Source organism: Roseateles koreensis (assembly GCF_028595305.1).
GTDB classification, from domain to species: Bacteria; Pseudomonadota; Gammaproteobacteria; order Burkholderiales; family Burkholderiaceae_C; genus Paucibacter_A; species Paucibacter_A koreensis.
Window position 1 is genome coordinate 115,140 of record NZ_JAQQXS010000007.1, and the last position, 55,224, is coordinate 170,363.

General features: G+C 63.1%; 51 protein-coding genes (2 of these 51 running past the window's edge). 26 read left to right on the forward strand and 25 right to left on the reverse strand.

Annotation, left to right across the window (positions count from 1 at the left end):
- A protein-coding gene (locus PRZ01_RS09400) for an indolepyruvate ferredoxin oxidoreductase family protein (protein WP_273596521.1) crosses the window boundary here: on the reverse strand, nucleotides 1–2,697 show its 5' portion. 891 nt of this gene lie to the left of the window's left edge; 2,697 of the gene's 3,588 nt are visible here — the first part of the coding sequence; its start codon is at nucleotides 2,695–2,697; its stop codon lies beyond the left edge, outside the window.
- A gap of 121 nt (nucleotides 2,698–2,818) precedes the next feature.
- Here PRZ01_RS09400 and PRZ01_RS09405 point away from each other — a divergent pair, with 121 nt between their 5' ends.
- The gene (locus PRZ01_RS09405) at nucleotides 2,819–3,289 is read left to right on the forward strand and encodes an Lrp/AsnC family transcriptional regulator (RefSeq protein ID WP_273596523.1); all 471 of its coding nucleotides are present in this window, start codon (nucleotides 2,819–2,821) and stop codon (nucleotides 3,287–3,289) included.
- A gap of 86 nt (nucleotides 3,290–3,375) precedes the next feature.
- Here the strand turns inward: PRZ01_RS09405 and PRZ01_RS09410 are convergent, their stop codons facing one another.
- Nucleotides 3,376–3,723, reverse strand: coding sequence for a zinc ribbon domain-containing protein YjdM (locus PRZ01_RS09410; protein WP_273596524.1), 348 nt, complete (start codon nucleotides 3,721–3,723; stop codon nucleotides 3,376–3,378).
- A 128-nt stretch (nucleotides 3,724–3,851) separates the two neighbouring features.
- Here PRZ01_RS09410 and PRZ01_RS09415 point away from each other — a divergent pair, with 128 nt between their 5' ends.
- The 4 genes from PRZ01_RS09415 to PRZ01_RS09430 all read left to right on the forward strand — a co-directional run bounded on the left by PRZ01_RS09415 (nucleotide 3,852) and on the right by PRZ01_RS09430 (nucleotide 7,583).
- Nucleotides 3,852–4,685: a class I SAM-dependent methyltransferase gene (locus tag PRZ01_RS09415; RefSeq protein ID WP_273596525.1), complete on the forward strand. Its 834-nt coding sequence runs from the start codon at nucleotides 3,852–3,854 to the stop codon at nucleotides 4,683–4,685.
- A 35-nt stretch (nucleotides 4,686–4,720) separates the two neighbouring features.
- Nucleotides 4,721–5,578 (forward strand): Rossmann-like and DUF2520 domain-containing protein, encoded by an 858-nt coding sequence (locus PRZ01_RS09420; RefSeq protein ID WP_273596526.1) that lies wholly within the window; start codon nucleotides 4,721–4,723, stop codon nucleotides 5,576–5,578.
- 121 nt (nucleotides 5,579–5,699) lie between these two features.
- Nucleotides 5,700–6,845, forward strand: coding sequence for a GGDEF domain-containing protein (locus PRZ01_RS09425; RefSeq protein ID WP_273596527.1), 1,146 nt, complete (start codon nucleotides 5,700–5,702; stop codon nucleotides 6,843–6,845).
- A 33-nt stretch (nucleotides 6,846–6,878) separates the two neighbouring features.
- Nucleotides 6,879–7,583: a CBS domain-containing protein gene (locus PRZ01_RS09430; RefSeq protein ID WP_273596528.1), complete on the forward strand. Its 705-nt coding sequence runs from the start codon at nucleotides 6,879–6,881 to the stop codon at nucleotides 7,581–7,583.
- A 46-nt stretch (nucleotides 7,584–7,629) separates the two neighbouring features.
- Here PRZ01_RS09430 and PRZ01_RS09435 read toward each other — a convergent pair whose 3' ends face one another.
- Nucleotides 7,630–8,469: a M90 family metallopeptidase gene (locus PRZ01_RS09435; RefSeq protein WP_273596529.1), complete on the reverse strand. Its 840-nt coding sequence runs from the start codon at nucleotides 8,467–8,469 to the stop codon at nucleotides 7,630–7,632.
- A gap of 107 nt (nucleotides 8,470–8,576) precedes the next feature.
- Here PRZ01_RS09435 and PRZ01_RS09440 point away from each other — a divergent pair, with 107 nt between their 5' ends.
- Entirely contained in the window at nucleotides 8,577–9,839 is a 1,263-nt protein-coding gene (locus tag PRZ01_RS09440; protein WP_273596530.1) for a YbfB/YjiJ family MFS transporter, read from the forward strand.
- Nucleotides 9,832–11,379, forward strand: coding sequence for a gluconokinase (gntK, locus tag PRZ01_RS09445; protein WP_273596531.1), 1,548 nt, complete (start codon nucleotides 9,832–9,834; stop codon nucleotides 11,377–11,379). Before PRZ01_RS09440 ends, gntK begins: the two co-directional genes overlap by 8 nt.
- A 20-nt stretch (nucleotides 11,380–11,399) precedes the next feature.
- Here gntK and PRZ01_RS09450 read toward each other — a convergent pair whose 3' ends face one another.
- A complete protein-coding gene (locus PRZ01_RS09450) occupies nucleotides 11,400–11,858 on the reverse strand; it encodes a MerR family transcriptional regulator (RefSeq protein ID WP_273596532.1) in 459 nt (152 codons plus the stop codon).
- A gap of 38 nt (nucleotides 11,859–11,896) precedes the next feature.
- Complete coding sequence (locus PRZ01_RS09455; protein ID WP_273596533.1) at nucleotides 11,897–12,193, reverse strand: SCP2 sterol-binding domain-containing protein; 297 nt, start codon at nucleotides 12,191–12,193, stop codon at nucleotides 11,897–11,899.
- A gap of 223 nt (nucleotides 12,194–12,416) precedes the next feature.
- On the opposite strand from PRZ01_RS09455, the gene PRZ01_RS09460 reads away from it, so the two are divergent.
- From PRZ01_RS09460 to PRZ01_RS09485, 6 genes are read left to right on the forward strand one after another with little or no spacing between them, the layout of a single operon-like run.
- Entirely contained in the window at nucleotides 12,417–13,313 is an 897-nt protein-coding gene (locus tag PRZ01_RS09460) for an SDR family oxidoreductase (RefSeq protein WP_273596534.1), read from the forward strand.
- Complete coding sequence (locus tag PRZ01_RS09465) at nucleotides 13,310–14,920, forward strand: acyl-CoA carboxylase subunit beta (protein WP_273596535.1); 1,611 nt, start codon at nucleotides 13,310–13,312, stop codon at nucleotides 14,918–14,920. Before PRZ01_RS09460 ends, PRZ01_RS09465 begins: the two co-directional genes overlap by 4 nt.
- A 40-nt stretch (nucleotides 14,921–14,960) precedes the next feature.
- Nucleotides 14,961–16,115 carry an acyl-CoA dehydrogenase family protein gene (locus tag PRZ01_RS09470; RefSeq protein WP_273596536.1) on the forward strand — a complete coding sequence of 385 codons (1,155 nt, stop codon included), beginning with the start codon at nucleotides 14,961–14,963 and terminating at the stop codon, nucleotides 16,113–16,115.
- Nucleotides 16,116–16,141: 26 nt separating this feature from the next.
- On the forward strand, nucleotides 16,142–16,927 hold the full coding sequence (locus PRZ01_RS09475; RefSeq protein ID WP_273596537.1) for an enoyl-CoA hydratase/isomerase family protein: 786 nt from the start codon (nucleotides 16,142–16,144) through the stop codon (nucleotides 16,925–16,927).
- Nucleotides 16,928–16,938: 11 nt separating this feature from the next.
- Complete coding sequence (locus PRZ01_RS09480; protein ID WP_273596538.1) at nucleotides 16,939–18,903, forward strand: acetyl/propionyl/methylcrotonyl-CoA carboxylase subunit alpha; 1,965 nt, start codon at nucleotides 16,939–16,941, stop codon at nucleotides 18,901–18,903.
- Complete coding sequence (locus tag PRZ01_RS09485) at nucleotides 18,900–19,793, forward strand: beta-keto acid cleavage family enzyme (protein ID WP_273596539.1); 894 nt, start codon at nucleotides 18,900–18,902, stop codon at nucleotides 19,791–19,793. The genes PRZ01_RS09480 and PRZ01_RS09485 overlap by 4 nt, the downstream gene beginning before the upstream one ends.
- 19 nt (nucleotides 19,794–19,812) lie before the next feature.
- Here PRZ01_RS09485 and ylqF read toward each other — a convergent pair whose 3' ends face one another.
- A complete protein-coding gene (gene ylqF / locus PRZ01_RS09490; RefSeq protein ID WP_273596540.1) occupies nucleotides 19,813–20,784 on the reverse strand; it encodes a ribosome biogenesis GTPase YlqF in 972 nt (323 codons plus the stop codon).
- 181 nt (nucleotides 20,785–20,965) lie between these two features.
- Here ylqF and PRZ01_RS09495 point away from each other — a divergent pair, with 181 nt between their 5' ends.
- Nucleotides 20,966–21,457: a cold-shock protein gene (locus tag PRZ01_RS09495; protein WP_273596541.1), complete on the forward strand. Its 492-nt coding sequence runs from the start codon at nucleotides 20,966–20,968 to the stop codon at nucleotides 21,455–21,457.
- A gap of 59 nt (nucleotides 21,458–21,516) precedes the next feature.
- Here PRZ01_RS09495 and PRZ01_RS09500 read toward each other — a convergent pair whose 3' ends face one another.
- The 7 genes from PRZ01_RS09500 to PRZ01_RS09530 form a co-directional block, all read right to left on the reverse strand.
- On the reverse strand, nucleotides 21,517–22,026 hold the full coding sequence (locus PRZ01_RS09500) for a BAR domain-containing protein (RefSeq protein WP_273596542.1): 510 nt from the start codon (nucleotides 22,024–22,026) through the stop codon (nucleotides 21,517–21,519).
- Between the two features lie 334 nt (nucleotides 22,027–22,360).
- Nucleotides 22,361–23,926 (reverse strand): oleate hydratase, encoded by a 1,566-nt coding sequence (locus PRZ01_RS09505; protein ID WP_273596543.1) that lies wholly within the window; start codon nucleotides 23,924–23,926, stop codon nucleotides 22,361–22,363.
- Nucleotides 23,927–24,129: 203 nt separating this feature from the next.
- A complete protein-coding gene (locus tag PRZ01_RS09510; RefSeq protein WP_273596544.1) occupies nucleotides 24,130–24,486 on the reverse strand; it encodes an energy transducer TonB in 357 nt (118 codons plus the stop codon).
- Between the two features lie 93 nt (nucleotides 24,487–24,579).
- A complete protein-coding gene (locus PRZ01_RS09515) occupies nucleotides 24,580–26,139 on the reverse strand; it encodes a methyl-accepting chemotaxis protein (RefSeq protein ID WP_273596545.1) in 1,560 nt (519 codons plus the stop codon).
- 350 nt (nucleotides 26,140–26,489) lie between these two features.
- On the reverse strand, nucleotides 26,490–27,812 hold the full coding sequence (locus tag PRZ01_RS09520; RefSeq protein ID WP_273596546.1) for a cytochrome c: 1,323 nt from the start codon (nucleotides 27,810–27,812) through the stop codon (nucleotides 26,490–26,492).
- Nucleotides 27,809–28,543 (reverse strand): c-type cytochrome, encoded by a 735-nt coding sequence (locus PRZ01_RS09525; protein ID WP_273596547.1) that lies wholly within the window; start codon nucleotides 28,541–28,543, stop codon nucleotides 27,809–27,811. The genes PRZ01_RS09520 and PRZ01_RS09525 overlap by 4 nt, the downstream gene beginning before the upstream one ends.
- Nucleotides 28,540–29,250 carry a YggS family pyridoxal phosphate-dependent enzyme gene (locus PRZ01_RS09530; protein ID WP_273596548.1) on the reverse strand — a complete coding sequence of 237 codons (711 nt, stop codon included), beginning with the start codon at nucleotides 29,248–29,250 and terminating at the stop codon, nucleotides 28,540–28,542. Before PRZ01_RS09530 ends, PRZ01_RS09525 begins: the two co-directional genes overlap by 4 nt.
- A 37-nt stretch (nucleotides 29,251–29,287) precedes the next feature.
- Here PRZ01_RS09530 and PRZ01_RS09535 point away from each other — a divergent pair, with 37 nt between their 5' ends.
- From PRZ01_RS09535 to PRZ01_RS09545, 3 genes are all read left to right on the forward strand, one after another.
- Nucleotides 29,288–30,331: a type IV pilus twitching motility protein PilT gene (locus PRZ01_RS09535; RefSeq protein WP_273596549.1), complete on the forward strand. Its 1,044-nt coding sequence runs from the start codon at nucleotides 29,288–29,290 to the stop codon at nucleotides 30,329–30,331.
- Nucleotides 30,332–30,437: 106 nt separating this feature from the next.
- Complete coding sequence (locus PRZ01_RS09540; RefSeq protein WP_273596550.1) at nucleotides 30,438–31,574, forward strand: PilT/PilU family type 4a pilus ATPase; 1,137 nt, start codon at nucleotides 30,438–30,440, stop codon at nucleotides 31,572–31,574.
- Between the two features lie 11 nt (nucleotides 31,575–31,585).
- Nucleotides 31,586–32,485 (forward strand): NAD(P)-dependent oxidoreductase, encoded by a 900-nt coding sequence (locus tag PRZ01_RS09545; protein WP_273596551.1) that lies wholly within the window; start codon nucleotides 31,586–31,588, stop codon nucleotides 32,483–32,485.
- A gap of 80 nt (nucleotides 32,486–32,565) precedes the next feature.
- Here the strand turns inward: PRZ01_RS09545 and PRZ01_RS09550 are convergent, their stop codons facing one another.
- The 3 genes from PRZ01_RS09550 to PRZ01_RS09560 all read right to left on the reverse strand — a co-directional run bounded on the left by PRZ01_RS09550 (nucleotide 32,566) and on the right by PRZ01_RS09560 (nucleotide 34,364).
- Nucleotides 32,566–33,231, reverse strand: coding sequence for a BON domain-containing protein (locus PRZ01_RS09550; RefSeq protein ID WP_273596650.1), 666 nt, complete (start codon nucleotides 33,229–33,231; stop codon nucleotides 32,566–32,568).
- Nucleotides 33,232–33,313: 82 nt separating this feature from the next.
- A complete protein-coding gene (locus PRZ01_RS09555; protein ID WP_273596552.1) occupies nucleotides 33,314–33,886 on the reverse strand; it encodes an SIS domain-containing protein in 573 nt (190 codons plus the stop codon).
- A gap of 79 nt (nucleotides 33,887–33,965) precedes the next feature.
- The gene (locus PRZ01_RS09560) at nucleotides 33,966–34,364 is read right to left on the reverse strand and encodes a YraN family protein (RefSeq protein ID WP_273596553.1); all 399 of its coding nucleotides are present in this window, start codon (nucleotides 34,362–34,364) and stop codon (nucleotides 33,966–33,968) included.
- Nucleotides 34,365–34,383: 19 nt separating this feature from the next.
- On the opposite strand from PRZ01_RS09560, the gene rsmI reads away from it, so the two are divergent.
- The 5 genes from rsmI (at nucleotide 34,384) to htpG (ending at nucleotide 40,593) form a co-directional block, all read left to right on the forward strand.
- Nucleotides 34,384–35,292, forward strand: a complete 909-nt coding sequence (rsmI, locus tag PRZ01_RS09565; RefSeq protein WP_273596651.1) for a 16S rRNA (cytidine(1402)-2'-O)-methyltransferase — start codon at nucleotides 34,384–34,386, stop codon at nucleotides 35,290–35,292.
- A gap of 74 nt (nucleotides 35,293–35,366) precedes the next feature.
- A complete protein-coding gene (gene tldD, locus PRZ01_RS09570) occupies nucleotides 35,367–36,830 on the forward strand; it encodes a metalloprotease TldD (RefSeq protein WP_273596554.1) in 1,464 nt (487 codons plus the stop codon).
- Nucleotides 36,831–37,060: 230 nt separating this feature from the next.
- A complete protein-coding gene (locus PRZ01_RS09575; RefSeq protein WP_273596555.1) occupies nucleotides 37,061–38,185 on the forward strand; it encodes a 3-deoxy-7-phosphoheptulonate synthase in 1,125 nt (374 codons plus the stop codon).
- A 78-nt stretch (nucleotides 38,186–38,263) separates the two neighbouring features.
- Nucleotides 38,264–38,575 carry a hypothetical protein gene (locus PRZ01_RS09580; RefSeq protein ID WP_273596556.1) on the forward strand — a complete coding sequence of 104 codons (312 nt, stop codon included), beginning with the start codon at nucleotides 38,264–38,266 and terminating at the stop codon, nucleotides 38,573–38,575.
- 137 nt (nucleotides 38,576–38,712) lie between these two features.
- Nucleotides 38,713–40,593 carry a molecular chaperone HtpG gene (gene htpG, locus PRZ01_RS09585; RefSeq protein WP_273596557.1) on the forward strand — a complete coding sequence of 627 codons (1,881 nt, stop codon included), beginning with the start codon at nucleotides 38,713–38,715 and terminating at the stop codon, nucleotides 40,591–40,593.
- 61 nt (nucleotides 40,594–40,654) lie between these two features.
- Here the strand turns inward: htpG and PRZ01_RS09590 are convergent, their stop codons facing one another.
- From PRZ01_RS09590 to PRZ01_RS09600, 3 genes are all read right to left on the reverse strand, one after another.
- Complete coding sequence (locus tag PRZ01_RS09590) at nucleotides 40,655–41,743, reverse strand: serine/threonine protein kinase (protein WP_273596558.1); 1,089 nt, start codon at nucleotides 41,741–41,743, stop codon at nucleotides 40,655–40,657.
- 78 nt (nucleotides 41,744–41,821) lie between these two features.
- On the reverse strand, nucleotides 41,822–42,652 hold the full coding sequence (locus tag PRZ01_RS09595; RefSeq protein ID WP_273596559.1) for a DUF2726 domain-containing protein: 831 nt from the start codon (nucleotides 42,650–42,652) through the stop codon (nucleotides 41,822–41,824).
- A 152-nt stretch (nucleotides 42,653–42,804) separates the two neighbouring features.
- A complete protein-coding gene (locus PRZ01_RS09600; protein WP_273596560.1) occupies nucleotides 42,805–43,578 on the reverse strand; it encodes a GNAT family N-acetyltransferase in 774 nt (257 codons plus the stop codon).
- Nucleotides 43,579–43,901: 323 nt separating this feature from the next.
- Between PRZ01_RS09600 and rplM the strand changes: the two genes are divergently transcribed.
- The 3 genes from rplM to erpA all read left to right on the forward strand — a co-directional run bounded on the left by rplM (nucleotide 43,902) and on the right by erpA (nucleotide 45,298).
- Nucleotides 43,902–44,330, forward strand: coding sequence for a 50S ribosomal protein L13 (gene rplM / locus PRZ01_RS09605; RefSeq protein WP_058720808.1), 429 nt, complete (start codon nucleotides 43,902–43,904; stop codon nucleotides 44,328–44,330).
- A gap of 9 nt (nucleotides 44,331–44,339) precedes the next feature.
- A complete protein-coding gene (rpsI, locus tag PRZ01_RS09610) occupies nucleotides 44,340–44,732 on the forward strand; it encodes a 30S ribosomal protein S9 (RefSeq protein WP_184301886.1) in 393 nt (130 codons plus the stop codon).
- 188 nt (nucleotides 44,733–44,920) lie between these two features.
- Nucleotides 44,921–45,298 carry an iron-sulfur cluster insertion protein ErpA gene (gene erpA, locus PRZ01_RS09615; protein ID WP_273596561.1) on the forward strand — a complete coding sequence of 126 codons (378 nt, stop codon included), beginning with the start codon at nucleotides 44,921–44,923 and terminating at the stop codon, nucleotides 45,296–45,298.
- Between the two features lie 81 nt (nucleotides 45,299–45,379).
- Here erpA and PRZ01_RS09620 read toward each other — a convergent pair whose 3' ends face one another.
- Both PRZ01_RS09620 and PRZ01_RS09625 read right to left on the reverse strand, forming a co-directional pair.
- Nucleotides 45,380–46,537: an anhydro-N-acetylmuramic acid kinase gene (locus PRZ01_RS09620; RefSeq protein ID WP_273596562.1), complete on the reverse strand. Its 1,158-nt coding sequence runs from the start codon at nucleotides 46,535–46,537 to the stop codon at nucleotides 45,380–45,382.
- Nucleotides 46,538–46,595: 58 nt separating this feature from the next.
- Nucleotides 46,596–47,975, reverse strand: a complete 1,380-nt coding sequence (locus tag PRZ01_RS09625) for a peptidoglycan DD-metalloendopeptidase family protein (RefSeq protein WP_273596563.1) — start codon at nucleotides 47,973–47,975, stop codon at nucleotides 46,596–46,598.
- A gap of 355 nt (nucleotides 47,976–48,330) precedes the next feature.
- Here PRZ01_RS09625 and tyrS point away from each other — a divergent pair, with 355 nt between their 5' ends.
- Nucleotides 48,331–49,512, forward strand: a complete 1,182-nt coding sequence (tyrS, locus tag PRZ01_RS09630) for a tyrosine--tRNA ligase (RefSeq protein WP_409993831.1) — start codon at nucleotides 48,331–48,333, stop codon at nucleotides 49,510–49,512.
- Between the two features lie 47 nt (nucleotides 49,513–49,559).
- On the opposite strand, the gene PRZ01_RS09635 is transcribed toward tyrS, so the two are convergent.
- The 4 genes in view from PRZ01_RS09635 to gspD are tightly spaced (at most 34 nt apart) and all read right to left on the reverse strand, a layout consistent with a single transcriptional unit that may run on beyond the window.
- Nucleotides 49,560–50,459 (reverse strand): 5'-nucleotidase, encoded by a 900-nt coding sequence (locus PRZ01_RS09635; RefSeq protein WP_273596565.1) that lies wholly within the window; start codon nucleotides 50,457–50,459, stop codon nucleotides 49,560–49,562.
- Nucleotides 50,460–50,488: 29 nt separating this feature from the next.
- Nucleotides 50,489–51,700 (reverse strand): type II secretion system inner membrane protein GspF, encoded by a 1,212-nt coding sequence (gene gspF / locus PRZ01_RS09640; protein ID WP_273596566.1) that lies wholly within the window; start codon nucleotides 51,698–51,700, stop codon nucleotides 50,489–50,491.
- Between the two features lie 34 nt (nucleotides 51,701–51,734).
- The gene (gene gspE, locus PRZ01_RS09645; protein ID WP_273596567.1) at nucleotides 51,735–53,168 is read right to left on the reverse strand and encodes a type II secretion system ATPase GspE; all 1,434 of its coding nucleotides are present in this window, start codon (nucleotides 53,166–53,168) and stop codon (nucleotides 51,735–51,737) included.
- Nucleotides 53,169–53,176: 8 nt separating this feature from the next.
- A protein-coding gene (gspD, locus tag PRZ01_RS09650) for a type II secretion system secretin GspD (RefSeq protein WP_273596568.1) crosses the window boundary here: on the reverse strand, nucleotides 53,177–55,224 show its 3' portion. 193 nt of this gene lie beyond the right edge of the window; only the last 2,048 of its 2,241 coding nucleotides appear in the window; the start codon falls outside the window, past its right edge; its stop codon occupies nucleotides 53,177–53,179.

A 55,224-nucleotide genomic window follows, 5' to 3' on the forward strand; every position in this document is an offset into this window, starting at 1 on the left:
GATCAGCCCGCGCTGGAAGCACGCGCCCAGCATCACGATATTGCTGGGCATGGTGTCGCCCATCATGTCTTGGGCAATGGCTTGCGCGTCGATGGTGGACAAAAGCTCGGGCCGTCCACCCACCGCATACGCCATTTTTGCCAGCAACTGCGGGCCTTGCAGATTTGCGTCCGGGTTGCGCACAAAGGCGGCGGTGGGCAGCTCGTGGGTATTGGCCAAAATCACCGTACGCCCAGGCTTGACGGTGCCCAGTGCATCGGGCGAGGCGCCCACCACCATGTCGCAGGCCAGCAGGGCGTCTGCCTGCTGGGTGTCGATGCGCACCTGATTGAGCAAGTCCTGGGTGGGCGCCAGCCGGACGAAACTCAGCACCGAGCCGCCTTTCTGGGCGAAGCCCATGAAGTCCAGCACCGAGGCCTGCTTGCCCTCCAGGTGCGCGGCCATGGCGACCAGCGCTCCCACCGTGACCACGCCGGTGCCCCCCACCCCGGTGACCAACAAGTCGAAGGGCCCCGTCCAATCCCAGGCGGCCGGAGCGGGCAGGGCTGCCACTTCGCGGGCCAGGTCTTGCGCCGTGAAGCCCGCGCCCTGGCGTTGCTTGAGCTGCGCCCCGTGCACCGACACAAAACTGGGGCAGAAGCCGTTGACGCAGGAATAGTCTTTGTTGCAGCTGCTTTGCTCGATCTGGCGCTTGCGTCCGAAGTCGGTCTCCACCGGTACGACCGAGAGGCAGTTGCTGGCCTGCCCGCAGTCGCCACAACCTTCACACACCGCTTCGTTGATGAAGACGCGCCGCGGTGGGTCAAGCATCTCCTTCTTCTTACGGCGCCGGCGCTTTTCGGCAGCGCAGGTCTGGTCGTAGATCAGCACGGTCACGCCTTCGATCTCGCGCAACTCGCGTTGCACCGCGTCCAACTCGCTGCGATCATGAAAGCGCGTGCCCGCCGGAAAGAGCTTGTGGTGCCCGGCATATTTGCCAATTTCATCGGACACCACCACCAGGCGTTTGACGCCCTCGGCTTCCACCTGGCGGGCAATCTGTGGCACGCTGGTTTGGCCGTCCACCGGCTGGCCGCCCGTCATCGCCACGGCGTCGTTGTAGAGAATCTTGTAGGTGATATTGGTTTGGGCGGCAATCGCCTGGCGGATCGCCAGATAGCCTGAGTGGTAGTAGGTGCCGTCACCCAGGTTCTGGAAGACATGCTTTTCGGTGGTGAAGCGGCTGTGCGCGGCCCAGTCCACCCCTTCAGCGCCCATCTGAATCAACCCCGAGGTGCCGCGCTCCATCCAGCTCGCCATGAAGTGGCAGCCAATGCCGGCCAACGCGCGCGAGCCCTCGGGCAGGCGGGTGGAGGTGTTGTGCGGGCACCCTGAGCAGAAGTAGGGCTGGCGGCGCACGCCGTCAGCAGCATTGCTGAGCAGGCAAGGCGTTAGAAAATCCACCACCAGATGGCGGCGGTCCAAGGCTGGGTTCAAGCGTGCCAGCCAATCGGCAACGGTGGCCATGATGCGTGAGGGCCGCAACTCACCCACGGCGCTCAGCACAGGCGCGCCAAGCTCGTCCGTCTTGCCGATCACCTGCGGGCGCTGCGCGTCGGGCCAGTGGTAGAGCAGCTCCTTGATCTGGCGCTCAACCACGGGCGCCTTTTCTTCGATCACCAGCATGTCGGTCAGGCCTTGCGCAAACTCGACCATGCGGCTCGATTCCAGCGGAAACACCAGCCCCACCTTGTAGATGCGCACCCCGGCCGCAGCCAGCGCGTTGGGGTCGAGGTCGAGGCGCCGCAACACTTCCATGAAGTCGTAATGGGCTTTGCCCACGGTCACGATGCCGAGCGTGGCGCGCGGGCTCACCACGATGTGTTTGTCGATGCTGTTGAGCTTGGCGAATGCGCGCACCGCGTCCAGCTTGTGCGCCAGGCGTGTCTCCAACTCCAGGGAGGGCAGGTCCACACTGCGGATGTGCAGGTCGGCGGCAGGTCGGTGATCAACGGGCAGCTCGAAGTCCAGGGGCACGCTGTCCAGATCAACTGTCATGCCAGACTCAACCACTTCAGAAATCGCCTTGAAGCCCACCCAGGTGCCCGAGAAGCGGGACAACGCCCAGCCGTAGAGGCCGAACTCCAGATACTCCGCCACATTGCCCGGGTGCACGATGGGCATGCTCCAGGCCTGCAAGGCCAGATCGCTCTGGTGCGGGGTGCTGCTGGAGACGCAGCCGTGGTCATCGCCACAGACCACCAACACGCCACCTAACTTTGATGTCCCATAGACGTTGCCGTGCTTGAGCGCGTCTCCCGAGCGATCCACCCCCGGGCCTTTGCCGTACCACATGGCAAACACGCCGTCCGCCGTGCGCTTGGGGTCGAGCGCCACCCGCTGCACCCCGAGGCAGGCCGTTGCGGCCAGATCCTCATTGATGGCGGGCAAAAAGTTGACCCGGGCCGCATCGAGAAACTTCTTCGCCTTCCACAACTGCTGGTCCACCATGCCCAGGGGGCTGCCGCGGTAGCCGGAGACGAAGCCCGCCGTGTTCAAGCCGGCCCGCTCGTCTTGTGCCTTCTGGGCCAGCAACAGCCGCACCAGGGCCTGCGTGCCGGTGAGAAAGATTGCGCCGTTGCTGGCGCCGAGGTTGTCGGAGAGTTTGTAGTCCCGCAATGCGGGAGCGGACCCGGTGGGCTGGGCGCTGGCAGTCATGCTTGTCTCCGGAAATTTTTATATGTAGCCGGATATTTTTGTGCAGATGACGCGTACTTTCTTGCTCTGTTTACTTGTGAATTGCTAAGGAATGAGAGAATTCATCTCAAAGGGTGGCCTTATGGAAAATGAACGTTTCGATCGGGCGACGCGCCAGATTCTTGAAGCCTTGCAGGCCGACAGCCGGCAGAGCACGCAGGCCCTTGCCGATAAGGTGGGCTTGTCCGCCACGCCTGTGTGGCGTCGCATCAAAGAGCTGGAAGACAGCGGCGTAATCCGCCGGCATGTCGCGTTAGTTGACCGGGAGAAGCTGGGCTTGAGCATCTGCGTTCTCGCCAACGTCAGCCTCTTGCGTCACACCGAAGGGGCGGTGGAGCAATTCGAGCGCCTGGTGCTGGCCAGCCCCGAAATCATCGAATGCCACGGCATCACGGGTGAAGCCGACTACGTCATCAAAGTGGTGGTGCCCGACATGAAGGCCTACGACCAATTTCTGCAAAGCCAGATTTTCAGGGTGCCCGGCGTGTCCAGCGTGCGCAGCAATGTGGTGCTGCGCGAAGTGAAGTACGAGACGGCGTTGCCGGTGCGCTGAGCGGCCGCGCCGATGTATTTGAAAGCTGAGGCGCAGAGCCACCGCCGGCTGCGATGGTTGAAGCCAAGCGGCTCTCAGCAATGAGCTCACGCCTTCTTCAAAAACTCCGACTTGAGCATGAAGCTCTGGCCGTCGATCTTGCAATCCACATCGTGGTCGCCGGCGACCAGGCGGATGGTTTTGATCTTGGTGCCTTTTTTCAACGTGATGCTGGAGCCTTTGACCTTGAGGTCTTTGATCAGAATGGCAGCGTCGCCGTCGCTCAGAACCTGGCCGTTGGCGTCTTTGAATACCTTGGCGGCCTCGCTGCTTTCGTCGCTGGACTCCGTGGCCACGGCCGGCCACTCGTGGCCGCAGTCGGGGCAGATGAACTGGTCGCCGTCTTGGTAGGTGTTTTCAAGGGTGCATTGGGGGCAAGCGGGCGGTGTATGCATGGTCAAGACTCCGGTAGGGGCCGTCAATGTAACGCAGCATCCAATAGGTCGGTGATCGGCCCATGGCTTTCAGCTGCGAGGCTGTGGTGCAGCCATACTTCAGGCTTCATTGGATCGGAGGCGAGCACATGAAACAGATGATTTGTCGGGCGATGGCTGCGGCAGCGGCAGTGGTGGGCTTGAGCGTGTTGGCCAGCCCTGCGTTTTCGGCCGAAGACGCGGCCTTGCGGGCGGCGATTGCAGGCGCGCAGCGCAGCCCGGCCTTTGTAGCGCGGGATGGCTGGCGCCACCCGTATGAGACGCTGACGTTTTTCGGCTTGCATGCCGACCAGGTGGTGGTCGAGTTGTCTCCGGGGGGCGGCTGGTACACGGAAATTTTGGCGCCGTATCTGCGTGAGCATGGCCGCCTGGTGCTGGCGGGTGATGATCCCGCGTCTTCGCAGGCCTACTACCAGCGCAGCGCGGCGCGCCTGACGGCCAAGCTGGCGGCTACGCCGGCCGTTTATGACCGCGTGCAGCTTACGGTGTTTGATCCTGCCGCTGGCAAGTTGAGTTATGCCGCGGCAGGGTCGGCCGATTTGGTGCTGACATTCCGCAATGTGCACAACTGGGTGGCGCAGGGGGAGGCGGTTACGCAGGCCGCGTTCAAGAGTGCGTTCGAGGTGCTTAAGCCTGGTGGCGTGCTGGGCGTGGTGGAGCATCGCCTGCCCCCGAATATGCCGCAGGGCGATAAAGCCGAATCGGGCTATTTGCATCAAGCTTATGTGATCCGCATGGCGGAGGGGGTGGGTTTCAAATGGGTGGGCAGTTCAGAAATCAATGCCAACCCCCGCGACAACGCGAACCACGAGGGCGGTGTTTGGGCGCTGCCACCGATCTTGGCCCATAAAGACGCTGACAGGGCGAGTTATGAGGCTATCGGGGAGAGCGATCGCATGACGCTCAAATTCATCAAGCCCTGAGGTCGGTAACAGCTGCACAAGAAGGCGGTTTGCCCATGAAGATTGCGTTTGTTGGCGCTGGGCGCCTGGGCCAAACCCTGGCGCGGGCCTGGGCCGGGCAGGGGGAGGCGGTGGTAGCAGTCGCTTCTCGCGCACCGGCATCGGCGCAGCGCCTAGCGGCCAGCTTGCCCGGCTGCGTCGCCTTGCCTGCGGCGGAAGCAGTGGCGCTGGCCGAGCTGATTTTTCTGACGGTGTCTGACGATGCGTTGGCCCCGGTGGCCGCCGCGCTGCCCTGGCGCGCGGGGCAGGCGGTGGTGCATTGCAGCGGTGCCACTGATTTGCGGGTCTTGGCGCCCGCCATTGCTGCTGGCGCGCAGATTGGCGGCTTTCATCCGCTGCAGATATTTTCTGATCCGGCCCAAGCGCATTTGCTGCTGGCCGGCAGTGCCGTGGCCGTTGAGGCTGAGGCGCCCTTGCTGCAGACCTTGGAGCGTTTGGCCCTGGCCTTGCAGATGAAACCCTTCACGCTGCCGCCGGGTGCGCGCGCCGCCTACCATGCGGCGGCCGGGTTTGCGGCCAGCTTCTTGCTGTCGCTGCTGGATGAGGCGGTGCAGATTTGGGCACAGCTGGGTTTGCCCGCCGAGCAGGCCTTGCCCGCTTTGCTGCCGCTGGCGCAGGGCACGTTGCAGGCGGCGCAGGCGCGAGGGTTGGCGGGGGCCTTGTCGGGCCCCATTTCGCGCGGGGACACCGGGGTGCTGACGGCGCACCTGCAGGCCATGGCGCAACTGGGGCCTGAGCACCTGAGCTTTTATCGGCTCTTGGCCCAGCGGCAATTGCACTTGGCCGCCGACAGCGGGCGGTTGGACGCTGCGCAGCTGCAGCGGTTGGGCGAAGTGGTGGGAGCAGGGGCTTAACGCTGGTTTGCAGCCTCAATGCTCACGGGTGTTTTGGCGCCCAGATCCAGTCCGTGTCGGTCTGTTGGATTTTGGCGTTACCTCGGATTTGTGCGGCAATCCCTCGCCCCTAGAATGAGGAATGCCCTTAGATATCCCAACCCTTTATGCGGTGATGTTGCTCCTGGCCGTGCTGATGGCACTGTGGGTGTGCTTCATGGCCTGGGGGCAGGACAGCAGCAACCCCTTGTGGGCCTGGGCGCAGGGATTGGGCACCTTTGACGTCGCCCTGCTGATGTACGGTCTGACCGGCGTGTTGCCGGGCCCTGTGATCTCCGTCGTGAACGTGGTGGCGGGTGCCGGCACCTTCGCTTTGATGCTGTTGGCCGTGCGGCGCTTTTATGGTTTGTCAGGGCCCGGCCTTTGGGTTTGGGCGCCCTTGCTGGTGAATCCGGCGTCGGCGTTGATGTTTTCGGAGCATGTGTATCTACGCTCGCTGAGCATCAATCTGATGTATGTCCTGCAGATCACTTTGATCTTGCGGGTCTTGCTCGACCCCAAGCTCGAGCACAGCGGGCGGGGGCGTTACATGCTGCTGTTTGGCTTCTGCGCGCAGCAACTGGTATTGATTGTGCGGGTCTGCATGGTGCTTGCGGGGGCCACACCGGCGTTTTCGGGGGCACTCAGCAATGGATTTGTGGCCTTGTTGTTTGTGGCCACGCTGGTGACCGTGCTGGGCAATACGCTGGGCTTTGCGTACATGATCATGGAGCGGTCGGAGCGGCGCAATTTCGAGTTGGCCATGAAGGACATGCTGACTGGCTTGTCCAACCGCCGAGCCATTACGGATGTGCTGCTTACCGCCGTGGCGCGGGCGCAGCGCCAGGGCCAGTTGCTGAGCGTGTTGATGTTGGACATTGACCACTTCAAGAAAATCAACGACAGCTATGGCCACCAGGCTGGCGATAAGGTTTTGCAAGGCGTGGCGCAAATCCTGCAATCGCGCTTGCGGGCCCAAGACCAGATCGGGCGCTTTGGTGGGGAAGAGTTTCTGGTCGTGTTGCCGGACACGGGCATTGAAGGCGCGTTGACCCTGGCCGAGGCCCTGCGCGCCGCTGTGGAGTCCACGCCCACGCAGTGGGGAGTGCACCGCATTTCGGCCACGATCAGCATCGGGGTGCGAGGCGGCATGGTCACGGGTGCCGATACGGCGGACGGCTTGGTCGGCGCGGCCGATGCGGCCATGTACCGTGCCAAGCAAACCGGCCGCAACCGGATTGAATACTGACGCCAGCGCGTCCTGAATCTGCCCCCCCCCACCATGTTCACCGTCTACGGCATCAACGGACGCATTTACAGCGGCTCCTTGGACGGCTTGAGGGGGCTGGCGCCGGTGCAGGCGGTGGCACGCCTGCGGGCTGTCGCACCCGTGCGGCCCCGCAGCGCTGATACACCGATTGAAATCGAACCCGGCGTACTGCGGGCAGAGCCCAATCCCGACGCTGCGTTGATGGCCTTGGGCACCCCCGACCCCTTGCCGCGCGACGCGTTGGCCGCCTATGCCAAGGCGCAGGCGCGGGTGCCGGCCGATGGGCCGCGCAATCCCTTGCGCCTGGTCGAGGAGTTGATGAGCCGTACCGTGGTCACCGTGCCGCAAACGGCGCTGCTGTCTGAAGGGCTGCGCCTGCTCACGCAGGCCCGCGTCGGGCAGGCGCCGGTGGTCAACGCAGCCGGCCATCTGGTTGGGCTGCTGCTGCGCGGCGATGTGCTGCCAACGCCGCCAGCGCTGGAAGACCCCGCCGCATGGACCGCCTGGTTGCAGCGCCCGGTGGCGGAGATGATGTGGACCCCCGTCCCGAGCGCGCACCCCGACACCCCTTTGCGTGAGGTGGCGCAAGTGCTGCTTGAATTCCGCCTGCCCGGGCTGCCGGTGCTGGACGACGCCAGCAATTTGATCGGCTTTCTCTCGCGCAGCGACATCTTGCGCGCCTTGACCCGCGAGCCACCCGTTGAACTTTGGGGTTAGCAAGTCGAACCCAGGCGTGCGTTATTTCTTGTCGTGGCCTGGAGGCTCACTGCCAGCTCAGGGGGTTGATGCGGTAGTAACGGCTGAGTTGCTCGTACAGCGCGGGGTGCTGCGCGGCCAGGTCGGTGGGGCATTCAAAAAACAGTTCGCTGCAGACGGCAAAAAATTCCGCCGGATCGGTGGCGGCGTAGGCGTCGATCAAGCCGGTTTCTCCCCGGGCCAGGCGTCGGCGCAAGGCGTCAAATTCAGACTGCATGATGCGTGCCCAGCGCCGGTGCGCGGGCGTTGAATTCAGGGGCGGCGCGCCATTGGCAAAGCCTTTCACCTGATCGAGTTGGTGGGCGAATTCGTGGATCACCACGTTCTGTCCATCAGTCGGGTCGGCCGCACCTTGCAGCACGTCTTGCCAGGAGAGCAGGATCTGCCCCTGCGCCCAGCTTTCACCGGCCAACACGCGGCGTTGGTCCATTTGCACGCCTGCGGCGCCAGTTTGCGCGCGTTCCACCACAAAGGCGCCGGGGTACAGCAGGATTTGCTTGAGCTGCGGGTAATACCCCCGCCGCAAGCCCAGCAAGGGCATGCAAGCCTGTGCGGCAATGGTCACACGCATGTCATCGCTCACCACCAAGCCCTTGCAGCCAATGATGGGCTTTTCTGCCAGAAACACTTGCATGTCTTGCTTCAGTCGCAGTTGCAGATTGGCAGGCAAACGCTGCACCGCTGGCACGCGCCGCCGCAAGATGCGTCGCCACGCGGCTGGAAAGGGCTGCTCACGCAGTTTGCGGCGCCGGTGCGCACGCACAAACGGCGCCGCTGCCAGCCAAGCCATCAGACCGAGGCTCAAGCTGATGACAAGGGCAAGAGTCAGGCCGGCGGCGTCAATCATTTTTTGCAATTGAGTCCGACCGGCCGAAATACAAGAGCGCCATGCCCTCGGGGCGGCCATTTTGATCGGGGGGCGCCGTCGATTTTCACTTCGGCTAAGCTGGCGCGATGCCCAGCACGCCCACCCCATCGGCTCACGCCCACGCCCCCCCGCCTTTGCAGGCTTGGCAGGCTTGGCAGGTCATTTTGGGCGGCGTTTGCTCCCTGGTGCTGACCTTGGGGCTGGCACGCTTTGCGTTCACGCCGCTGCTGCCCTTGATGCATGAACAAGCGGGCTTGTCCGACGCGGCGGGGGGCGCCCTGGCGGCCATCAATTACGCGGGCTATATGAGCGGTGCCTTGCTAGCCTCGTGGCTGGAGTCGGCGCGGCTGCGCCACGGGCTCTACAGCGTGGGATTGATTTTGAGCCTGCTGGTGACGGTGCTGATGGGCCTGAGCGATAACTTCTGGGTCTGGGCGCTGTCGCGTTACTTCGGCGGGCTGTGTGGCGCGGCGGGCATGTTGTTGGGCTCGGGTCTGGTGCTGAATTGGCTGATGCGCGCGGGGCACCGGCCCGAGTTGGGCCTGCACTTCACCGGCATCGGCCTGGGCATTGTGGTGTCGGCGCTGGGGGCCTTGCTGATGGGGGGGCAAGGGCTGCATCTGAGTTGGGCACAGCAGTGGATTGGTTTTGCGTTAATCGGACTGGTGTTTCTCGCTTTGGCGTGGCGTTGGCGCCCTCCGGTGCCCTCGGTGTTGCTGGCTGCCACGAACGCAAACGTCAGTGCGAACGCAACGGCCCAGCATGCCCTGGCGGTGAAGCCGGCGCGCACCTGGACGGTTTTGATGACGGCGGTGTACTTCTGCGCGGGTTGGGGCTTTGTGATCAGCGCCACTTTCACCGTGACCATCGTGGAGCGGCAACCCTTGCTGGCCGGGCAAGGGCCCTGGGCCTGGTTGCTGGTCGGGCTGGCGGCGACGCCGGCAGTGTTTTTGTGGGACCGCGTGGCCCGCCGGGTGGGCGAGTTGCAGGCCTTGCTGATGGCGTTTGTTTTGCAATGCGTGTCGGTGCTGGTGCCGGCGTTGTCCGACACCTTGGCGGCGGCCTTGACCGGGGCGCTCTTGTACGGTGCCACCTTCATCGGCATTGTCAGCATGACGCTGGCGCTGGTGGGGCGCCGCTCGCCCGCCAATCCGGGCAAGGCGATGGCGCGCCTGACACTCAGCTATGGCGTGGCACAGGTGTGCGCGCCCGCCCTCAGCGGGGCCATGGCGCAGGCCAGCGGCAGTTACCGTGCGGCCTTGTTGTTGACAGCACTGGTGCTGGCGCTGGGCATGGTGGGCTTGCTGGCGTTGATTCGTTGGGAGGCGAGGCGCATACCCCATGGCTGAATTCATGCTCGGTGTCGACATCGGCACCACCAGTACCAAGGCGGTGTTGTTCACGCCGCAAGGTCGGGTCGTGGCGCACCACAGTGTCGGGTATCCCTTGCTGCGGCCCACGCCGGATGCGGCCGAGCAAGACCCCGCGCAGATTTTTCAGGCGGTGGTGGGCGCGATCCGCGTTTGCCTGGCTGCCCAAGCCGGCGCAGGGCAGCGTTTGCTGGGTGTGGCGTTCAGCGCGGCCATGCACAGCGTGATTGCGATGGGGCCAGACAACACGCCCCTGACCGGCAGCATCACCTGGGCTGACAACCGCGCGGCAGGCTGGGCTGAGCGCATTCAGCGCGACTGGGGCGGGCTGGCCATTTACCGCCGCACCGGCACGCCCACGCATCCGATGTCGCCGCTCGCCAAGATGGTGTGGCTGCGACATGAGCAGCCCGCGCTCTTCACCCAAACGGCACGTTTCATCGGTATCAAAGAGTACGTGTTCTTCAGGCTTTTTGGCCGCTACTGGGTGGACCACTCCATCGCCTCGGCGACGGGGCTGTTCAATCTCTTCCAGCTCGACTGGGACGATGAAGCGCTGGCGCTGGCCGGCGTGCGGCGCGACCAGTTGTCGGAGTTGGTGCCCACCACGCACATCGTGCAAGGCCTGGCAGGCGACATAGCGCAGCAATTGGGGCTGCGGGCGGATACGCCTTTTGTCATCGGCGCCAACGACGGCGTGCTTTCCAACTTGGGGGTGGATGCGATTGCACCGGGAGACGTGGCAGTGACCATTGGCACCAGCGGCGCGATGCGCACCGTCATTCACGAGCCGCGCACCGACCCCGGCGGGCGCACCTTCTGCTACGCCCTCACCGAGCAGCACTGGGCGGTGGGCGGCCCGGTGAACAACGGCGGCGTGGTTTTCAGATGGGTGCGCGATGAACTCGCGGGCGCTGAATCAGCGCAGGCGCGGGTGCAAAATCTCGACCCTTATGACGAACTCACCCGCATGGCGGCGCAAGTGCCGCCTGGAGCTGAGGGTTTGCTGTTCCACCCCTATCTGGCGGGCGAGCGTGCGCCGCTCTGGAACGCGGATCTGCGTGCCTCCTTCTTCGGCCTGGGTTTGCGCCACCGCAAGGCGCACATGATTCGCGCCGCGCTGGAGGGCGTGATCTTCAATCTGCATGGCATCTTGCCCACCCTGGAAACCTTGGTGGGAACCGACACCCGGATCAAAGCCACCGGTGGCTTTGCGCGCTCACCCCTGTGGCGGCAGATGATGGCCGATGTGTTCAACCGCGAGGTGGTGGTGCCCGAAAGCTTTGAGAGCTCTTGCCTGGGCGCGGCGGTGCTGGGACTGTATGCGCTGGGCCGCATCAAGTCGCTGAATGTGGTCAGCGAGATGGTGGGCGCCACGCACCGCCACAGCCCCATTGCGGCGCATGTTGAAATTTACCAACGGCTGCTGCCGATTTTTCATGCCATCCCGGTGCAACTGGCGCAGCAGTACGCGGCGTTGGCGCGCTTTCAGCGTGACAGCGGGGGGCCGGCGGTTTGAGCGGGTGCCCGCGTGGCGGGCTATTTTTCAATGCCTGCGAGTTGCTGGCGCACCGAGGCGTTGATGATGCGCAGCTCGGCCAACGTGACGTCGATGTGGGCGCGCTTTTCTTCCAGCACCGCAATTTCATTGCTGGTGCGATCCAGTAGAAATTGCAGCTGCTTGGCACGTCCTTCGCCGTGGTCACCGTAAAGGTCGAGAAACTGCTTGATCTCGGCCAGTGAGCTGCCCAGCCGCTTGGCCCGCAAAATCAGTGTCAGGCGAACCCGGTCGCGCTGCGTGTAGACACGCGTGCCGTTGACGCGCCGAGGCATCAACAGGCCTTTGTCTTCGTAGAAACGAATGGCGCGAGGCGATAAGTCAAAGTCACGGCACAACTCGGTGATGCCGAACAGCGCCTCCGAGGGCGCGCCGCCGCTCAGGTCTTCGACATTGCGAGCGGCAGTCTGGTGCTGGCGTTTGGTTTGAACTGCGGACATCAATGAACAGGCTCCGGCCTTAGATCGTCAACAGGTGTTCAGACCACGCGCTGCAACTTCATGGCCACGCTCATGTCGCCGCTGACTTTGAACTTGCCCATCATGAAGCCGTTCATCGGGTTGAGCTCACCCTTGAGCAGGGCGGCCAGGTTTTCTTTGCTGATGGCCACAGTGCAGTCGGCCTCGCGGTCTTCATTGCTGATGGTGTTGGGCACGCTCTTGCCGTCGATGACGGCCACCCCGTCGGCGCCGCAGTCAAACTTGAGCACGGCACCCAGGCCGCAGTCTTCGGAGAGCTTGGCGCGCAGGGCTTCGGTGATGGCGGGCATGTCCATGGTGGGTCCTTGATTAAAGAGTGAGGCGTTGAAGGGGCAGGGAAGCATTGACTCAGTAACGGCTAATTCAAGCGCATTGCATTCACTCAGCTTCGCGTTGGCTGAATCCGCCATGTCGCCAGCTTACCCAATCGGCATCACGCTGAGTTCATGGTATTCACCAATATGAAATGGGGGTGACGTTAACGGAAGCTATGCACCTCAAGAGACATCTGGAGACAGCATGAGTGATGTACAAGAACCGGCGCAAGATGACAAGCCGGGTTATCGCAGTGTTTTTCGACCGGGTCTGTTTGCCGGGCAACTGATCTGGGTGACGGGCGGGGGCTCGGGCATTGGGCGTTGCGTGGCGCATGAGCTGGCGGCGCTGGGGGCGCAGGTGCTGATCTCTGGCCGCAAGGCTGAAAAACTGCAGGCCGTGGCGGCCGAGATCGCGCAGGACGGGGGGCGCTGCGATTGGCGTGCCTTCGACATCCGCGATGAAGACGCAGTGAAAGCCCAGGTGGCCGAGGTGGTGGCCCGTTATGGCCCCATTCATGGTCTGGTCAACAACGCCGGCGGGCAGTTCCCTGCGCCCGCTATGGCCATCAGCAAACGTGGCTTCGAGGCGGTGGTGGCCAACAACCTCACCGGCGGCTTTTTGATGATGCGCGAAGTCTTCACGCAGAGCATGCAGGCCACGGGCGGCGCCGTTGTGAACATGACGGCGGACTTTCGCAACGGCATGCCGGGCATGGCGCACAGTGGCGCGGCCCGCGCCGGCATGAGCAACCTCACCATGAGCACCAGCTATGAATGGGCCCACGCCGGTGTGCGAGTCAATGCCGTTGCACCCGGTTGGGTTGCCTCCAGCGGTATGGACAGTTATGGCGACGCCATCAAGGATGCCATCCGCAACTTGAAGCACCACGTTCCCTTGCGCCGTTTGGCGACCGAGGCTGAAATCAGCGCGGCCATCGTCTTCTTGCTTTCGCCCGCCGCGGCCTTCATCACCGGCGTGACCTTGCAGATTGACGGCGGGGCCTCGCTGGGCAACCCCATGTTTCCGTCCATCGACCATGCCGGCACGCAGCGCTTTGAAGGTTTTCATCGCGCGGTTGATCCCAAGGTGCTGGCATGAGCCGGCTGGTGTCCCGGCTCAATTCTCGCTCGGCCGCTTTTCAGGCGAATGTCGAGCGCATGACGCAGCGCTTGAACGAGGTGCGTGCACTGGAGGCACAGGTGGTGGCCGAGTCCGCCAGCAAGCGCGCGAAGTTCGAGGCCAAGGGCCAGATCCTGCCGCGTGAGCGGGTGGCGCGCTTGTTGGACCGCAATGCCGGCTTTTTGGAGTTGTCCAGCCTGGCCGGCCTGGGCATGCACGATGACGACGGCAAGAAGAGTGTGCTGGGCGGCGGTTCGGTCGTTGGCATCGGCACCGTGGCGGGCAAGCGGGTGATGATCTCCGCCAGCGACAGCGCCATTAAAGGCGGCACCGTCGCGCCCATGGGGTTGAAGAAGGCCCTGCGTGCGCAGGAAATCGCCCGTGAGATGAAGCTGCCGCTGATCTATCTGGTGGAAAGCGGTGGCGCCAACCTGATGTACCAGAGCGAGATGTTTGTGGAAGGCGGGCGCAGCTTCGCCAACCAGGCGCGGCTCTCGGCCCAGGGCCTGCCGCAGATTGCGGTGGTGCATGGGTCTTCCACCGCCGGTGGCGCCTATCTGCCGGGCTTGTCGGACTATGTGGTGCTGGTCAAAGACCGCTCCAGCATCTATCTGGCTGGCCCGCCGCTGGTCAAGGCCGCTATTGGCGAAGACGCCAGCGACGAAGAGTTGGGTGGCGCCGATTTGCATGCCCGCGTGACCGGCCTGGGCGAGTATCTGGCCGATGACGATGCCCACGCGATTGCCTTGGCCCGCGAGCTGATGGGCCAATTGCCTTGGGACCTCGCACCGCCACCGCCTGCATTTGAGCCACCCCTGTTCGACACCGAAGAATTGATGGGTGTGGTGCCGCAAGATGAGCGTGAGCCCTATGACGTGCGCGAGCTGATTGCGCGCCTCGTTGATGGCTCCGACTTTCTTGAATTCAAGGCCGTGTACGCGCCAGACACCGTCTGCGGCCACGCCCGCATCGAGGGCCATGCGGTGGGCCTGATCGGCAACAACGGGCCGATCCAACCGCAGGGCTCCACCAAGGCGGCGCAATTCATTCAGCTGTGCGAGCAGAGCGGCACGCCCCTGGTGTTTTTGCAGAACACCACCGGCTATATGGTGGGCAAGGCGGCGGAGCAGGGCGGCGCCATCAAGCATGGCGCCAAGATGATTCAGGCGGTGGCCAATGCCAGCGTGCCCAAGTTCACACTCGTGCTGGGTGGCTCGTTCGGCGCGGGCAACTACGGCATGTGCGGCCGTGGGTTTGATCCACGCTTCATCTTTTCCTGGCCCACCGCCCGCACCGCCGTGATGGGCGGCGCACAAGCTGCCAAGGTGATGGACATCCTCAACCGAAGCAAGCTCGAGCGCCTGGGCGCCCCGGTCAACGACGAAGCCTTGGTCGCCATGAGTGACCAGTTACGTCAGCGCATTGACCGCGAATCGCACGTGCTGTTCGGCACCGCCCGCCTATGGGATGACGGCATCATCGACCCCCGCGACTCCCGCCGCGTACTTGGCCTGGCCCTGAGCCTGGCTGCAGAGGCCGCCCGGCGCGCCTTGCGCAGCAATACGTTTGGCGTGGCGCGTTTGTAGGCCTCGCACTTGTCGACAACAACACCGGAGACTATTCATCATGATCCTCACAGCAGAACATCGCGCGCTCTACGACACGGTTGCCAAGTTTGTTGAAAAAGAGCTCAACCCTCATGTGCCCGCCTGGGAAAAGGCGGAGCAGTTTCCGGCGCATGAGGTGTTCAAAAAGTTGGGTAACTTGGGTTTGATGGGGCTTAAATACCCTGAAGAATTCGGTGGTGCCGGCTTGGACTTCAGCTACTCGATGGTGATGGCGGAAGCGCTGGGGGAGTGCTACTGCGCGGGCGTGCCGATGGCCATTGGCGTGCAGACCGATATGTGCACACCAGCCCTGGCGCGCTTTGGCAGCGATGAGTTGCGGCGCGACTACTTGGCGCCGTCGATTGCGGGCGATTTGGTGGGCTGCATCGGCGTGAGCGAGCCGGGTGGCGGCTCTGACGTGGCTGCCGTCAAGACCCGTGCCGTTCGTGAGGGCGACGACTACGTGATCAACGGCACCAAGATGTGGATCACCAACGGCATGCAGGCCGACTGGTGCTGCCTGCTGGCCAACACCAGTGACGGCCCGGCGCACAAGAACAAGAGCTTGATCGTCGTGCCCATGGACGCGCCGGGCATCAGCCGCCAGAAGATCCACAAGATCGGCATGGACGCCTCGGACACCGCCCAGCTGTTTTTCGACAATGTGCGTGTGCCCCGCCGCAACCTGATCGGGCAGGAGGGCATGGGCTTCATGTTCCAGATGATGCAGTTCCAGGAAGAACGCCTTTGGGGCGCGGCTTCTTCGCTGCGCAATATGGACCGCCTGATCGACCTGACCATCGACTACACGCGCCAGCGCCAGGCGTTTGGCAAGTCGATTCTTGACAACCAAGTGGTGCACTTCCGCCTGGCCGAGTTGCGCACGGAGGTGGAGGCTTTGCGCGCTTTGACCTACTCAGCGGTGGAGCAATACGTGGCGGGCAAAGAGGTGCTGAAGCTGGCCTCCATGGCCAAGCTCAAGTGCGGGCGCCTGATCCGCGAGGTGGCGGATTCTTGCCTGCAATATTGGGGCGGCATGGGCTTTACTTGGGACAACCCGATCAGCCAAGCCTTCCGCGACGGCCGCCTGGTGTCCATTGGCGGCGGCGCGGACGAGGTGATGCTGGGCATCATCTGCAAGCTGGAGGGCACCTTGCCCAAGGGGGCCCATTGAACACGCCGGGAAGTCCCGACCTGTTGGTGAGCCGCCGTGGTCCGGTGTTGCAACTCACCCTGAATCGGTCGGCCACACGCAATGCCCTGACGCAAGCCATGGTGGCTGCGCTGCGGGCGCAACTGGCGGCCCTGCAGTCTGCGCCGGGCGAGGTGCGTGTGCTGGTGCTGCGGGGGGCGGGCGGAAACTTTTGTGCAGGCGCCGATTTGGCGGACATGGCGCAAGTGCGCCAGCGCGTGGTCACCGAGGGCGCGGCGGCATTGCAAGCCGCCAACGCTGCCTTCGGTCACTTATGCGCTGAGGTGGCGAGTTTGGACATTGCCACCGTGGCCGTGCTGGAGGGCACAGTCATGGGCGGTGGCCTGGGGCTAGCCTGCGTGGTGGATGTGGCGTTGGCCGCCGACACCGTGGACTTTCGCTTGCCTGAAACGGCGCTGGGGCTGTTGCCGGCGCAGATTGCGCCTTTCCTGATTGAGCGATTGGGGACCTCTCAGGCCCGCCGTCTGGCGGTGACGGGGGCGCGGGTGAAGGGGGCGCAGGCACTGGCAATGGGCCTGGTGCACGAGCTTCATCCTGCCGCACAACTGGACGAAGCGCTGACGCGCGTCTTGAATGACACCCTGCAATGCGCACCGCAGGCTTTGGCCGTTACGAAGCGCTTGATGCGCCAGGTTCAGCGGCAGGGCGTCACGCCCCAGTTGCTGGACGAAGCGGCCGGGCTGTTCGCCCAGGCCGCCCTGGGTGAAGAAGGTTTGGAAGGCACTGCTGCCTTCATGGCGCGGCGCCCGCCGCAATGGGGGGTGACGGTATGAGCGCCGGGAAGTTGAGCAAAGTTCTGGTGGCCAATCGCGGCGAGATTGCCTGCCGCATCATGCGCAGCGCGAAGGCCATGGGCTTGCGTACCGTGGCGGTCTACAGCGAGGTGGAGGCTGATGCCCCGCACGTGGCCTTGGCTGACGAGGCGCTGTGCATCGGTGCGGCACCCGCCAGCGCCTCTTACCTGAACATCGAGGCGCTGCTGCAGGCGGCCCGCCAGAGCGGCGCCGACGCCATTCATCCGGGCTACGGCTTCCTGTCTGAGCGGGCCGACTTTGCCGCCGCCTGTGTGGCGGCCGGCCTGGTATTCATCGGGCCCAGCGCGGCCAGTATCGAGGCCATGGGCAATAAGGCGGCCGCCAAACGCCGCATGCTGGAGGCCGGCGTGCCTTGCGTGCCCGGCTATCTCGGTGCTGTGCAGGACGAGGCGCATCTGATCAGCGAGGCGCTGACGCTGGGCTTTCCCCTGCTGGTCAAGGCGGTGGCGGGTGGTGGCGGGCGCGGTATGCGCACGGTGCATCGTGCCGAGGAGTTGCCCGGTGCCTTGAGCAGTGCCCGGCGCGAAGCCGAAAGCGCCTTTGGTGATGGCACGCTGATGTTGGAGCGCCTGATCGAAGCTGGGCGCCATATCGAGATCCAGGTGTTTGCCGACCACCACGGTTACACGATTCATCTCGGCGAGCGCGACTGCAGCACACAGCGCCGCCGCCAGAAAGTGATCGAGGAAGCGCCCTCGCCGGTGCTGAGCGAGGCGCAACGCCAGGCCATGGGGGTCGACGCGGTGGCTGCCGCTCGGGCAGTCGGTTATGTGGGCGCCGGGACGGTGGAGTTCATGCTGGACGCCCAAGGCCGGCACTATTTTTTGGAGATGAACACCCGCCTGCAGGTGGAGCATCCAGTCACCGAAATGATCACGGGGCTGGACCTGGTGGAATGGCAATTGCGCGTGGCCGCCGGGGAGCCGCTGCCGCTGCGCCAGGAGCAGGTGCAGTTCAAGGGCCATGCCATCGAGGTTCGTCTGTACGCCGAGGACCCCTACGACGGCTTTGCGCCGCAGACCGGTACCGTCAGTTGGTGGCGCCCCGCCTGCGCGGCCGCAGGCCTGCGCGTGGACAGCGGCATCTTCGAGGGCGGCCGGGTGCAGCCTTTCTACGACCCCATGCAGGCCAAGCTGATTGCCCACGGGTGCGACCGGGCGGATGCCATCCGGCAACTGGCCAGCGCGCTGGCGGACAGCCCATTGCTGGGCTTGCCCAATAACGGCCGATTTCTGCGGGATCTGTTGTTGCATCCCGATTTTGAAGCGGCGCGGCTCAACACCGCCTCGCTGGACGATTGGGTGGGTCAGCAGGCGGTCATTCTTCAGCGCCCGGCACCGCAGCAGCAAGACTGGCTGGTGGCCGCCGGAGCCTTGATTCTGGCGGACGGGCCCGTGGGGCCGCGACCCGCAGGTGTTGCGAGTTATGCGCTGACGCTGCAGTGCCGAGATGTGCGCCAACACTTTCGCGTGAGTGCACTGGGGCGGCACGTGACGCTGGAGCTGGGCGGCGTGACCCATCAGTTCGAGCAGGTTGGCGAGGACGCGTTGGGCCGCCTCAGACTGCGCCTGAACGGCCACCTGCATTGCTGCATCGTGGCGAGGCAAGCGGGGGGCATCGAGCTCAGCCGGGACGGGGCCGCCTGGCTGTTCACCGAGCCCTCGCCTTACCCTGAACCGGCCGACAGCCGTGACCCGGCGCGTGCCCTGGCGCCTGTGGCCGGGGTGGTGGCGCAAATCCTGGTGCGCGTGGGTGACACCGTGCAAGAGGGGCAGCCGCTGCTCAGCGTCGAGGCCATGAAGATGGAGATGTGGCTCACGGCGGGCTGCACGGGCCGCGTCAAGGCCATTCACGCCGCAAGCAAAGACTCAGTGGCGGCGGGCGCCGTGCTGGTTGAACTGGATGCATCCAATATGGAGACTGAAACACCATGATTGCCCCCACACACAAAGACAAAGCGATCTTGACCTGCGCCTTGACGGGCGTCCTGACCAATCCCAAGCAACATCCGGTGCCGGTCACACCCGAGCAGATGGCGGCACAGGCGCGCGAGGCCTTCAACGCCGGTGCGTCGGTCATGCATGTGCATTTGCGCATGCAGCAAGAAGGGTTGGGCCATCTGCCGAGCTGGGACCCGGATGTTGCCGAGGCCATCATCGGCGCCATTCGCGCCGCCTGCCCGGGTGTCATCATCAACCTCACCACCGGTGTGATCGGGCCAGACATCGAGGGCCCGCTCGCCTGCATCCGCCGTGTGCGCCCGGAGGTGGCGGCCTGCAACGCGGGCAGCCTGAACTACCTCAAGCTCAAGGACGACGGCAGCTGGGCCTGGCCGCCCATGGTTTTTGACAACCCGGTTGCCAAAGTGCAGGCGTTTTTGGCGGTGATGGAGGAGTGCGGGGTGCACCCCGAATTCGAGTGCTTTGATGTGGGCATCGTCCGCTCGGTGGGCATGTACGTGAAGAGCGGTCTGTTCAAGCCCAGCATGGGGCGCCCTGAGTACAACCTGGTGATGGGCGTGGCCTCGGGCATGCCTGTGGATGCGGAGTTATTGGCCTTGCTGCCGCGCTATATGGTCGACGGCGCCTTGTGGCAGAGCACCTTGATCGGGCGCGCCGAGATCTGGCCCGTCCACCAGCGAACGGCGGAACTGGGCGGTATGTTGCGCACCGGGCTGGAAGACAGCTTCTACCTGCCCGACGGTTCACGCGCCAGCGGCAACGGCGTGATGATCGAAGCTTTGGCGCAGTGCGCCACCCGTGCCGGCCGCAGCGTTGCCAGCCCGGCTGAAGCACGCCTCATGATGGGCCTGGCCACCGCCTGATTTGCGGCTTGGGCCGTGTTTACGAATCGCCGGAGGTTTCAGAGTCGCCCGGGGCTTCTGACTCGCTCGCCCGAAACTTTTTCTTGCGCAGCGCAGCCTTGGCCTTGCGCTCGGCCTCCGCCTTGTCAGCGGCGGCTTGCCAGCTCAGAAATTCGTCCGGCGTTTCCAGGGTGATGCGCCCCAGCACGTTCTGGCGGAATTCGTAGATCAGCACTTCGGCCGCCTTTTGCAGGTTCACCCGCCCGCCGCTCAGCATGGCGCCGCGCTTGCGGCCGATGGCGGCCAGCAATTCTTCGTCGTTCAGGCTGGGGATGCTGTCGGGGTCCAGCTTGTAGCGGGCGATCAGCAGGGCGGGGTAGTGGACGCGCAGATAAGCCAGCAGTTCGACGGCAACCTCGGCTTCGTCAAAGGCATTGCGGCCGATGGCGCCGCTGGCGGCGAGGTTGTAGCCGCTTTCTTCCACGCTGATGCGCGGCCACAGCATACCGGGGGTGTCGAAGAGGTAGAAATCGTTTTCAAGGACGATTTTCTGCTCCAGCTTGGTGATGCCGGGTTCGTCACCCGTCTTGGCGGTGCGCTTGGAGGCCAGCGTGTTGATCAGCGTGGATTTGCCTACATTGGGAATGCCGCAAATCAGCACCCGCACCGGCTTGACCATGCCGCCGCGCAAGGGGGCCAGTTCACGGCAGGCCTTGATGAGGGCCTGTGCAGGGGCTTTGACGCTGGCGTCCAGACCGATGGCGCGGGTTTCGGGCTGGGCGTTGTAGTGGTCCAACCAGAGGGCGGTACGGGCGGGGTCGGCAATGTCTTGCTTGTTGAGCAGCTTGAGGGTGGGCTTGCCCAAGGTCAGCTGGGCCAGCAGCGGGTTTGCGCTGGAGCCCGGGCAGCGGGCGTCCAGCATCTCAATCACGACGTCGAGCCCCGCTTTCATGCGATCGTTGATCGCATTGCGGGTCGAGTTCATATGCCCCGGGAACCAGTGAATCGCCATGTGCTCTTTTGCGCCGTCAAAAGCCCGTATTGTCCTCGACCCGCATGATTTGTAATCAGCTGTGTCCCAGGGGGCTGCGGCTTACAGCTTGTTTCAGCACGCGCGCGGCCGTGGCGCATGATGACCCCCATCAACGTGGCGCGGATGTTTGCGCTGCGGTTAATGCGTGGGTAAACAGGCGATGCGATTCGAAGGTACTTTGACGGAATGGAATTACGAGCGGGGCTTCGGAGCGATTGCGCCCAGCCAGGGCGGGCAGAATTTGTTCGTTCATGTCTCCGCCTTTCCCTCCGCAGGCGAGCCGCCCAGTTTGGGTGAATTGCTCAGCTTTGAGCTGGCGCTGGACGCACGGGGGCACAAACGCGTGATGCATGTGCAGCGTTGCACGCCGGCCCGCTCACATGCGCCCTCGGGGGCGCAGGCGCCTCAGATGCAGGCGTTCATGATGCCAACGCCGCGCCGGGGTCGGTTCATCGCCAAGTCTGGCGCACGCTGGCGGCTGGGTTTGGCGGTCGCCGGGGTGTTGGGCGCCGTGGTGGCTGCCGTCATCTGGTTCATCGGCGCGCGGCCGCATGAGGGCGATGCCAACGGGGCCCAGGCCCGTTATGCGGGTGCCAGCCTTGCCAAGGACAGCGGCACCCACGCGCCGGGCAAACACACGCGGCGCCAGTAACCTTTTAAGCCGACTGATTGGCGAACAAGGCCCAGCCCTCCAGGCCATCCCTCCATCCATCAATCCGTGTCTTTGCCCCAGGGCAAGGCACTGGCTTTGCGATCGGCGCCCTTGCGGGTGCGCAGAATGGCGTCAAATGCCTGGTTGCTGCCATTCACGAGGCCGGTCAACAGGCCCACCACGTCGTCGTTGCTGAGCGATTCGGTGTCACGGCGAAATTGTTTGATCGCCATTGCCAGCATCTCCCGCGGCACCGTGGGGTGGGTCGCCGCCACGGTGAACAGCGCATTGAACAAGTCCGGGTAGCGCAGGCATAGGGCTTTGATGCGCCGCAGGGCTTGGGCTGGCGTATAGCTGGCGTTGGGCCCGATCCATGCCAACTCGTTGTTGGCGGCGCTGAGCATCGCCTCCAGACATTGGATACGAACCTTCAGGTAGTCGTGGTCTTCCGCGGCCAGGGCCAGCGCATCGACTTCCGCGTCGCTTTCGGCCTGGTTGTATCGCTCTTGAACGATGGCATCCAGCGCCGCTTCCAACTCGGGCAGTGGGACTGCGGGGGTGACAGGCATGGCGGTACGCTCACAAATAGGGCGGTAGTTCTCCGATTTCGGCTGTTTTTTGCTGCACTTGAGCGCGGCCACGCCGCCTGCCCTGCGGGGCGGCATTCGGGAAGCCCCTCTTGTGGCCGGGCTCGGTTGAACTCAGGATCGCATGCGCCGTGTTTTCAGATACGTGCCGACCCACGTGCCCTTGCTGGAGTTTTGTATGCCATCACTGTCGCAACTCCGTTTTCGCCACAAGCTGATGTTGGCTTTGCTGGTGTTGATGGCGTTGGTCGGCGCTGTGGTGATTTGAGGGGCCAGGACGCTCAGCCCTTGTCCCCTCGGGTTTGCCAGTGCGCTCTTAGCGCATGAAGGTCTTCAAGGCGTCCAACATCACGCTGGGGTCGGTGGTGGCGTTGTAGACCTCGGGTGATTTCTTGTTCAGGCGCAGCAGCGTGTAAACCGCTGCCTGGGCCGCCCGAACCGAGTACTCCACCGTGAAGACCACGTCTTTGGGCTGCTCGCAGAACTGGCTCACGAAGGCAAAGTTGGTGGAGCCCGCCGGCACCACGGCTGGGCGGTCATGCGCTTCGCGCAGCAGGAATTCGGCGGTGATGTAGGGCAGCTTCACGGGGACGCAGCGGCAGGTTTTCAGCACTTTGTCCTCGTGCTCGCGCAGCCGCAGGTGCCCCAGCAATTCTTGGAGAATCTCGGCGCCCGAGCATTCACCCATGGGTTTGGCGACGAAGTTGCCCGGCCGGTTCGGGAACAGGCCATAGCCCCAGAATACCTGGATGTCCGCCGGTTGGTTGATGAAGTGGGGTTGCTTGGCGATCACGAAGCTCATCAGCCAGTTCGAGTCCGCCAAGGTGACCAAGGCGCCGGTGCCGGCGGAGTTGCCGCTGAAATCCTCGATCAATTGCAGGAACAGCGGGTCGCGGCAGGTGACGGTGAAGGACTCCCAAAACGACTCGTCCACATGGTCGCAGAAGGTGCCTGGCGTGCCGAAGTCGCGGCGGTTGCGGGCGATTTTTTCCCACAGCGCCCATTCGGGTGTTTTTTCGGTGTTCAGCGGCGGTGCCTGCTCGTGGCTGCCGATGCTGGCGGCCGCGGTCATCGACCCATTGGTCATGAACACCAAATCTCCAGGGTTGACCGCCAGGGCCTTGGCCTGGCCTTGCTCGCGCAGCAGCAGCCGTTCAGCCGTCACTTCTCCGGGCGTGGGTTTGAATTGAATGTCTTCCACCACGCAGGCTTGGCGAAAGTTCACGCCTTGCGCACGCAGCCAAGTTTCGATCGGCAGAATCACCGAGTCGTATTGGTTGTAGGGCGATCGGTCCACGCCGGCCAATGTGTTGATGCGCGGAAACTCATGCATGAAGCGATGCAGATAACGCTTGAACTCCACGGCGCTATGCCAAGGCTGAAAGGCGAACATCGTGCACCACATCAACCAGAAGTTGGTCTCGAAAAAGTGGGGTTGAAAGCATTCGTCGATGCGTTTGCGGCCCAGCGCGACTTCGCTGCTCCCCACGATCTGCGCCATGTCCAGGCGGTCGTGGGCGTCGAAGCCCATGCGGTCGGTGTTCGCCACGATCTGGCCGCCCCGCACTAGGCGGGCCTGGGCATGGGTCTTGTTTTCAGCGTTGAAGGACTCGAACTCTTGCAGCACGGTTTTGCTTGGGTCCGTCAGGGACGGGATGAAACCCAGCAACTCGTAGGTGCAGAGGTAAGAGAAGTTGAACATGCGCCCGCCGCGAATGACGTAGTCTTGCGCCGGCGAGCCGCTGCCGTCCATGCTGCCGCCATTGATACCGGCCGCTTCCAGAATATGGATCTCGCTGCCCTTGAATCCGCCGTCGCGGATCAGGTGTGCGGCGCTGGCGAGCGAGCCGATGCCGCCCCCGATCAAATAGGCTTGAGTCATGATGAAGTCGCTGAAATCGCGCGAGTGAAGTTGCAATAAGCCATGCTCGACGGCCTGCAAACTTCAGTCAATCGCCAGCATTGACTTTGAGCAAGGTTGACGGAAATTCAATCGCAGCCCCGCGCCACCATGAAAAAACCCGCCGATGCGAGCAAGCGGCGGGTTAGCGGGGAGGCCGAAGGGGGCAGGCCCGAGGGCCGAGTTCAGTCTTCGTTCTTGAACACCAGTTTCACTTCGTGTGTCTGCTTTTCACCCGAGGGCTCGAAACGCCATTCCATCAGTGCACGTGAGACGGCTTTGTCGAACACGCGGCGAGGCTCGGCTTCAATAATTTCAACCGCGCTGACTTTGCCGTCAGCGTCGATGGACAGTTTGGCTTTCACCACCCCGCTGGAGATGGACTGCTGGGCGGCTTCGCGTGGAAATTCCGGCGGCACCTTCTTGATCACCTTGGGTGCGGCTGCATGGACGCTGAAGGCCAGGGCCAGCGCGCTGCAGAACAAGCTGGTGGTGCGCATGGCGTTGCGGAGCAAGGGGCGGGGGGAGGGCAGGGTGGTCATAAAAAGAAGGCCTCTTGGGGAGTGAGGAAATCGCAAGTTAGGGGTGCGGCACCGTCCAGGGCGAATAGCCCAACATGCGGTGCCCGGTTGGTATCAGTAGGCTGACTTGGCCGAACGGAAGAACCCGACGGCATCCAGGAGACGGGCCGAACTGTTTTTCAAGGATTCGGTCGAACGCCCCAGATCGTCCACCAGCGTGGTGTTTTGCTGAGTGGTGCGGTCGAGCTCGTTCATGGCGTTGTTGACCACGCCCACGCCGGCCGCCTGTTCTTGCGCCGAGTGGGAGATTTCTTCAATCAGTTGGCCCATATTGTTGACTTCGTCGACCACGCTGCGGATGGTCACGCCAGCGTTGTTGACCAAGGCGGTACCGTTTTCGACTTTGACTGAAGATTCCTGGATCAAGACCTTGATCTCCTTGGCCGCAGCGGCGGAGCGAGACGCCAGCGCACGCACTTCAGAGGCCACCACGGCAAAGCCACGGCCGTGCTCACCGGCGCGGGCGGCTTCCACCGCAGCATTCAGGGCCAGGATATTGGTCTGGAAGGCGATGCCGTCGATCACGCCGATGATGTCGCCGATCTTGCGTGAGCTGGCGCTGATCTCTTCCATTGTGTCCACGACCTTGGCCACCACGGCGCCCCCTGCAGAAGCGGATTGGCGCGCCTTGGTGGCAATGCCGGCAGCGCGGCGCGTCAGGTCGCTGGCGCCGTTCAGGTTGGCTGCAATTTCCTCCACCGAAGCGGCGGTGTTCTGCAAACTGGCTGCCGAGCGCGCGGTGCGGTCTGACAAGTCGACATTGCTTTGAGCGATGTCCGTGGAGTTTTGCGCCACCTCACCGGCCGCATTGCTCACGCTGCTGACCACACCGGAGAGTGCCATTTGCATCTCTTTCATGGCGTGCAGCATTTGATTGAGCTCGCAAGTGCCATTGGACTGAATGTCCAGGGTCAGATCACCCGCGCTGATGGCTTCAGCCGCAGCCTGTGCACGACGCGCCGGCTCGACGATAGAGCGGGCGATGACAAAGCCGCCACCGATACCGAGCAAGGCCGCCACCAAAACGATGGCTACGGTCAGCAGCACGGAGGTACGAGCGGTTTCGCCGCCTGACACGGCCAGATCCCGCGCGCTGTCGAACTGCAAGTCCACCAGCGCCTTGAGGCTGGCCTGATACGCCTGCTGAACGGGGCGGACGTCGGTGATCAGACTTTCACGGGCTTCGTCCGGGCTGCCGTCTTGTTGTACTTTCTCGAATTTCGCGACGGAGGCTATGAACTGGGTCTGGCTTTCGCGTACCTTGGCGACAAGTTCTTTTTCCTTGTCCTGGTCCAGGCTAGCCTCGAGGCTGGTCAACTGTTTCTCGCTGTCTTGGCCAGCCGCTTCAATGGCAGCTTTTTGCTTCTTGATCTGCCGGGCTTCATCGAGGAGCAGCAAATCGCGTGAAGCTCTTGCAATGATGTTGACGTTGCCTTCCAGCGCATTGGCTGCGGCAATCTTCACCAAGCTGGAGTTGGCCGTGCGGTCCAGGTCATGGGCCAATTTGCTGGCGGTGTTGGCGCCATAACTCCCGATGGCGATCATCAACACAATCATCAGGCCGAAACTCACGGCCAAGCGCTGGCTGATGCGCAAATCTGTCAATAGCTTCATTACTGGAGATACTCCTCAAGGATCAATCTTGTGGTCACTCTTGGCGGAATATGTGGTTCCCGAGTGAGGGGCGGCCTGCTCGTGGTACGGGGCCTTGAGGCTCTTTCGGAGCATGGCTTCAGGACTTGAGCGATTTGTCAGTGTAAGTATGGAGTAATTTTTCTTGATGTGACTTAATGCGCAATCAATCCCCCGAACCCATGGAAAACCCGGGAAAGCACGGTGGAGTGCGGGAATTGGTTGCCGTCGAATTCAAGGGTTATCCCTTGATTTTCAGGTATATCATTTTGAATATAGATTCAACGGCTTTATTACTAATCAAGTAACTCATTATTTGGCATGCTGGCGCGTCAGTTCACTTGTTGGCGTTTCAGTTGCAGGACGTCCATAGGGCGGACGTCGCTGTCGCCTTGTGCCTGATTGCCCCAGGCACTGCGCAGATAACTTGTTAGCGCTGCTTGCTGGTCGTCGCTCAGAACCCCCGAAAACGGCGGCATGCCGAAGGGGCGTGGGTTGCCCGTCGTGGCCGGCGCAAAACCGCCGCGCTGGATGATGCGCAGCAGATTTGCGGGCGACGCCATAGTGACCGTGCGGCTGCCTGCCAGCGCCGGATATGCGCCTGGTACGCCCTCGCCGTTCACGCCATGGCAGTGGGCGCAATGCTCTGCGTACAGCGGGCGGCCGAGCGAGCGCAAGGCGGGCTCCGCTCTTCGTCCCGGGGTTTGGGGTGGGGGCGACTTGATCTGCGGAAGGCTTTGCAGATAGGTGGCCAGGGCAACCAGATCGGCGTCGCTCAGGTGCTGCGTGCTTCCTAGAATGACCTCGCTCATGGGCCCCAGGGCGCTGCCCTGCGGCCCGGTGCCGGTTTTCAGCCAATGGCGCAGGGCGGGCTGCGGCCAGTCGCGCACGCTGGCTTCGCTGGGGTCTTGCAAGGAGGGCGCGTACCAACCCAGCTCGGGCATGAATCCGCCGGAGAAGTCTTGCGGCCCCGGTGTTGCGCCCAGGCTGTTGCGGGGGGCGTGGCAGGCGTTGCAATGGCCCAGGCCTTGCGCCAGGTAGGCGCCGCGGTTCCATTCAGCGCTGCGTTGCGCGTCGTTCTGGTACACCCCAGGGCGAAAGTAGAGCGCCCGCCACACGGCCAGCGCAGGCTGAGTCCCGAAGGGGAAGTGCATCTCCTGTGCGCGATTGGCTTGCGACACCGCGGTCAAGCTGCGCAGATAGGCCCACAGGGCGTCGCTGTCCGCCCGGCTGACCAGGCTGTAGTTGCTGTAGGGGAAGGCGGGGTTCAGAAGCCGGCCATCGCGCCCGCGCCCGTTGTGCAATGCGGTCCAGAAGTCATCTGCGCTCCAGGCGCCCAGGCCGTGCTGGATGTCGGGGGTCAGGTTGGGTGAAAAGACACTGCCAAAGGGCGTGGCAATGGCCCGCCCGCCCGCATAGGGGCGCCCGCCCACGGCCGTGTGGCACCCCATGCAATTGCCGGCCCGGGCCAGGTAGCTGCCACGGGCGATTTGCTCCGGCTTGGCCAGGGTGGCGGTGGTTGTTGTCGTTGTTGTTGCTGCCATAGCGGTTGCCGTGGGCGGCGTTTCATCGAGGTGGTTCAGCCTGACGAGGGCCGCCACGCAAGCGCCTGCCAGGAGCAGCCCGGCAAGCGCCCATTGGCGCGCCCGGTTCATTGCAAACCTCCACAGTCCAGCGGCAGTGCGGCGGGCAGCTTTTCCGCCGGCTTGGCGCCGATGGGCAGGGCTTGTGAGGCCAACCAGTGGCTGATGGCGTTGATGTCTTCGTCCTGGAGGGTCTTGGCGATGCGCGCCATGCAGTCCGGTGTCGCCGCTTGACGTTGCCCGTTGCGCCAGGCGCCTAACTGGCCATTCAAGTAGTCTCTTGATAGGCCCAGCAAGCCGGGAATGAAGGGCTGAACGCCGGTCAATTGCGTGCCGTGGCACTGCACGCAGGCGGGCAATTGCCGGCGCCTGTCGCCGTGCAGGACCAAGTCGCGGCCCCGGGCGAGTGTTGGCGCGGGCAAGGTGGAGGTTTGAGGGGCAGGATAGGGCAGCTGGATTTGCGAGAAATAGCCGGCCAGCTCGTTCAGGTAGGCGTCGCTCAGCGGGGCAATCAACTCGTTCATCAAGCCGTAATGGCGTCGGCCGTCGCGAAAATTGAGCAACTGTTTGTAAAGATAGCCTTGCGGTTTGCCGGCCAGGCGCGGGTAGTAGCCGTCGGCAGCGGCCCGGCCTTCTTTGCCGTGGCAGGCGGTACAGGCCAGGGCCCGCTGGGCCATGGTGTCTTCAAAGGGCGCAACTGCGACTGCAGAGGGCTGTGGCTGCAGTTGCGGTTGCGGTTGCGCAGGGGCGCTGCTCAGGCCTAGGCTGAGGCACAGCGTGGCCAGCGCAGATTGCGGACTCATGCGGCGTACCTCCGGGCGCCGAAGATGGCCGAGCCGACGCGCACCATCGTGGCGCCTTCGGCAATGGCGGCTTCAAGGTCGGCGCTCATGCCCATCGACAAGGTGTCGAGTGCCAGATGGGGCCCCGGCGCGGCCTGCTGCAAGGCGTGTTGCAACTCGGCCAATTGGCGGTGCGCGTGCCGCTGAGTTTCGAAGTCAGCAGTGGGCTCTGGCACACCCATGAGCCCGCGCAGGCGCAGGCGCGGCAATTGGGCCACGGCGGCGGCCAGCGCGGGCAAGTCGGCCGGCGCGACACCACTTTTGCTGGCCTCGCCGCTGGTGTTCACTTGCAGGCAAATGTTCAAGGGCGGCAACTCGGGTGGGCGCTGTTCCGACAAGCGTTGCGCGGTCTTGAGCCGGTCCACGCTGTGCACCCAGTCGAAATTCTCGGCCACCAACCGGGTCTTATTACTTTGCAGGGGTCCGATCAAATGCCACTCAATTTGAGCGCGGTGGTCGGCCAGCGCGGCGATTTTCTCCAGACCCTCCTGAACATAGTTTTCGCCGAAACGGCGGGCGCCCGCCGCAATGGCTTCGCGCACGGCGTCGGCCGGAAAGGTCTTGCTCACGACCAGCAACGTGACACTTTCCACGGGGCGCCCGGCAGCCTGTGTTGCGGCCGCGATGCGGGCGCGCTGTTGCTGTAAGTTGCTTGTGATCGTCGCCATAATGTCCCTGCCCAAAAATTTCGCGGATCGCCCTGTCATGGACATCACCCAACTGCTCGCATTCTCGGTCAAGAACAAAGCCTCGGACTTGCACCTCTCGGCCGGCTTGCCGCCGATGATTCGCGTCAACGGAGATGTGCGGCGCATCAATGTCGAAGCACTGGAACATCGCCAAGTGCACGACATGGTGTACGACATCATGAACGACAGCCAGCGCAAGGTTTTTGAAGAGTCGCTGGAGGTGGACTTCTCTTTCGAGATTCAAGGTCTGGCGCGATTCCGGGTCAATGCCTTCAACCAGAACCGGGGCGCAGGCGCCGTGTTCCGCACGATTCCTTCCAAAATCCTGTCGCTGGAGCAATTGAACGCGCCGAAGATTTTTGGTGAACTGGCCTTGCGCCCGCGTGGTTTGGTGCTGGTGACTGGCCCCACGGGCTCGGGTAAATCGACCACCTTGGCGGGCATGGTCAATCACCTGAATGAAAACGAGTACGGGCACATCCTGACCATCGAGGACCCGATCGAGTTTGTGCACGAGTCCAAGAAGAGCCTGATCAATCAGCGCGAGGTGGGGCCGCACACCATGAGCTTTGCCAATGCGTTGAAGTCGGCCCTGCGCGAAGACCCGGACGCGGTGCTGGTGGGTGAAATGCGCGATCTGGAGACGATCCGCCTGGCCCTGACGGCCGCTGAAACGGGCCACCTTGTGTTCGGCACTCTGCACACCAGCTCGGCCGCAAAGACGGTGGACCGGATCGTCGACGTGTTCCCGGCAGCTGAAAAAGAAATGGTGCGCGCCATGGTGTCGGAGTCTTTGGTGGCGGTGATTTCTCAGACCTTGTGCAAGCTCAAAGACGGCAGCGGGCGGGTGGCTGCTCACGAAATCATGCTGGGCAATTCGGCGATCCGCAATTTGATTCGAGAGAACAAGGTGGCGCAGATGTACTCGGCCATTCAAACGGGCAACAACCAGGGCATGCAAACCCTGGACCAGAACCTCACGGATTTGGTACGGCGCAACGTGATTTCGCCGGCTGAGGCGCGCGCAAAGGCCAAATTCCCCGACAACTTCCCGGGTTGAGTTCGTCATCGATGGCATGCTTCAGGCATGCGCCATAAGTTCGAAATTCAGCGGAGTCCGTCGATGACAGACCCGAATCGCGGCAGTTGAGGAGGGAAGAAACACCATGGAACGTGATCAAGCCACCAAATTCATCAACGACTTGTTGCGCTTGATGATTTCCCGCAAAGGCTCAGACCTGTTTCTGACGGCTGAATTTCCGCCCGCCATCAAGGTGGACGGCAAGGTCACCAAGGTGTCGCCTCAGCCCTTGTCCAGCCAGCACACGCTGCAGTTGGCGCGGGCGATCATGAACGACAAGCAAGCCGCTGAGTTTGAGCGGTCGAAGGAGTGCAATTTCGCGATTTCGCCGCAAGGCATTGGGCGATTCCGCGTCAACGCATTTCTGCAGCAGGGTTGTGTTGGCTTGGTGCTGCGGACGATTCCGGCCACCTTGCCCAGCATTTCGTCTCTGGATCTGCCGCCGGTGTTGCGCGAGGTGGTGCAGTTCAAGCGCGGACTGGTGATCGTGGTGGGGGCCACCGGTTCGGGCAAGAGCACGACCTTGGCGGCCATGATCGATGAGCGCAATGAGACCACCTTCGGCCACATCATCACGATTGAAGACCCGGTTGAGTTTGTGCATCCGCACAAGAACTGCATCGTCACCCAGCGCGAGGTGGGGATTGATACCGACAACTGGGACTCTGCGCTGAAGAATTCTTTGCGCCAGGCACCCGACGTGATTTTGATGGGCGAGTTGCGCGACCGCGAGACCATGGATCACGCGGTGGCCTTTGCTGAAACCGGCCATTTATGCATGGCCACGCTGCATGCCAACAGCGCCAATCAGGCTTTGGACCGCATCATCAACTTCTTCCCCGAAGAGCGGCGTGCGCAATTGCTGATGGACTTGTCGCTGAACCTGCGCGCTCTGGTGTCGCAGCGTTTGCTGCCGCGGCGCGAGGGCAAGGGCCGAGTGGCGGCCGTGGAGATCTTGTTGAACTCGCCCTTGATCTCCGATTTGATCTTCAAGGGCGAGGTGAGCGAGGTGAAGGAAATCATGAAGCGCTCGCGCGAGCAAGGCATGCAGACCTTTGACCAGGCTTTGTTTGACCTGTATGAGGCGGGCAAGGTTACCTACGAAGATGCACTGCGCAATGCTGATTCAGTCAATGACCTGCGGCTACAGATCAAGCTCAACAGCGAGCGCGCACGCGCCGGCGACTTGACGTCGGGCACCGAACATTTCACCATTCTTTGAATCGAGTTTTCATGAGTACAGCCTCCCGCAGTTATGACCCCACGCTGGCCCGCAAGGTCGCCTTCATTGGTCTGGGGGTGATGGGATATCCCATGGCCGGGCATCTCGCGCGTGCGGGCCACGCCGTGACGGTCTACAACCGCACGGCGGCCAAAGCGCAAGCCTGGGTGGCCGAGTACGGCGGTGCTGCGGCCGCCTCGCCCGCTCAGGCGGCTGTCGGGGCCGATATTGTGTTTGCCTGTGTGGGCAACGACGATGATTTGCGTGCCGTGGTGCTGGGTGAGCAGGGCGCGTTCACGGGCATGAAGCCGGGCGCGATTTTTGTTGACCACACCACAGCCTCCGCGGAAGTGGCGCGGGAGTTGCACGCCGCAGCCTTGGCGCAGGGCTTTCACTTTGTGGACGCGCCCGTGTCCGGCGGGCAGGCCGGGGCGGTGAATGGCGCCCTGACGGTGATGTGCGGCGGTGACGCTCCCCCCTTCGATGCCATCCGCCCGGTGGCCTTGGCCTTCTCCAAGGCGGTGACCTTGGTGGGCGCTTCGGGCGCCGGCCAATTGGCCAAGATGGTCAATCAAATCTGCATTGCGGGCCTGGTGCAGGGGCTCTCCGAGGCGATTGCCTTCGGCCAGAAAGCGGGCCTGGACATGGTGCAGGTGCTGGACGTGATCGGCAAGGGCGCCGCTCAAAGCTGGCAGATGGACAACCGGGGCAAGACCATGGTCGAGGGGCAATTCAACTTTGGCTTCGCTGTGGATTGGATGCGCAAAGACTTGGGCCTGGTGCTGGACGAAGCCCGCCGCAATGGCGCGCGCCTCCCGGTGACGGCGGTGGTGGACCAGTTCTATGCCGATGTGCAGGCCCAGGGCGGCAGGCGCTGGGACACCTCCAGCCTGATCACCCGGTTGAAATAACTGCCAAATTGGGTGGATGGGGGCGGGTGCCTGCGGCGCTGATGCACCGTAGGCACCGCAGGCACCGCAGGCCTGACCCGTTATTTCGTCGGCGCGGGCGACTTGGCTTGGGAGGGGACAGTGCGGGCGAGTTCATCTTCGCTGATGATCTCGAAGGCGCGCACCACCTTCTTGACACTGCTGACGCCGCGCACGATCTCGGTGGCGCGCTTGGCTTCACGCTCGGTGACGCGGCCCATCAAGAATACGGTGTCGCGTTCTACCACCACATAGAAGGCATTCGACAGCAGGTCGGGTGCGTCGACCAGGGCCGCCTTGACCTTGGTGGCGGTGAGCAGGTCGTTCGAGCGGGTGCTGACCGAGCTGGGCGGCATGACGCCGGTTTCGTTCAGCACGGTGCGCACGTTTTCGACGCCGGCCATCACGTTTTCAAGCTTGACGCGGTCGGCTTCCGAGGCCACTTCACCGGTGAGCAGCAGCAGTCGGTTGTAGCTGTTGACGGAGACATGGGTGTTGCCGCCAAAGTTGTCCCGGATGCGGGCTGCGGCCTTGTACTCGATGCCTTCGTCTTCCACCTGCGTGCCCGAGGTGCGCCGGTCGGTGGCCACCAGGGCGCCACCCACCATTGCACCGCCGATCACCAAGGGGGCGCAGGCTGAGCTGACAACCGCAGCCGCGAGGGCCGCGATCAACAGGGCATGGCGGGGCAGTTGCGACAGGCGAGACGTGCGGTCAGAGGTGGGCATGGGCGTGGGCATGGTCATTGAGGGGGATGGCTCGGGCTTGAGCAAGCGGGTGGTCAGGTCGGTGCGGGCGTCAATGTGGACATCATTCACCGGTGCCGAGCAGTTGCAGGTCGACGGCATCGCAAAGGCAATGCGCCAGCAGGCGATGTGCTTCAGTCACGCGTGAATAGCGCGAATGGGGGACACGAATTTGGATGTCGGTGTCCTGGAGCAACCCACGCAGCTCGTCCGTGGTGCTGCCGGTGATGGCAATGACGCTCATGTCTTGGGCATGGGCGGCCTCCAGCACGGCGGCCCAATGGCCAAGTTGGGCAGGGAGTGATTCGAAGATCAGCAGCAAATCGCCCGGATGCCCCAGACTCTGCACCTGGCGGGCCAGTGCAGCCTCGGGTGTGCTGCCATGCGCTTGCGCGCTCAGGGCGAGCGCCGCCAAGCCGGGGCGGTCTTGCTCAAAGCGCCCGACCAGCAGGGCAGCCATGTACTGGGCGTCCAGGGCGCTCAGGCCCAGGCCGCAGCACAGCACCCGTCCGCCGCCGGTGATGCCTTCATTCAGCATTTGCGCCGCGTTGGACAAGGGGCGCGACAGGTTCTCGGCCGCTTGGTACAGCAGGTCGGCGCTTTCAAAGAATTGTTGTTGGATGCGTTGCTCTAGCATGGGGCGGGATCATAAGGCTTGCAGGCAAACCCTTGGCGAGCGACGGCTGCGGGGCTGTAAGAAGGTGTTGGCGATTGACTCAGGGCGCATCGAAGGCGGCTTGCAGCCACTCGATCGCCTCACCCTCAATGGCCACCACGTCGAAGCGGCAGGGGGGTGGCGTGGCCAGGCGCAATAAGTAGTGCCGGGCGGCATAGACCAGCCGCCGCTGCTTGGTGGCGCTGACACTGGCTGCCGCGCCGCCATGCGAAGCATCGGCCCGCGCCCTGACTTCAACGAAGACGGTGGTGCCGTCTGAATCGCGCATGATCAAGTCCACCTCGCCGGCGCGCGCATGTGGGCCCGCTGCAACCCGATAATTGCGCTCCAACAGGTTCAGGCCGCGTTGCTGCAGATAGTGCAGCGCACGGTCCTCCGCCTGCTCCCCTCGCGTCTTGGATGGCGCCGCATTTTTGGAAGCTCTCCACTTGAACAACATCGTCGGCAACGCCTCCTTGATGACCCAGGCCGCAGCAGCCGCTGCAGGTGCCCAGCAGTATCCGCCGGCCACGCTTTATGTGGTGGCCACGCCGATTGGCAATCTGGCCGATCTGACCTTTCGTGCCGCCCATGTGCTGGGACTGGTTGATGCGGTGGCGTGTGAAGACACTCGGGTCAGCGCGGGCCTGTTGCGCCACCTGGGCCTGCACAAGCCGCTCATTGCCCTGCACCAGCACAACGAGCATGAGGGCAGCGCCACGCTGATTACACGCCTGCAGCAGGGCGAGCGCGTCGCCTATATCAGCGACGCGGGCACGCCGGCCATCTCCGACCCCGGCGCGGTTTTGGTGGCGGCCGTGGCCCGTGCGGGTTTGCGGGTGTTTCCGGTGCCGGGCGTTAGCAGCACTGTGACGGCCCTGAGCGTGGCGGGCGACACGCAGGCGCAGGGCTTCGCCTTTGCCGGTTTTTTGCCCACCAAGACCGCAGAGCGCCGCACGGCCTTGCAGCGCCTTTGCGGCAGCCCCTGCAGCCAGGTCTTGTTTGAGGCACCGCACCGTATCAAAGCCTTGGTCGATGTGCTTGCCGAACTGTGCCCGACACAGCATGTGACGGTCTGCCGCGAGTTGACCAAGCAATTCGAAACCGTTTACACCGCCCAGGCTGTCGAGCTGCCTGCCTGGATGGCGGCGGACCCCCTGCGCGAGCGGGGCGAGTTTGTGCTTGTCTTGCATGCCGTGAAAGCTGAGCAGGCCAGCGATACTGAATTGCCCGCGCAAGCGCTGCGGGCCTTGACCGTGCTGGCCGCAGAACTGCCTTTGAAGCAGGCCGTGAGCTTGGCCGCTGAATTGAGCGGGGCCCCGCGCAACAAGTTGTATGAGCTCGCGCTGGCTGAGAAAAAGGCGCGGGAACAAGGCCTTGCAGAATGAGCGGTTCGCGCCGTTGTTGCGACCTTGATGGCGGCCCCTCAGCAGGGTGATGGCGGCCCTCCTACAATGTCCCCATGATTTCCCGCGAACCCACACTAGCCCGCTTGCAGACTGCCCGTAGCCAATTGCTGGAGCCCTACGGCCTCGGCGATGCGGTGTTGAGCAAGGCCTTGCGATTGATCACCGAGCACCGCGTTGATGACGCCGACCTCTACTTCCAGACCACCCGTTCCGAGGGTTGGAGCCTGGAGGAGGGCATTGTCAAGAGCGGCTCTTTCAGCATCGACCAAGGCGTGGGCGTGCGGGCGGTGGCGGGGGAAAAAACCGCGTTCGCGTATTCCGACGACATTTCAGAAGCTGCGATTCTGGACGCCGCGTTGACGGTGCGCAGCATTGCCGCCGCGGGCCAGAGCCGGCGTGTCAAGGTGCCCTCGGCTCACACCGTGGCAGGCAGCCGCGATCTCTACGGCATGACTGACCCCATCGCGAGCCTGGACAGTGCCGAGAAAGTGGCCCTGCTGGAGCGCACCGAGCGCATGGCGCGCGCCAAAGACCCGCGCGTGGCCCAGGTGATGGCAGGCTTGGCAGCGGAGCATGAGGTGATCTTGGTGGCCCGTGCAGACGGGACGTTAGCGGCCGATGTGCGGCCCTTGGTGCGACTCTCGGTGACGGTGATTGCCGAGAGCAATGGCCGCCGCGAGGTGGGGTCGGGCGGCGGTGGCGGGCGCTTTGGCCTGGCCTATTTCACCGACGAGATGATTGCCAGCTACGTGGAGCAGGCCGTCACGGCGGCTCTGACCAATCTGGAATCGCGCCCGGCTCCGGCCGGCGAGATGACTGTGGTGTTGGGCCCAGGCTGGCCCGGCGTCTTGCTGCATGAGGCCATCGGCCATGGCCTGGAGGGCGACTTCAACCGCAAGGGTTCCAGCGCCTTTGCCGGTCGCATCGGCCAACGCGTGGCCGCCAAGGGCGTGACTGTTTTGGATGACGGCACCTTGCCCGACCGCCGCGGCTCCATGAATGTGGACGATGAAGGGTGCGCCTCGCAACGCAATGTGTTGATCGAAGACGGCATTTTGAAGGGCTATATCCAGGACGCGATGAATGCACGCCTGATGAAGGTGGCGCCCACCGGCAACGGTCGACGTGAGAGTTATGCCCACGTGCCCATGCCCCGCATGACCAACACCTACATGTTGGGCGGCGACAAGGATCCCCAGGAAATCATCGCCAGCATCAAGAAGGGCATTTACGCCAGCAACTTCGGCGGCGGCCAGGTGGACATCACCAGCGGCAAATTCGTCTTCTCCGCCAGCGAGGCCTTCTGGGTCGAGAACGGCCAGATTCAGTACCCCGTCAAGGGCGCCACCATCATTGGCAGCGGTCCCGAGGCGCTGACCCGCGTCACCATGATCGGCAACGACATGCAACTGGACACCGGCGTGGGCGTCTGCGGCAAAGAGGGCCAGAGCGTGCCGGTGGGCGTGGGCCAGCCTACCTTGCGCATTGACGGTTTGACGGTCGGCGGCACGGCTTGACGGCGGCTTGCCGTTCTCACGCTCCGACTACGCCACTTCACGTGCTACATTTGATTCCATGAATTCGCGCTTTGCCTTTTTTAGCTTTTGGTTCTCGCACCGCACCGGCGGCTGGAGAGGCAACAGCGTGACCCACAAGTAACGCAGCGAATCTCAGCAAACCGCCGGGCACCAGCCCCAGGCGGTTTTTTTTCGTCCTTCATTTCTTTTCTTTCCCTGAGAGTGACAGCATGAATGCCAAGAACGCAAAGTCCGTGGAACCTGAACGTTGGTACTCGCCGCAGGACAAGACCAGCCAGACCGATGATCAGCGCATCCGCGACGTTACGCCCCTGCCACCGCCTGAGCATCTGATCCGGTTTTTCCCTATCAGCGGCACGCCGATGGAGAAGCTGATCAGCGACACCCGCAGCCGCATCCGCCACATCATGGAGCGCAAGGACGACCGTTTGCTCGTGGTGATCGGCCCGTGCTCGATCCACGACCCGGCGGCTGCGGTGGAGTACGCCCGCCGCCTGCAGGTGCAGCGCGAGAAATACGCCGACACGCTGGAAATCGTCATGCGTGTGTATTTCGAAAAGCCACGCACCACCGTGGGCTGGAAGGGGTTGATCAACGACCCCTACCTCGACGAGAGCTACCGCATCGACGAGGGGCTGCGCATGGCGCGGCAGCTGCTGCTGGAAATCAACCGCATGGGCGTGCCGGCCGGCTCGGAATTCTTGGATGTCATCTCACCCCAGTACATCGGTGACTTGATCAGCTGGGGGGCCATTGGCGCCCGCACGACCGAGAGCCAGGTGCACCGCGAACTGGCCTCGGGGTTGTCCGCCCCGATTGGTTTCAAGAACGGCACTGACGGCAATATCAAGATTGCGACTGATGCGATTCAGGCGGCTGCCCGCCCTCACCACTTTTTGTCGGTTCACAAAAATGGCCAAGTCGCCATCGTGGAGACCAAGGGCAACAAGGATTGTCACGTCATCCTGCGGGGCGGCAAGGCGCCCAACTATGACGCCGAAAGCGTTGCGGCGGCCTGCAAGGATTTGGTGTCAGCCAAGCTGGCGCCGAGCTTGATGATCGACTGCTCACACGCCAACAGTTCCAAGCAGCACCAGCGTCAGCTGGATGTGGCGCGTGATATCGCGGCGCAGATGAAAGCGGGCGGTCAGAGCATTTTTGGCGTTATGGTGGAAAGTCATTTGCACGACGGCGCTCAGAAATTCAGCCCCGGTAAGGACGATCCGGCCAAGCTGGAATATGGCAAGAGCATCACCGACGCTTGTTTGGGCTGGGACGACTCGCTGGCGGTGCTGGATGTGCTGAGCGAGGCCGTCAAGGCCACGCGAGGCTGAAGCGGCAACATGCACACGTTGGGCTTGATTTTTGCGCCAAAATCGACTCGCTATCTGCCCCAACAATAGGAGACCCGCATGCACAGCAGTGTGAAAGTCGTGTTCAGCCCGGCGCAGGAGTTTGACCTGCACGTGGATGCCAGCGAGGTGCTGTCTTTCGAGGCGGCCCGGCGCTGGCTGGACGAGCAGTTCGTCAAGCACGAGTGCGAGCCGATGCGGGGCTCCGGCAAGGTGTTGATCGCCGACAAGATCGTTTCTGTCGCTGCTGCGGTTGGGCCGGCGGCTTTTGCCGACCCCGCGTTTGCGCTGGACTATGCGCGCGCCGCTAGCGGCGCCCTGAGCAAGGCTTTGCTGCGGGTGGATGTGGCCAAGCACGCGATCTCGTATTGAGATTGTGCGCACCGCGTCCCCGCTGCGGCTCTTGAAATCCTGAACAATGCCTCCATGTCAGAGGCCTTGGCCGCGCTTTGCCTGAACGGTGGGCGCGGTATCCCTTTTTTTGTTGTTTGAACTCCTCTCTACACGCCATGGCAAAGCAAACCCATTCCTTCCAGGCCGAAGTCAAGCAGGTCCTGCATCTGGTCACCCATTCGCTTTACTCCAACAAGGAGATTTTTCTCCGCGAGTTGGTGTCCAACGCGTCTGACGCTTGCGACAAACTCCGCTTTGAAGCTTTGGACAATGCGGCCTTGTTTGAAGATGCGCCGAACCTCGAAGTTCGGGTCAGTTTTGACGAAGCTGCCCGCACGGTGACGATCAGCGACAACGGCATCGGCATGAGCGAGGAAGAGGCGATTGCCCACCTTGGCACCATTGCCAAGAGCGGCACCCGCGAGTTCATGGCCAAGCTTGAAGGTGACCAGAAGAAGGATGCCAACCTGATCGGCCAGTTCGGCGTGGGCTTTTATTCCGGCTTCATCGTGGCCGACCGCATCACGGTTGAAACCCGCCGCGCTGGCGTGGCCGCCGATCAAGGCGTGCGCTGGAGCTCGGAAGGCACCGGCGACTACGAGGTCGAAACGATCAGCAAGCCCGGGCGCGGCACCGACGTGGTCTTGCATCTGCGCGACGGCGAAGAGGAGTTTCTCAAGACTTGGCGCCTGAAGTCGGTCATCAGCAAGTACTCCGACCACATCTCGCTGCCCATTCTGATGAAGAAGGAAGAGTGGGATGCTGACGCCGCCAAGCAAGTGCTCAAGGACGAGTGGGAGCCGGTGAACAAGGCCTCCGCCCTGTGGTCGCGCAGCAAGAGCGAGGTGACGCCTGAGCAGTATGAAGAGTTTTACAAGCAGATCAGCTACGACACTGAGGCGCCGTTGAGCTACACCCACAACCGGGTGGAGGGTCGCAGCGAGTACACGCAGCTGCTCTACATCCCCAAGAAGGCGCCCTTTGATTTGTGGAACCGGGACAAGCGCGGCGGCGTGAAGCTGTACGTGAAGCGCGTCTTCATCATGGACGACGCGGAGGCCCTGATGCCGGTGTATCTGCGCTTCGTGAAGGGGGTGATCGATTCCGCTGATCTGCCTTTGAACGTCAGCCGCGAGTTGCTGCAGGAAAGCCGCGACGTGAAGGCGATCCGCGAAGGGTCGACCAAGCGCGTGCTGTCCATGCTGGAATCGCTGGCGGACAGTGAGGATGCTGCCGAGCGCGCCAAGTACGCGGAGTTCTGGAAAGACTTCGGTTCGGTGCTGAAAGAAGGCGTTGGTGAAGACCACGCCAACCAGGAGCGACTGGCCAAGCTGCTGCGTTTTGCTTCTACGCAAGCGGACGAGGGCGTCTCTTTGGCCGACTACCTGAAGCGCGCCAAGGACGACCAAGAAGCGATCTACTACATCACCGCCGACTCTCTGGCGGCCGCCAAGAACAGCCCGCAGCTGGAGATCTTCCGCAAGAAGGGCATTGAGGTGCTGCTGCTGACGGACCGGGTCGATGAATGGATGCTCTCGCACCTGTATGAGTTCGAGGGCAAGCCGCTGCAGTCCGTCGCCAAGGGTGCCATGGACCTGGGCAAGCTGCAGGACGAAGATGAGAAGAAGAAGGCAGAAGAAGCCGCTGAAACCTTTAAGCCCCTGCTGGATCGCTTGAAGGCCGCCCTCAAGGACCGCGCCAAGGACGTGCGCGTGAGCACCCGTCTGGTTGACTCACCTGCCTGCATCGTGGTGGAAGAGGGCGATATGAGTGGCCACCTGGCCCGCTTGCTGAAGCAGGCCGGCCAAGCGGCGCCTGCGTCGTTGCCGACGCTGGAAATTAATGCCGAGCATGCACTGGTGAAAAAGCTGGACGCCTCGGCTCAGTTTGATGATCTGGCCCACGTCATCTTTGATCAGGCGGTGCTGGCTGAAGGCGGCCATCTGGAAGACCCTGCCGCCTACGTGAAACGCGTCAACGCGATGTTGTTGGCCTGAGCCTCTCGGGCTGCAGGATGAAATCGGGCCCGCTTGGGCCCGATTTCATTTCAGTTGTCAGTTATTTGAACGCCGAGTCGTCGATTTCGTAGGCATCATCCGGGCGGCCGACTTCGAGATCGTCCGGCTTGGGGTTCATCAAGGCCAACTGTTCGTTCAATTTGGCGACTTGGTCATGCCAGTAGTTAGCGCTTCCAAACCAAGGGAAGGCGAGTGGAAAGGCCGGATCGCCCCAGCGCTTGGCCAGCCAGGCACTGTGGTGAATCATGCGCAGGGTGCGCAGCGCCTCGATCAGGCGCAACTCGCGGCGGTCGAAGGGGGCGACGGTTTCGTAGCCTTCCAGCACCCACGCTAGTTGCTGGCGTGCGGCCACCTCGTCGCCGGACAGCAGCATCCACAAGTCCTGAATGGCGGGGCCCATGACGGCGTCGTCCAGGTCCACAAAATGTGGACCGTGGTCCGGGGTCCAGAGAATATTGCCGGGATGGCAATCGCCGTGCAGGCGCAAGATCTCCAGTCCAGGCACGCTGTCGAAGGCGGCTTGAATCGCCGTCAGGCAGTGGTTCACCACCGCGGTCCAGTCGGGCAAGACCTCAATCGGGATGCAGTCGTCCGCCAGCAGTCCGTCGCGCGCGATCCGCCCTGGCTCGGCGCTGTCCCAGTGCTGGCGGTGCAGGAATGGTCGCTGCCGGCCGACGTCGTGCAGGCGCGCCAGCAGGCGGCCGATCCAGCGCAGCACTTCAGGGTCTTCCAACTCGGGCGAGCGGCCGCCTTGGCGCGGCGTGACGGCAAAGCGCTGGGGGCCGAAATGTGCCAATGTGGTGGGTTCACCAGCCAGGCTGAGCAGGCCTTTGTGGTCATTCAAGGTCCAGGGGGCCGCGACTGGCACCTCGGCTTGGGCCAATTCAGCAGCGAAGGCGTGTTCTTCAAGAATCTGCGCATCGCTCCAGCGCCGCGGTCGGTAGAACTTGGCCACGGCGATGCGCCCGTCCTCCAAATGCACCTGCAGCACCCGGTTTTCGTATGAGTTCAGTTGCAGCATGCGCCCGTCGCCGTAAAGCCCGGCGGCATCCAAGGCGTCAAGCATGAATTCTGGCGTCAGCGTGCCAAAGGCCGGGTCGTGAGCGGGATCAGGTTTTTGAGTGTTCAATGAAAAACGGCGCCAGCCATCAGGGCAGGCGCCGTTGCCAGTATCGCAGGCGATGACGTGTAGGGGGCCGAGTCGGTTTTAGCGATGGGGGCGGCCTGTGCCATAGCGGGGGGAGTCCACCACCATCCCGACGATGTCGTTGGGGGCTTCGTCGGGATATTGAGACTCGGCGCCCAAGGGCTCTGCAAAGGACGGGGATTTAGGTACGCCGGTTGCGGCGCTACGACCCAGGCGGCTCGACTCCAGGCCGCTTGGCGGGTCAAAACGGCTGTCTGGGGCGAAAAAGGAGTCGTTGAACATGGACGAGTCTTGCCACAGATCTTGGGTTCGCCCACGGCGCGGCAGGGCCCCTTTGTTCAAATTGGGGCGGTTAGCGGCCATGGCGCTGGGGGCCGGCGCCGCTTGCGGGCCTCGGGATTGGCTGTTGCTGTAGGGCACCAGCAATTGCAACTCCGCGGCGGTGGGCAGGTTGTCGATGGGGCAGCGCAAATAGCGAACACGGCAGGCGCCCAGCACCGATTGTTTGATTTGCAGGGTACGGCCCGAAATACCACGCTCACTGTCCAGGTCCACGGCGGCCAGCACACGGCCATTGGGGCTGCAGATTGCGAAGGTCACGTGAATCGCGCCCAAGAGTTCGAACCAATAGCGCACCTCTTGCGCCTCGGTCGGTTGGCAGAAACGCACCAGCGGCAATTTGGCGAGGATCACGTGATGCGGCAGCGCCTCCTTGAGCAGGCGATAGACGCGCCGCTCATCGCTGCTGAAGACGGGGCGAGCGGTTAGTGCCCATTCACGCGGAAGGGGTTTGCTACTCGCTGTGGGCCTTCGAAAGGCCCAAAACAAGCCCGACGCCGCCACGGCAAAGCCAACGGCTAAGGCTGTTATCCACAATTGGGTGGTTTGCATTTCCCTCGGCGGCCCGTCTTTTGTTATGGCGTACCCTCGGTTTGGGTACCAACTTCAGCGGCGAATGTAGCGGAATTCGATGAAAATTACCTTAGGGGCAATGGGGGTACCCCCCTAATTCAAGGGGCGGGCGGAAGAGGTAGAGCGACGACTCAGAGCTTGGCGGCCTTGCCGCTGCTGCCCTCCAGCTTGGATTTCACTTCGGCCACCCCCTCGAGAATTTCCCCGAAAACATGGACGTGGCGTTTGAGCTGGAAGTCCAACTCGGCCATGTGCCGCTCGATCGCTTCGCCCACGTGGGAGGATACCGTGTCGGGGGGCAGTCGCAACCAGGCCTCCGACTCTGAGCCATCGCGCTCGACCAAGGCGCCTGCGTTGCGGGCAATTTTCAGCATGGCCCCGTTTTCGCTCAAGGCGTGAATGAACAGGGTGTCGATGCCGCGGTTTCTGGCATGCAAGGCGGCGCGCTCAAACAAACGGGCACCAAAACCGCGGCCGCGCACGTGTTTGGATACTGACACGCCAAATTCCGCCATGGCTGGCTGACCAGCGCGCTGCGGTGTGGGTGCGTAGGCGAGGTGCGCCATGGACACCAGTTCCAGCCGCCGATTGAAGATGCCCAGCACTTCATCGCGCTCAAAGTCCAGCGACATGGCGTAGCGGCTGATCTGTTCGTCAGACGCCGGGTAGCCAAAGCGCAGATAGCGGTCGCGCTCTTCCAGCTGCAGCAGGTGCTGGGCGATGCGGTGCCGGTGGCGGCGCGCCAGTGAACGGATCGGCACCCACGACGACAGGCGCTGCAGGGCAGCCGTGGGCAACCAACTGGACGAGGCGGCGTCTGCCGCCGCCTTATCAGCGTGCTGATGGGCGGCTTGCGGGTTGGCTGCGGGTCCGTCTTCTTTGGGGGCTTGTGGCATGGCGTTCATGGTGAGACCGGGCGGGTCTGGTAGTAACCCTGATACTACCTGCAGATGGCTGCGCATGCGCAGCGCTAGAAAACAATAAAGCTGGCAAAGTTCTCGAATGTTTGCTAGACTAGCAGGCTTTCCTCGATCTTGGTTGCGGGGGAAGAGTCTTTGCGCTTCGTGTGAGAGGTTGCGTGAGTGGTCAAAGTTTGTAGGGTTCAGTGAACCTGGCGGGCCGATTACTTTCAATAAGCAGCACCAAACAGAAGTACCAAAGATCTGAATCAACCATCCGACGTTGGCCTCATTCTTGAATGAGTGGGGCGAACATTCGAAAGAAACTCATGAAGACCTTCAGCGCCAAGCCGGCCGAAGTGACGCACGAGTGGTTTGTGATTGACGCCACCGACAAGGTGCTCGGACGTGTTGCCAGCGAAGTGGCACTCCGTTTGCGCGGCAAGCACAAGGCCATTTATACGCCTCACGTGGATACCGGCGATTTCATCGTCATCATCAACGCAGAAAAGCTGCGCGTCACTGGCAACAAGGCCAATGACAAGGTGTACTACCGTCACTCGGGTTTCCCGGGCGGCATCTACGCCACCAAGTTCAAGGACATGCAAGCCAAGCACCCAGGCCGCGCCCTGGAAAAGGCTGTCAAGGGCATGCTGCCCAAGGGTCCTTTGGGCTACGCCATGGTGAAGAAGCTGAAGGTCTATGCCGGTGCCACGCACCCGCACGCCGCTCAGCAGCCCAAGGCTCTGGAAATCTAAGGAACGATGATGATCGGAAACTGGAACTACGGTACAGGCCGCCGCAAGTCGTCGGTCGCACGTGTCTTCATCAAGAAGGGCACGGGCCAAATCGTCGTCAATGGCAAGGCCATCGGCGAATATTTCGGCCGTCAAACCTCGATCATGATCGCCAAGCAGCCTTTGCTGCTGACGAACCATGGCGAGACCTTCGACATCAAGGTGAACGTGCATGGTGGCGGTGAGTCGGGTCAAGCCGGTGCTCTGCGCCACGGCATCACCCGTGCGCTGATCGACTATGACGCGACCCTGAAGCCCGAACTGAGCCGCGCTGGCTTCGTGACGCGTGATGCGCGTGAAGTCGAGCGTAAGAAGGTCGGTCTGCACGGTGCGCGTCGCCGGAAGCAGTTCAGCAAGCGCTGATCGAACTTCCCGAGGCTGGCTCCGTTTTTGGCGGGGCTGGCTCATCAACAAGGCCGCTTTTCAGCGGCCTTGTTTGTTTTGGGGGTGGCAATAACCTTGCCGATCACCGGCTTGTCGCGGTGCCGATACGACATGCCCCACTGTTTTCGTCGACAATAGGCCCCAGTGTTCGAATGAGAGGAATGACCATGAGCGCAGTGCTTGAAACTACAAATGCCCCGCAGGCTGATGAGATGCCCGCCCCGCTGGTGTTTACCGACAGCGCGGCCGACAAGGTGCGTGATCTGGTGGCCGAAGAAGGCAATCCTGAATTGAAGCTGCGCGTCTTTGTTCAGGGTGGCGGCTGTTCTGGCTTTCAGTATGGATTCACCTTTGATGAAGCCGTGAACGACGACGACACGCAGATGAACAAGAATGGCGTGACGCTGCTGATCGACGCCATGAGTCTGCAGTACCTGATCGGTGCTGAGATCGACTACAAAGAAGATTTGCAGGGTGCGCAATTCGTGATCAAGAATCCGAACGCCACCACCACCTGCGGTTGCGGCTCCAGCTTCTCTGCCTGAATTCGCTGTTCCGGCTCCGTGCGCCACTCAAAGCCGCCTGCCTAGGCGGCTTTGTTGTTTGAGCGAGGGTGTGGGTGTGACTCAGGCAGGGTAGAGTGCGCCGAGAACGCGTGGCCCGGCAGCACCCGTGACCTGCGCCAGATTGCCTGGGCTGCGTTTCATGAAGCGCATGGCCAGCCAAGCAAATGCGGCGCCCTCTACCTGCATGGCGGGCAAGCCATGCGCGTCGGTGGGCCGCACCTGCGTCTCGGGCAACAAGGTTTGCAATTGCTGCATGAGCAGGGTGTTGAGCGCGCCGCCCCCGCAGACCAGCAACTCGCTTGCCTTCGAGCCCTTGGCGCGCAGTGAGCTATGGGGCTCGATCTTTTCACCGAGGTGCAGGCCCAGGTGCAAGCTGTCGACGATGCTGCGCACTGTCAGGGCCAGGAGTGTGCGTTGCACATCCTCCGGCGCTTCGGCGCCGCTGAGGTAACGCTTTACCCATGCGGTATTGAAGAGGTCGCGTCCCGAGCTTTTTGGCGGAGCAGCGGCAAAGAAGGGTTCCGCCAACCAAGCCTTGAGCAAGGTGGGCAGAACCTGTCCCGTAGCCGCCCAGGTGCCTTGGTCGTCATAGGCCTGGCCCAAGTGCCGTGCCGTCCACGCATCCATCAGGCAGTTGCCGGGGCCGCAGTCGAAGCCCAGGGTCCAGCCCTCGCGACCCAGGATGCTGATATTGCTGATGCCGCCAATGTTCAACACCGCCACGTCGGCGTCACTGCGACCGAAGAGGGTGCGGTGAAAGGCCGGCACAAGAGGTGCGCCCTGGCCGCCCGCGGCAAGATCACGGTTGCGAAAGTCACAGATCACGTCGATGCCGGTCTGCTCTGCCAGCAGCGCGCCATTCAGCAGCTGAGTGGTGTACCCGCAGCCATCAAAGGCGCTGGGTTGATGCCGCACGGTTTGGCCGTGGGCGCCCAGCGCGGTGATCTCGCGGGTCTTCAGGCCGCTGTGCTCCAGCAATTGGGCCACCAGATCAGCATAGCTGCGTGCTACCGCATTGGCGGCCAGGGCGGCGCGGTGCAGTTCGTTGCTGCCGGGGCTGTTCAAGGCCAACAACTCGTCGCGCAGGGCGGGTGGGTAGGCGTGATGCAGGTGGGCTCGTACAGCCATGGACGGTTGGGTGCCGTCAAAGCTGGCCAACACGGCGTCAACGCCGTCCAGCGATGTTCCGGACATCAGGCCGATGTAGAACTCGGGCATCGCTGTTCTTTGCAAATGAACGGTTGAGCGGGCGACGGCGGCCCGTTCGTGCGCCGCCTTAGTCGGCAGCGGTGGCGCCTTTGTCCAGCGATTGCGCAACGCTCAACTGGGTTTTCACGCTGGCAACCACTTGTTGGAATTGGCCTCGAGCGTAATTGGGCAAGGCCACCGCCTCGGCGGCGCGTGCGATCACGCGGGGGTCTTGGTGTTGGCCTTTGACGCGAAACTCGAAGTGCAGATGTGGCCCGGTGGCCCAGCCGGTAGCGCCGACGGCACCGACACGCTGGCCTTGCTCAATGCGCTGACCCTTTTTGACATCGATGCGGCTCAAGTGGGCGTACACCGTGGTGCGGTCGCCGCTGTGGCGCACATGCACGACATTGCCGAAGCCATTTTGCCAACCCGCAAATTCAACCGTGCCGTCGCCCACTGTGCGCACGGGAGTGCCGCTGGGCGCGCCGTAGTCCACACCCAGGTGCTGGCGCCAGGTCTGCAGAATGGGGTGAAAGCGCATGGCGAAACCGGAGGTCACGCGCGAGAACTCCATCGGGCTGGCCAAGAAGGCGCGGCGCTTGCTCTTGCCGTCGAAGCCGTAAAAGCTGCTCTTGCCGGTGGCCTGGTCTTTGAACAGCACGGAGCTGTAGGTACGGCCATTGTTGACGAATTCACCGGCCACCAAGCGACCTGCGGCGTCCCAGTTGATGGGTTCGCCGTCAGCGGTCATGCTTTCGAACACGATCGAGAAGCGGTCGCCTTTTTGCAGGTCGCGGTGAAAGTCAATGTCCCCCGAGAACATCTCTGCCATTTGTGAGGCTACGGCGTCGGGGATGCGAGATTCGTCGGTGGCCGCAAACAAGGAGCTGCGGATGGTGCCGCTGGCCAGGCGCACTTGCGATTGCAGCGGTGCGGCTTCGAGCTTGGCGCTGAAGTGATCGCCCTGGCGGGTGATGCTCAGGCGATTGAAATGGGTGGCCTGCTGCTCAGCCGCGTCAACTGGAAAGCGGGCGACCAGCGAGTGCACCTTGCCCGAGGCATCGGCGGTGACTTGCACCATCTTGCCGCCGCGCCCTTGCAGCAGTCGGCGCGCCACGGCGTCGCTGCGCAGGAACTGGGCGGCCGTGGTATCAAAGGCGCCCATGCGCTTGAGCAGGCTGTCGGCCGTGTCGCTGCTGCGGGTCAGGTCGTTGCGGGTGAGGCCAACTTGAAACTCAGCCAATGCGTTCAGTTGTTCGTCGAGACTGCCTGCCTCGACGGTTTGCTCGACGACGGTTTGCGGCAGGTCGTGCGCATCCGGCGCCAAGGGTGCAATACCAAAGGCGGTGACAGCAAAACCGGTGAGCAAGGTGACGACGGCGCCCGTCAATGCACGGGGATGGCGGGCCGCAAAGCTTTCGACTTTCGTCAGCGAGTTTTTGAGGACGTTGATTCGATCAGTCACGCTTGAAGAGATTCCAACGATCTTGTGGTTGTGGCCCCCCTTACAGAGGGCCCACAACACCCCGAGGACTAGGCCACATACACAGACGCCACAGTTTGCGAATCGCTTCGCCTCGGGACGTCCACTAGAATTGTCTGAAACGCGCAACAAGCCTTGTTTTGTGGGCTTGCTTTTGCAGCATGGGCCGGAGTATACCGACGCGCCCGCCGAGTCAATGTCACGAAAACCCGATAAATCCAAGCTTTACCTAGGCCCCGCTGCTGTTATGTCCGAATTGCGAACACCTGAAAATGCCCCGTCCTCCGCCTCCGCCAAGTCGGTGGCCTATCCGGTGACCGACCGTGTCCAGGCCGCTATGGCTTTGTCGCTGCGGGGCTGTGAGGAGTTGTTGCCACAGGCCGATTGGCTGCAGAAATTGGCGCGCTCTGAAGCCACGGGCGTACCGCTGCGCATCAAGCTGGGCCTGGACCCGACGGCGCCTGACATCCACATTGGCCACACCGTGGTGCTCAACAAGATGCGCCAGTTGCAGGACTTGGGGCATCAGGTGATTTTTCTGATCGGCGATTTCACCTCCATGATTGGCGACCCGTCGGGGCGCAATGCCACGCGTCCGCCGCTCACGGCCGAGCAGATCAAGCTCAACGCAGAAACCTACTACCGCCAGGCCAGCCTGGTCTTGGACCCGGCGCGTACCGAGATTCGCTACAACTCCGAGTGGAGCGACCCGCTGGGCGCGCGCGGTTTGATTCAACTGGCGGCCAAATACACCGTGGCGCGCATGATGGAGCGCGACGACTTCACCAAGCGTTTTGCGGCGCAGACCCCGATTTCGGTGCACGAATTTCTGTACCCGCTGATGCAAGGTTATGACTCGGTGGCGTTGAAGAGCGATCTGGAGTTGGGCGGCACCGACCAGAAGTTCAATCTCTTGATGGGCCGTCATCTGCAGCAGGAATATGGCCAGGAGCCGCAGTGCATCTTGACCATGCCGTTGTTGGAAGGGCTGGACGGCGTCGAGAAGATGTCCAAGTCCAAGAATAACTACATTGCGGTAACGGAAGCTCCCAACACCATGTTTGCCAAGGTGTTGTCGATCAGCGATGCGCTGATGTGGAAGTGGTTCAATCTGTTGAGCTTCAAGAGCCTGGATGAGATTGCAGCCTTGCGTGCCGAGGTTGACGGTGGGCGCAACCCGAAAGATGCCAAGGTCATGCTGGCCAAGGAAATAACGGCCCGCTTCCATAGTGCCCAGGCAGCCGAAGCCGCTGAGGCGGATTTCAACAACCGGGCCAAGGGTGGTATCCCGGATGAAGTGCCTGAAGTCAGCCTGGCTGGCGCACCGCTGGGCATTGCGGCCTTGTTGAAGTCGGCTGGCTTGGTGGCGTCTAACGGCGAGGGTACACGCATGATCGAGCAGGGTGGCGTGCGTGTTGATGGCGCCGTGATCAGCGACAAGGGCTTGAAGCTTGAGGCCGGCAGCTATGTGCTGCAGGTGGGCAAACGCAAGTTCGCTCGGGTTACGCTGAGTGCTTGAAACCAGCGCTTGAAATTCGCACCTGATACCCGCGGTTGGCGCGGCGTTCAGAGATTGGAAATGCCCGCCGCCACATGCCCTGATGGCACGTGGACGGCCGCGCTGGCGATGTGCCCGGCCTGATCGTCGAAGAAAAAGTCGGGCTCGAACTCACGCAGGAATTCGCCCTTGGCCAGGCCGCCCAGAAACATGGCTTGGTCGACTTCGATGTGCCAGTCCATCAGGGTGCGGATGGCACGCTCGTGTGCGGGCGCGCTGCGTGCCGTCACCAGGGCGGTGCGCACGCGCATGCGGCCGCTGGGGGCTTGCTGAAGATGATGCAAGGCTTCCAGCACCGGCTTGAAGGGGCCCGCCGCCAGGGGGGTGTTGGCATGCGTGGATTCATGGCTCTGGAAGGCGTCGAGGCCATCGCGCTGGTAGACGCGCTCCGCCTCGTCAGAAAACAGCACAGCGTCGCCGTCGAAGGCAATGCGCAATTCGTCCGGGTGTGCGGCTGAGGCATGCGCCGAATGCGGAAACACCCGCGCCGCAGCCACACCGGCAGCCAGGGCCTCACGCACGTCGGCTTCGTTGACCGACAAGAACAGTTGCGCTTTCAAAGGCCGCAGATAGCGCCACGGCGACTCGCCCCGGGTGAACACCCCGCGCTGGATGGGCAAGCCGTAATGCGCGGCGGAGCGAAACACCCGCAGGCCTGAGATGGGGTCATTGCGTGACAGCATCACCACTTCAACCCGGGGCTGCGCCGGATCGTGGTTGAACGCCAGCAGCTTTTGCACCAGGGAGAAGGCAACGCCCGGCTTGGCCGGCAGGTCCAGGCGCTGCTGTTGCAAGGCCATGTAGGCGTGGTCGTCACTGGCCTCGAAGCGCTGATTTTCTTCTTCGAAATCAAACAAGGCGCGCGAGGAAATGGCGACGACGAGTTGACCGTCAAGGGTGGCTGGCATGGTCGTGGGGCGCGATGTTCGGTGGCGGGCTACTTCACCCAAGTATTGAGTTGGATGATGGGCAGCAGCACGGCCAGCACGATCATCAGCACGATGCCGCCCATGCCCACAATCATCAGCGGTTCAAGCAAGGTGGCGGCAGCCATGGCCCGGCGCTGCACTTCAACGCTCAACTGGCGGGCGGCACGGTCCAGCATTTCCGGCAACTGACCGGTTTGCTCACCCAGGCGGGCGAACATGGCCAAGATGCCTGGAAAGCGCTTTTTACCGGCCAATGCGGCCCCGAGCGGCGCGCCTTCGCGCACCTGCACCAGCGCGTCCAGCGCGTCAGCGCGCATGGCATGGTTGGAGAGGGTTTCAGCCGCCGCTTGCAGCGCTTTCAAGATCGGTACGCCCGAGCCCGCCAGCATGGCCAGGGTCCCGGCGAAGCGCGCCGCGTTGTAGCCGCGAGCCAGGCGACCGACCAGCGGCAGCTCCAGCAAGCCCGCATCAAAGCGCAGCCGAAAACGGGCCCGTTTCAAGGCCGCGTTCAGACCCAACCCGCCGGCGACAAGCATCAGCAACATCAACCAGCCCCAGTTGCGCACAAACGCGCTGAGGGCCAGCATGCCCACGGTCAAGGCGGGCAAGGCGCGTTTGGAGTTGGTGAACACGGTGGCGATCTGCGGCACCACGTAGGTGACCAGAAAAATCACGATGAACACCGAGATCAGCGACACGATGGCCGGGTAGGCCATGGCGCCCATCAGCTTGCCTTTGAGGTCTTGGCGCTCTTCCAGGTCGTCAGCCAGCTTTTCGAGCACGACGCCCAGGGCGCCGCTTTGCTCGCCAGCGGCCACCACGCCGCGGTAGACCTCGTCGAATTCTCTCGGTGCGCTGCCGAGCGCGCGGGCGAAGGGAGCGCCAGCGTTCACTTCAGCCTTGAGTTGCGACAGCAACTCGCGCTGTCGGGCATCCTCGCTTTCATCGGCCAAAGCGGATAGCGCCCGCTCTAGGGGCAGGCCCGACCCCACCAAGCCGGCCAGTTGCCGCGTCCAGACCGCCAGCGCCGAGGGGCTGAAAATGCGCCGCGCAAAGCGTTTGCCGCCGGCCTGGCCCTGCTGCTGAACTGGGGTGATGAGCACCGGTACCAGGTTCATGCCGCGCACCTGCGCACGCGCAGCCCGCGGGGTATCGGCTTCGATCAGGCCGCTGCTGCTGCGGCCAGCGGCGTTGATGGCTTCGTATTTGTAGGCAGGCATGGGGATGGAGGGCGGTCAGGGGGGCGCTTGCGATTCAGTCGCGGGTCACCCGCAGCACTTCTTCTTCGGAGGTGATGCCTTGCTCGATCAAGCGTGCGCCGTCCTCGCGCATGGAGCGCAAGCCGGCTCGTTGTGCCGCTTGCACCAACTCGCTTTCGGCGGCCTGGTTGTGGATGAGGGCCCGCACCGTGTCGTCCGCCACCATCAGTTCGTAGACGCCAGTGCGCCCTTTGTAGCCGGTCTTCGAGCAGGCCTCGCAGCCGACGGGGTGATACCTGACGACGCCTTCGCTGCTGGTTTCCGCCCGGCGGCAAACCGGGCATAACTTGCGAACCAGACGTTGTGCCAAAACCCCCAGCAGGCTGGAGCTCAGCAAGAAGGGCTCGATGCCCATGTCGGTCAGTCGAGTGACTGCGCTAGGGGCGTCGTTGGTGTGCAGCGTGGCCAGCACCAAGTGGCCCGTCAGCGAGGCTTGAATGGCAATTTGCGCGGTTTCGTAATCGCGGATTTCGCCAATCATGATCACGTCAGGGTCTTGGCGCAGGATGGCCCGCAAGGCTTTGGCGAAGGTGAGGTCGATCTTGGCGTTGACCTGGGTCTGCCCCACGCCGGCCAGCTCATACTCGATGGGGTCTTCCACCGTCAACACATTGGTGGTGCGGGTGTCCACGGTTTGCAGCGAGGCGTACAGGCTGGTGGTCTTGCCGGAGCCGGTCGGGCCGGTCACGAGCACGATGCCGTGCGGTTGCTGCACCAGATGCTTGAAGGCGGAGAGCACATCGCCGCTCATGCCCAGGCCTTCCAGCGTGAACTTGCTTTCGGTCTTGTCGAGCAGGCGGAGCACGGCGCGTTCACCGTGGGCCGACGGCAGAGTGGAGACGCGCACATCGATGGCGCGCCCGCCGATGCGCAGGCTGATGCGCCCGTCTTGCGGCAGGCGCTTTTCGGCGATGTCCAGCTCGGCCATGATTTTCAAGCGGGAAATCAGGGCGGCGTGCAAGCCGCGATTGGGTTGCACGACCTCGCGCAAGGTGCCGTCCACCCGGAACCGCACGGAGCTTGCGCGTTCGTAGGGCTCGATATGGATGTCGCTGGCGCCGTCTTTCGCGGCCTGGGTCAATAACGCGTTCAGCATGCGGATGATGGGGGCGTCGTTGGCGGCCTCCAGCAAGTCTTCCACAGCGGGCAGGTCTTGCATCATTCGGCTCAGGTCGACAGCGCTTTCAACCTCGCCGATCACGACCGCCGCGCTGGACTCGCTGCCCGCATAGGCGGCGTTGATGCGCTCCGCCAGAGAGGCCGCGGCCTCGCTTTCGAAGCGGTCGACGACGTACAGGCGCTGGACTTCAGCCAGGCTGGATAACTTGACTTCCGGCGGAGCCCACAGCACCAGCGAAGTGCCGTCGTCCTCCAGCAGGACGGCGTGGGCCTTGGCGAAGGCGTAGGGCAAAGGGTGGCGGGTGGCCATGGTTGCGATCAGGGCTGTTGGGGAGGCGTGCCGTCCGATGCGGCCTTGCTCTGCCCACCGGCGGGCGTGGCGGGGCTTGGCGGCAGCACGGGGGCGCCCGTATTGGGCAGGAGAGCGCTGTCAGCGGGTTGCGAGACCTGCTGCAAGGCGCGAATGGACTCGTAACGGTCCATGGTCAGCTGGTCGGCGGTTTGCTGGTTGCGCATGACCACCGGGCGGAGGAACACCAGCAGATTGGTTTTGACGCGTTTGCGGCTCTCGGTTTTGAACAGATTGCCGATCAGGGGAATGCTGCCCAGGCCGGGCACGCGGTCGTCACCGTCGCTGTATTCGTCTTTCAGCAATCCGCCCAGCACCAGAATGGCGCCGTCATCCACCGTGACGGTGGTTTCGATGGCGCTCTTGTCGGTGGTCGGGCCATTGACGCTGCTGGCGGTGCTGGCCACCACGGACGAATTCTCCTGGTAGACCGTCATGCGGATGGTGCCGCTCTCGCCAATCTGGCTGCGAATGCGCAAGGTCAGGCCAACGTCTTTGCGGTCCACCGTCTGGAAGGGGTTGACCGAGCTGCTGCTGGAGCCCGTGCTGGTGTAGGAGCCGGTCACGAAGGGCACGTTCTGGCCGATCACAATCTTGGCCTCTTCGTTGTCCAGGGCCACCAGATTGGGCGTAGAGAGCACATTGGCGCCGGTCTGGCTTTCCAGGAAATTCGCCATGGCACCGAGCGTGAAGTGGCTGCCCACCTTTTTGAACACACCGATGTTGAAGCCGGTAGGCGCCGCGCTGCTCGCCAGCTGGGTGCCCGTGGCGGTGAGGCCGGAGGCGGTGGCGATCGAGCTGGTGATGATGTTGCTGGTGCCGGTGCCGAAGTTTGTGCCCACGCCCGTCAGCACGCTGTCAGTGGTGCTGCCGAACAGGTTTTGCCACTGCACGCCAAACTGGCCGGCCTTGGTGACGTCCACCTTGACGATCATCGACTCCACATAAACCTGGGCGCGCCGCACATCGAGTTGGTCGATCACGCCGCGAATCTGACGGTACATGGGCTCAGGCGCCGTGATCACCAGGGAGTTGGTGGACGGGTCCGCCTGCACAAAGCCGCCCGTCGAAGGGCCTTGGGAGGCCGACACCGGCGTGGTCGATGCGCTGGAGTTGCTGCCGGTGGTGCTGGTGCCGCTTGAATTGGTGGTGGGTGTGGTGCTGCCCAGTGGTGAATTGCCCAGGCCGCTGATGGGGCTGGCGCTGGCATTGCTGCTGGCGCCACCACCACCACTGCTGCTGCCGTTGGTATTGGCGGCAAAGGCGGCCCGCAATACCGTGGCCATTTTTGCGGCGTCGGCGTTTTTCAGATAGACCACATGGATATTGCCGCTGGGGTTGTTGCTGCCGGGCTGGTCCAGCTTGTCGATCATGCTGCGCGCGGCGGCCAGTCGCGCAGGGTTGCTGGCGCGCAGGATCAGCGAATTGCTGCGCGGGTCGGCGAGCACGCTGACGCTGTTGCTGGATTGGCCCGGTACCGTCGAAGTGTTGCTGTTGCCGTCGGTCAGCTTTTGCACCAGCGCGGCGATGTCCGACGCCACGGCGTGCTTGAGTTGCACCACTTCAAGATCGGTGCTGCCCGGCGTGTCCATGGTGGCGATGATCCGGCCCAGGCGCTGCAGATTGTCTGCATAGTCCGTGATCACGAGGCTGTTGTTGCCCGGGTTGGCGTTGATGGTGTTGTTGGGGCTGATCAGGGGCCGCAGCACCGCCACCAGATTGTTAGCGTTTTCGTGGTTGAGCTTGAAGATCTGCGTGATGATTTGATCACCTCGGACCGAGCTGCTGCCCACGGCGACGGCGCCGGCTTGCAGCTTGCCATCTGCTTCCGGCACGACCTTGAGCATCCCCGAGTTCTCGACCACGGTGAATCCCAGGCCGCGCAGCGCCGCCAGGTAGTTGAGGTAGGCATCGCGCACCGACACCGGTTGTTCGCTGTAAACCGTGATCTGGCCCTTGACGCGTGGGTCGATGATGAACTGGCGGTCCAGCATCACGCCGATGGCACGGGTAACGG

Excerpts from the sequence above, each read along its gene's own strand:
- PRZ01_RS09405 (WP_273596523.1), top strand. The coding sequence starts at position 2,819 with ATGGAAAATGAACGTTTCGATCGGGCGACGCGCCAGATTCTTGAAGCC.
- PRZ01_RS09410 (WP_273596524.1), bottom strand. The coding sequence starts at position 3,723 with ATGCATACACCGCCCGCTTGCCCCCAATGCACCCTTGAAAACACCTAC.
- PRZ01_RS09415 (WP_273596525.1), top strand. The coding sequence starts at position 3,852 with ATGAAACAGATGATTTGTCGGGCGATGGCTGCGGCAGCGGCAGTGGTG.
- PRZ01_RS09420 (WP_273596526.1), top strand. The coding sequence starts at position 4,721 with ATGAAGATTGCGTTTGTTGGCGCTGGGCGCCTGGGCCAAACCCTGGCG.
- PRZ01_RS09425 (WP_273596527.1), top strand. The coding sequence starts at position 5,700 with ATGCCCTTAGATATCCCAACCCTTTATGCGGTGATGTTGCTCCTGGCC.
- PRZ01_RS09430 (WP_273596528.1), top strand. The coding sequence starts at position 6,879 with ATGTTCACCGTCTACGGCATCAACGGACGCATTTACAGCGGCTCCTTG.
- PRZ01_RS09435 (WP_273596529.1), bottom strand. The coding sequence starts at position 8,469 with ATGATTGACGCCGCCGGCCTGACTCTTGCCCTTGTCATCAGCTTGAGC.
- PRZ01_RS09440 (WP_273596530.1), top strand. The coding sequence starts at position 8,577 with ATGCCCAGCACGCCCACCCCATCGGCTCACGCCCACGCCCCCCCGCCT.
- gntK (WP_273596531.1), top strand. The coding sequence starts at position 9,832 with ATGGCTGAATTCATGCTCGGTGTCGACATCGGCACCACCAGTACCAAG.
- PRZ01_RS09450 (WP_273596532.1), bottom strand. The coding sequence starts at position 11,858 with ATGTCCGCAGTTCAAACCAAACGCCAGCACCAGACTGCCGCTCGCAAT.
- PRZ01_RS09455 (WP_273596533.1), bottom strand. The coding sequence starts at position 12,193 with ATGGACATGCCCGCCATCACCGAAGCCCTGCGCGCCAAGCTCTCCGAA.
- PRZ01_RS09460 (WP_273596534.1), top strand. The coding sequence starts at position 12,417 with ATGAGTGATGTACAAGAACCGGCGCAAGATGACAAGCCGGGTTATCGC.
- PRZ01_RS09465 (WP_273596535.1), top strand. The coding sequence starts at position 13,310 with ATGAGCCGGCTGGTGTCCCGGCTCAATTCTCGCTCGGCCGCTTTTCAG.
- PRZ01_RS09470 (WP_273596536.1), top strand. The coding sequence starts at position 14,961 with ATGATCCTCACAGCAGAACATCGCGCGCTCTACGACACGGTTGCCAAG.
- PRZ01_RS09485 (WP_273596539.1), top strand. The coding sequence starts at position 18,900 with ATGATTGCCCCCACACACAAAGACAAAGCGATCTTGACCTGCGCCTTG.
- ylqF (WP_273596540.1), bottom strand. The coding sequence starts at position 20,784 with ATGGCGATTCACTGGTTCCCGGGGCATATGAACTCGACCCGCAATGCG.
- PRZ01_RS09495 (WP_273596541.1), top strand. The coding sequence starts at position 20,966 with ATGCGATTCGAAGGTACTTTGACGGAATGGAATTACGAGCGGGGCTTC.
- PRZ01_RS09500 (WP_273596542.1), bottom strand. The coding sequence starts at position 22,026 with ATGCCTGTCACCCCCGCAGTCCCACTGCCCGAGTTGGAAGCGGCGCTG.
- PRZ01_RS09505 (WP_273596543.1), bottom strand. The coding sequence starts at position 23,926 with ATGACTCAAGCCTATTTGATCGGGGGCGGCATCGGCTCGCTCGCCAGC.
- PRZ01_RS09510 (WP_273596544.1), bottom strand. The coding sequence starts at position 24,486 with ATGACCACCCTGCCCTCCCCCCGCCCCTTGCTCCGCAACGCCATGCGC.
- PRZ01_RS09515 (WP_273596545.1), bottom strand. The coding sequence starts at position 26,139 with ATGAAGCTATTGACAGATTTGCGCATCAGCCAGCGCTTGGCCGTGAGT.
- PRZ01_RS09520 (WP_273596546.1), bottom strand. The coding sequence starts at position 27,812 with ATGAACCGGGCGCGCCAATGGGCGCTTGCCGGGCTGCTCCTGGCAGGC.
- PRZ01_RS09525 (WP_273596547.1), bottom strand. The coding sequence starts at position 28,543 with ATGAGTCCGCAATCTGCGCTGGCCACGCTGTGCCTCAGCCTAGGCCTG.
- PRZ01_RS09530 (WP_273596548.1), bottom strand. The coding sequence starts at position 29,250 with ATGGCGACGATCACAAGCAACTTACAGCAACAGCGCGCCCGCATCGCG.
- PRZ01_RS09535 (WP_273596549.1), top strand. The coding sequence starts at position 29,288 with ATGGACATCACCCAACTGCTCGCATTCTCGGTCAAGAACAAAGCCTCG.
- PRZ01_RS09540 (WP_273596550.1), top strand. The coding sequence starts at position 30,438 with ATGGAACGTGATCAAGCCACCAAATTCATCAACGACTTGTTGCGCTTG.
- PRZ01_RS09545 (WP_273596551.1), top strand. The coding sequence starts at position 31,586 with ATGAGTACAGCCTCCCGCAGTTATGACCCCACGCTGGCCCGCAAGGTC.
- PRZ01_RS09550 (WP_273596650.1), bottom strand. The coding sequence starts at position 33,231 with ATGCCCACCTCTGACCGCACGTCTCGCCTGTCGCAACTGCCCCGCCAT.
- PRZ01_RS09555 (WP_273596552.1), bottom strand. The coding sequence starts at position 33,886 with ATGCTAGAGCAACGCATCCAACAACAATTCTTTGAAAGCGCCGACCTG.
- PRZ01_RS09560 (WP_273596553.1), bottom strand. The coding sequence starts at position 34,364 with ATGTTGTTCAAGTGGAGAGCTTCCAAAAATGCGGCGCCATCCAAGACG.
- rsmI (WP_273596651.1), top strand. The coding sequence starts at position 34,384 with ATGACCCAGGCCGCAGCAGCCGCTGCAGGTGCCCAGCAGTATCCGCCG.
- tldD (WP_273596554.1), top strand. The coding sequence starts at position 35,367 with ATGATTTCCCGCGAACCCACACTAGCCCGCTTGCAGACTGCCCGTAGC.
- PRZ01_RS09575 (WP_273596555.1), top strand. The coding sequence starts at position 37,061 with ATGAATGCCAAGAACGCAAAGTCCGTGGAACCTGAACGTTGGTACTCG.
- PRZ01_RS09580 (WP_273596556.1), top strand. The coding sequence starts at position 38,264 with ATGCACAGCAGTGTGAAAGTCGTGTTCAGCCCGGCGCAGGAGTTTGAC.
- htpG (WP_273596557.1), top strand. The coding sequence starts at position 38,713 with ATGGCAAAGCAAACCCATTCCTTCCAGGCCGAAGTCAAGCAGGTCCTG.
- PRZ01_RS09595 (WP_273596559.1), bottom strand. The coding sequence starts at position 42,652 with ATGCAAACCACCCAATTGTGGATAACAGCCTTAGCCGTTGGCTTTGCC.
- PRZ01_RS09600 (WP_273596560.1), bottom strand. The coding sequence starts at position 43,578 with ATGAACGCCATGCCACAAGCCCCCAAAGAAGACGGACCCGCAGCCAAC.
- rplM (WP_058720808.1), top strand. The coding sequence starts at position 43,902 with ATGAAGACCTTCAGCGCCAAGCCGGCCGAAGTGACGCACGAGTGGTTT.
- rpsI (WP_184301886.1), top strand. The coding sequence starts at position 44,340 with ATGATCGGAAACTGGAACTACGGTACAGGCCGCCGCAAGTCGTCGGTC.
- erpA (WP_273596561.1), top strand. The coding sequence starts at position 44,921 with ATGAGCGCAGTGCTTGAAACTACAAATGCCCCGCAGGCTGATGAGATG.
- PRZ01_RS09620 (WP_273596562.1), bottom strand. The coding sequence starts at position 46,537 with ATGCCCGAGTTCTACATCGGCCTGATGTCCGGAACATCGCTGGACGGC.
- tyrS (WP_409993831.1), top strand. The coding sequence starts at position 48,331 with ATGGCTTTGTCGCTGCGGGGCTGTGAGGAGTTGTTGCCACAGGCCGAT.
- PRZ01_RS09635 (WP_273596565.1), bottom strand. The coding sequence starts at position 50,459 with ATGCCAGCCACCCTTGACGGTCAACTCGTCGTCGCCATTTCCTCGCGC.
- gspF (WP_273596566.1), bottom strand. The coding sequence starts at position 51,700 with ATGCCTGCCTACAAATACGAAGCCATCAACGCCGCTGGCCGCAGCAGC.
- gspE (WP_273596567.1), bottom strand. The coding sequence starts at position 53,168 with ATGGCCACCCGCCACCCTTTGCCCTACGCCTTCGCCAAGGCCCACGCC.